The sequence below is a fragment of the Hymenobacter sp. HD11105 genome, assembly GCF_054051685.1.
Genome location: NZ_JBSWBR010000004.1, coordinates 346,030 through 402,059, shown reverse-complemented (window position 1 = coordinate 402,059; position 56,030 = coordinate 346,030). Strand labels below are relative to the sequence as shown.

The following is a 56,030-nucleotide window of genomic DNA, read 5'->3' as shown; positions in this document are numbered from 1 at the left end:
ATGGCGCCGGCTGCCACGGCCGTAGTGGCGGACACTATCTGGGGCGAAAACTGGCTGAACACCGAGTAGCCCACCAGCGCCGCCACGCCCGAAATAAACGCGATGCCACCCCAGAGCAGTAGTACGTAGCGCGCGGAGCGACCCGCTTTTTTCATTCCCGCAGCACTCGACAAACCTTCGGGCAGATTAGACAGGAAAATCGCCACTACGGCCACCGTACTCACGGCTCCGCCTGCCAGTAGGCTCAAGCCAATCACGATACTTTCAGGAATGCCGTCCAGAAGGGCGCCTACGGCTAAGGCCATGCTGTTATCGGCTCCGTCTTGGCCTTCTGCTTGCACGGCTTTGCGCTCGGCGTGCTGCTGATGCCCGGAGCGCTTGCGGTGTTTGGCTCCGTAGCGGGCCAGCAGCCAGTTGGCTACAGTATACACCACCGCTCCGCCCACAAAACCAATCGCTGTGGAGTTGAAGCCACCTTTCTGGAAAGCATCCTCCATCAGCTCCAGCGAAAGCGTTGAGATGAGCACTCCACTTCCAAAGGCCATAATGGCCGCAATCAGGCGCTGGGGTACGCTGGCGTAATAGCCGATGGCTGCCCCTAGCAACAGTGCCGAGCCCGACACTAAGCCCCAAAAGCCAGCCATTGCACAAGTTGGGAAGGTCATTGAGAGAGGAGGGAAAAGATGAAGTAGCTCTAGCCTCAATAGCGGTGTCAACGCTGCAGGCACTCTACGCATAGCAGCCGAAGGAAGGTGTCTTAAGTCAATTTATAAATTGAAAAATTATAAACGTCTATTGACATAGTTATAGCGAAAACTTACATTTAGGTATAACTATATAAACAAAAGAGGCTTCAGTTGGCTGTGCTGCAACAGCCCTGACTAGGCCCAACGTCCCTGGTCTTCGATATTTCGAAGGACTCTTCTGCTTAAGAAACCGATAGTGGTTTCTTTGAAACACTACTGAATCGCTCCTGGGGGCATTTTTTTAGTAGCCGCATACTGCGGCCTCATAGCGGGCGAACGTATGAAGTTCAACCACGACACGCTATTCCATTTGTATCGGCAGGCTGGGCCGGGCCGCCGGCGCTTTACCCAGCGCCAGGTAGATGGCATCGAGAAGCTGCTGCACTACATAGAACACGACCCCGGCCTGACGGATGTGCGCTGGGTGGCTTACCTGCTGGCTACCGTCCGCCACGAGTGTGCCGACTGCTGGCAGCCCATTGTGGAGCGCGGCGAGCCAGCGTATTTTCTGCGCTACGAGCCTGGCACCCGTGTGGGCCAAGTGCTGGGCAATCATCGGCATGGCGACGGCGCCCGCTATAAAGGCCGCGGGTACGTGCAGCTTACGGGCCGGGCCAACTACCGGCAGTTTGGCTTGCGTCTGAGTTTGGGCCTTGAAGAGGATCCTGATTTGGCCCTTGACCCCACCATAAGCTACCGAATTGCTTCGCTGGGTATGCGGCAGGGGTTGTTTACGGGCAAAGCCTTAAGCCACTATCTGTACGGCACCGTGACCGATTATCGCAACGCCCGCCGCATAATCAACCACCTAGATTGCGCTGACCGCATTGCCCATTATGCTACGCGCATGGAAGAAGGCTTGCGCCAAGCCCAAGTGAGTTAGCTCCCCAACGGTATGCGGGCAAGGATTTTAGGCCCAATACCGCGCCAGCACAAGCTGGCATGCTTCCGCGCTCAGACCATCGAGTCTGATTTTTTTGAACGGTGCTGTATGGCCCGCCAGAATCGTAACGCTGGATTTGCTTAGTCCGAACACTTCCGCCAGATATAACACTAGCTCTGCGTTCGCTTGTCCGGCGTGCGCGTGCGCTTTCAGACGCACCGTCAGCCCTCCATCGGCCGCTACTATTAGCTGATTAACGCGGCTATTAGGCTTGGCTTTGAGGTGAAGAACCGTGAAAGACATATCTGCTGAGCGCCATGAAGAGTGCACGAAGATAAAGACTACCGCCACCGACCTACGCCACTAAGGCTACCCGCACCGCTACCTAACACCGCTCCACTACCGCGCTATACCTATTGCCACTGCCCCTAGGGGGCATTTCGACTTATCCATCTTCTAGTTTACCCATGCACTTGTATGAAAAAGCCCCAACCCTCATCGCGTAACCTGAGCCCCAGTTATTTCACCGCTGACCGGGAAGTAACCTCGTCCCTGCGGGAGCTCGAAACCTTTATTATAGACAACCCTGGGTGGTCTATCTCGGATATTACCGACCAGCAGGGCCACCAATACGTGGACCTGGTGATGGAGGGCGGCGGCATGCTGGGCATTGCGCTGGTTGGCTACGTGTACGCCTTGGAGAAAGTAGGCATCCGGTTTCTGCGCCTGGGAGGCACATCGGCGGGCTCTATCAATGCCTTGCTGATGGCCGCTGCCGGGCCGCGCCACGAGGCCAGCACTGACTGGATTATCACCCAACTCGCCAACAAGAATTTCTACGACTTCGTGGATGGCGATAAAGACGCCAAACGCTTCATTGCCGACCTGCTCGATCGGGCGAAATCCCGCAAAGGCCCCGGGGCCTGGCTGCGCAACCGCGTGGACTTAGCTCAGATAGGCGTGAGCGGCCTGCAGGTAATTGATAACCTGCGCGATCATAAGGGCCTCAACCCCGGCGACCATTTTATGAACTGGCTAGCGGGGCTGCTAGATGAAAAAAAGGTTTCTAGCATTGCGGCACTGAAAGCGCTGCGGCGCAGATTGCCCCCCGGCGGCCTGTGGCGGCGCAATGAGCAAGGCGGGCAAAGTATTTCCTACACCTCGCCTTCCTTGGAGCGGATAGCCATTGTGGCCGCCGATGTGAATACCCAAACCAAGGCCATCTTTCCGGAAATGGCAGAACTGTATTGGCGCGATGCCGACCAGACTCACCCCGCCAACTTGGTGCGGGCGTCCATGTCCATTCCTTTCTTCTTCGAGCCCTTTGAGGTCAAGAACATCCCCGGCTCTGATCCAGCCCAAACACCGCCCGCGGACTTGGCTCGCTACCAAAAAGCCTGGCAGGACCTGGGGTACACGGGCCCCATTCCGGAGGAGGTCTTGTTTATTGATGGCGGCATCCTGTCTAACTTTCCCATCAATCTATTTCATAACGCCCACACCATGCCGGAGGCGCCTACGTTTGGCGTCAAATTGGGGCTGGATCGGAACGAGGCGCAGTCAACAAAGTCGTTGTTACAGCTGCTGGGGGCCATTTTTGATACGGCGCGCACCCAGTACGACTTCGACTTCATCCAGCAAAACGCCGATTACAAACACCTCGTGCACTGCCTCGACGTGAAAGGGCACAACTGGCTGGACTTCGATATGAAGCCCGAGGAGATGCTGGCTTTGTTTCGGTTGGGTGTACGCGGGGCCTCCGCATTTCTACAAGGCTTCCAATGGGATGACTACAAAGAGCTGCGGCGCAAAAAGCTGGAAGTGGTGGAGCAATCGGAAAAAATGGAACACAAGCACCACCCAAGCGGCCATCATATCTTGACCCCCGTTACCGTCTGATGCTTACAACTCGCCCGCCTAAGGCAGCGAGCAACATTGCCGTCTTAGGCGGGCGAGTTGTAAGCTGGAGAGTGGCTAGTTTTCATTGACGAGCTATAAATCTTCATACAGGTTAGCCTAGGCGAGTATATGTCCGACATTGCAAATTAGCAGGGTCACCAATACATAGACTCAGTATTGAAAGGCGGTAGTATACTGTGTATCACTTTGGTGAGCTACGTGTAAGCGCTAGTAGAGAAAGCCAATATCCGCCTTTTGCGCCCGCCGACGTGCTCGCAGGCCAGTACCAACTGAATTTTCAACAACTTGATAACAGAAGCTTCCGCGATTTCGTGGATGGGGATAAGTAGGTTAAGCGCTTCGTTGCTGACCTACTTGACCGAGCTGAAAGGCGCACGAGCACCGGATAGGGTACCCGGTGCCTAGCCAAATTAGGCGTAAGCGGCCTTAGCGTTGTTGATAATATATAAGATATAAGATAAAATAAACGAAATATATATCTTTTTGGTATCGCTCGTGTGCAGACAAGAATTGGTGCGCATTGGCAGTTGCTACCCTATGCCTGAGGGCAGACGGTTCATTTAGCTTTTTGACCAACTTTTAAACCAAGGCCAACTGTTTCACTTTAAGGTATGAGGTATGACAAGCGCCCGATCTATCAACTTTACAGTGGCTCTGTTGTTTGAGAAGAGGTTACTATATGCAGTGGTAATGGTGCATAGACGCTGAACGTACAATTGTCTGGCGACCAGTTGATAGTACAGGTGTTGGTAAGTGTGCCTACTAAGCGATAGTGTTGCGGAAAATTTATTCCCCTGGCTCGAAGCTGTTCTTCAGTGCCTTCGTCTAATGATCTATTTGTAATTATATACGCCTTACTAATTGGTAATTGTGTTATATCAAGTGCATGAAAAGTACGAACATCGCGATTAGAAAAGTACCATTGCATGCCAGGTGAAATGCCACCACTCACATATACTAATCCTGGCAAATCGTAAAAGCCCAAAATAGGGTCGCCTGGCCGAAAACCGCCTTTGGCTAACAGGTATGTGAGTTGGTTAAAAAAGGTAGCCGTTGCCGAGTCAACTAGCAAGGCTGTCTTTAATCCGGCTGTCTGTAACGGTACTACTTGCTTGCTCATTGGCTGCCTCAATGCGTATGGCGTGAGGAGCGTACCCCATACTACTTGTTCAGCACACCACACAGCCGGTAGTAGTAGCAGGCTGCTATTAACCCACATTGGCAGGCGATATGAGTGCAAGCCTGTAAGCAGTAATAGCACCGCAAACCAAGGACCTGCGTCGATAAGCAAATTGACTCTTAAATCGTTGCCAGTCCCTGCTGAGGCTAAGAAAGGTAACGCAAATAACCAACAGCCTACGGGTAATAGTTGAGAAGGTGCTTTTGCTTGAGATGTTCCTGCTGGAATGGTAGGCAATACAAGTAGCACTCCCGCTGCCAGCACTAGCGAGCTCAATAATAGTGGTAAACTTTGATGATCATTCCCTGAACCCGTAAGGTACCAATGGCGCCGAATAGCTTGCCAACCTGTGTATAGCCCAGCCAGTACTAACAATGAAATTAGTATAGACCAGCGCCGGACAGCTAATGGCGATTGCCGCGGCCACCACCAGGCTAATGCTATCAACAAGAATAGTGTTGGCCCCATTGGATAAAGCATAAAGCGTATGGTTAGCCTTGCTGCTTTCAGGTAAGAAGGTAATAAGTCTTTTATACCATAGCCGCCGCTAGTTTGTATAACAGACATTTCCTGCGTGAGATTGTGATACCAGACTAACGGCGGCTGTACCCTCACAAAATAAAAGGCTAATCCGGCAGCTATACCTAGCCCTAACATGAGCAGCGCCTTCCCTATTACTCTTACCCCCTGCTGCTGCCAACACCAGATTAGCAGCAGCAGCTCACTGCCAAGAATTAAGAAAGATGTTGACAGCTTCACAAATACATCTAGGCCCGTAGCGATGCCAACAATTACCAGCCATATACTGCCACTCGGTCCCCTGCTTAATGTCTGTAGCATAGCAGCCCCTCCTAGCAACAGCAGAAAGCTATTTAAATTATTATAGGATAATGTACGTGGAAATATAGAGAACACTAGTAAACTGCCTATTGTCACGTAGCAGACAGTAATTACCAATGGTCTACTGCTATCAGGTGCGACAGTGCGTTGCCAACGAGCGAAGCTCCAGGCAAACACTATAGCTCCGAGCACATTAAAAAGTAAGCCCAACCAACGATATGTGATTACAGAGCAATCCACAAGACCCAAGCCTCTCGCAATCAGCAGGTGAAAAGCCGAAAAGCTAGCTTCGTATTCGCCTGGATATCTATATCCTAGCAAATAAAAGGACTCATCAAATACATCAAATCCACGAGGTAAACTCCACCCTATTATCGTGACAGTAAGTACTGCACACCCCAGCAATATGACCGTTTCGAGCCAATTAAGCAACTGAAAAGGTTTTTGTAAAGCTGGGGTAGTTTGCTCATCCAAACTGCGCAGAGTCTTTAACATTTTATATGATTATTCAGAGAAGTAAATTTTTTAATACGTTCGATAGAAATCAGTTACCGCCTCAATTACTCGCTGCTGCAGTTCAGGATGTAACTCATAGTAAAGTGGTAGACGTACTAAACAATCAGTGTAGTGGTCGGCCCAAGGTAGAGACCTTCCATCATGTTTCTCGTGATAAAATGGACTCTTATGCAGAGACAAATAATGAAATACGGATAGAATTTGTCGCTTGCGCAGATAATCAATCAAAGCTGAACGCTCATCTAAGTTCCGGCATACTAAATAGAACATATGACCATTATTGGTAGCATATTTTGGAATAACTGGTAGACCAATACCCAGCGGTGCTAGGTAGGAAAACGCTTCGTGATACTGGTGCCAAATCTCCTTGCGTCGTTTCTGTATATCAGATATATTTTCTATCTGAGCCCACAGGAAAGCAGCGATTATATCGGATGGTAGAAAGCTCGATCCCACATCTACCCATCCGTATTTATCAACCTCTCCTCTAAAAAATGATGACCGATTCGTTCCTTTCTCCCGGATAATCTCAGCTCTTTGCGCGTAGCGCGCATCGTTGATAACTAACATTCCTCCTTCACCAGCTATAATGTTTTTGGTCTCGTGGAAGGAGAAAGCAGCTAGTTTTCCAAGTGAACCAAGAGGTTGCCCTTTGTAGAAACTATCGATAGCTTGAGCTGCATCTTCCACTACTGACAGCCCATACTGTTCTGCTACAGCTTGGATATTATCCATGTCGCAGGCAATGCCTGCATAATGTACAGGTACGATAGCGCGGGTACGAGGTGTGATGAGACTAGTTAGTGAATCGGCGTCGAGGTTAGGATTAAGAGCTGTACTGTCGGCGAACACGATCTTAGCACCCCGTAATACAAATGCATTAGGAGTACTAACAAAGGTGTAAGATGGTACAATAACCTCATCATTAGGCTGCAAGTCTAAAAGAATAGCCGCCATTTCCAGCGCATCAGTACAACTGGTAGTCAACAAAGCTTTGTTGAAACCCAGTTGTTGCTCAAAATATTGATGGCATCGCTTGGTAAAGATTCCATCACCGGAAATTTTGCCTGAACGTACGGCTTCTTCAATGTATCGCGTTTCGGGACCCGATAGGTAAGGCTTGTTAAAAGGAATAGTAGCTAACATGAAATGTTTCTGAAGCCTAGAGATACTCTTTAGACGAATCGATGAATTAAATTACTACTTATGAAAGCCAAAGATGGTAGATGTGTTCGATGTGTACCGGTACAAAACCGCACTTGGTGTAAAAGGCACAGGCAGGCACGTTGTCGCCCTGCGTTACTACCTGTAGTTCGGCGTAGCCTTGACTAATGGCCCAGGCGTGGGCAGCGGCAATCAACTGCTGCCCAATACGCTGACCCCGAGCGATTGCGTCTACGGCTAATAGCCCAATGTCAGCCCGTTGATTCTTTTCACCTAAAGTTAACAATCCCAGCTCCTGAAGCTCGGCATTGCGCCATACAAGAACTTGTCGAGCTATGGTACCGGCCAGTGAGTTACGCAACCATTGGCTGTAGAGACGCTGAAACACCGCAACCTCGAAGCGAGGGTCGAGCCGGAAGCGGGAGTACTCGCCGCTCTGCCAAGCCAATAACTCAAGTTGTGGCGTATAAGCAGTAGCGGATCGGATATAAGGTGCTGAAGTCGTCTCGTCGGGCATTCGCGCTTGTATGGCAAATGTTGTTTTACGGTCGGCTAGCCAGCCCCCTTGTTGCTGCAAAGCCGCGTTAAGACTAGCCGTAGTAGGGTCAGCGATACCATATAGCAATTTAATTCCCGCTTCCCTAGCAGTCCCAACGGCCGCCGCCACTTCCGTAGGCGTTAGGTTGGCAGTATTCAGGCGGGCCACCGCGTAACCCAGAAAATCGCTGTCCCAAGTCAACGGATGAATGGCGCTGGGCACTTTACTCATTAGGCGCAGTGTTCAGGAGTCACGTCGGTACGACTATCGACCACATAAATGGGGCGTTGCTTAACCTGTTCAAACGTTTTGCCAATATAAATCCCTATCATTCCCAATACAGATAATATGAGACCCGCGAAGAACCAGATTGAAATAATAAGACTGGCATAACCTGGCTCCCATATATACCCCAGCCAATAACGTATTAGAGTAATAATTACTAGTAAAAAAGCACTGGTTGAGATTAAGACTCCTAACTTAACAGTCAGCCGTAGCGGTTTATCAGAGTAAGCCAGAATAATATCGAAGGCTAAGTTAAGCAGACCGCTCAGGTTGTAGCTGCTCGTGCCTTCTGGACGCTCGGCATGGGTTACAGCCAATCCGCCTGCTCGAAAACCTACCCAACGTACCATGGTAGGAAAATATCGAATACTCTCGCGCATGGCTAGCACCGCCGTTATTACCTTGTAGTGGTAGATACCAAAGTTGGCAATAGCTGGGTCCTGCTTTGTATTAGTTAGATACGAAAGCGTTTGGTAAAACCAACGTGAACCAGCTCGTTTTAACCAAGAATCTTGACGTACTTCACGCCGGGCAAATACCAAGTCATATTCTTCAGCTTTTGCGTATTGGTACAGTTTAGGAATTTCTTCCGGTTGGTCTTGTAAATCGCAGTCCATCACCACTATCCATTCACCTCGTGCCTGCTCAAGACCAGCTGTAATGGCTTTATGTTGCCCAAAATTACGTGATAAACGTACTCCTCGCACCCGAGTGTCGCGCGTAGCATGTACTGCGATGCGTTGCCAAGAATTATCTGGGCCGCGGTCATCTACCAGAATTATCTCATAACATGATGTGATAGTTTCTAAGCTAAGCTGAAGACGAGACACTAACTCGTCAAGTAGGTTTTCAGCTCTATAAACGGGACTAACAATAGAGATTAGAACTCCTGTTGTACTGGGCATCATATTGTTTTGCCAAACTGCAAACCTATTCAGAATGAATTTCGATTCAATTTACAATGGCCATTTTCTGTTTGGTATCGCAAGGTAGCTAATCAAAGCGATGTTTACCTGATTTGGAATACTAGGTGCCAATCGGAAGTAGTAAAGGGAAATGTATTTTCACTGTCTGACAATTTAGGAAGAAGACCTAGCAATAGTGGATTCACGAACAGTGTATTTAAACTAAAATCGAGCGCCGGATGCAAAAGCGAGTTAACACCATAAACGTGACAGTTGGTGTCAACTCGCTTTTGCATGAGCTTTGCCTTCGTAGGCAAATTGTAGTGTGGGCAGCAAAGTAGCTAGCTTGCTATGTTTTACCTAAGCGCGGCGCCTCGAAAGTGGCTGGTAACGCACATAGCGCAACAGCGGTATGCGATAGTGAGCAGGCTGCGAGAGGTGCTGCTAGCGGCAACCCCAGCGCGTGAACCTCAGCTCGGCGCGGTTTGGCACGTGCTACAACGCTCACACCATGCCGGAGGCGCCCACGTTTGGCGTCAAATTGGGGCTGGATCGGAACGAGGCGCAGTCAACAAAGTCGTTGTTACAGCTGCTGGGGGCCATTTTTGATACGGCGCGCACCCAGTACGACTTCGACTTCATCCAGCAAAACGCCGATTACAAACACCTCGTGCACTGCCTCGACGTGAAAGGGCACAACTGGCTGGACTTCGATATGAAGCCCGAGGAGATGCTGGCTTTGTTTCGGTTGGGTGTACGCGGGGCCTCCGCATTTCTACAAGGCTTCCAATGGGATGACTACAAAGAGCTGCGGCGCAAAAAGCTGGAAGTGGTGGAGCAATCGGAAAAAATGGAGCACAAGCACCACCCAAGCGGCCATCATATCTTGACCCCCGTTACCGTCTGATGCTTACAACTCGCCCGCCTAAGGCAGCGAGCAACAAAGCCGTCTTAGGCGGGCGAGTTGTAAGCATCGTACACGTTCCAGGCCCAAATGAGGAAAGGCACAATCAACGTCCAGGCCAGTAAAAACCCCACTACGCCCCCCAGCGCCCAGATAAGAAAGGCCTTGAGAATTTGACCTTTAATGAGCTGTCCTAAGCCCGGAATGAAAAACGAAAATATGGCAGGTACTCCGTAGGTCGGTTTCATAGCAGAAAGGAGAGTAGCAAGAGTTGAATGTCTAACGTAAGATACTAACTGCTTACGTATCGGCCTTTACAGCGGTGGCCGCACTGACCCGGCCCAACCGCACCTGCCCAAACGGGCACTGGTCTAGCACAACGCAGCGCTGGCAGGCGGGCGAGGTGAAGTAGCAGCATTTCTGCCCATGAAACATCAGAGCTTCGTGGTGGTCGTATACCTGCTGCGCCGACCAGTCGGGGGGCAAAAGGGCGGATAGCAGGGCGTGCGCTGCCTCTGTACCTACCTTTGGGCCAATAAGATCCAACCGCTGCGCCACCCGGTGATGGTGGCTATCGACGGGCATAGCGGGCAGGCGTAAGGTGCTAAAAAGCAACGTGGCAGCGCTAGTCTTGGGCCCCACGCCCGGAATAGATTCCAGCCAGGCCCGCGCTTCGGTTACCGGCACCTCGGCCAAAAACTCCAGGTCGCAGGGTCCGTCGCAGCGCGTGCTCACCTCTCGCAGAACAGCCTGAATGCGGGGGGCTTTTTGCTCGGGCCAAGTGCATGGGCTGATTGCCGCTTCCACTTCCTTGGTGGGCGCGTCGCGCACCTCTTCCCAGCTCGGAAACCGCGCCCGTAGCTGCTGGTAAGCCTTATGCGATTCCTGATTGCGGGTGCGGTGCGAAAGCAAAGCGCTGATCAGCTCGCTGAGCGGATCTTTGGAGCTGAAAAACGAAAACGGCGCCCCATACTCGGCACATAGGCGCTCGTGTACCAGCAACGCTTTAGCCTGACGCTCGGTGTGTTCGGGGGGCAAATTGGGTGTAAGGGTTTCCACAATAGCCGCCTACGCAAGGCAGCCCCGGCGAGGTTGCCCCACCAGCCTATTCTCCTCGATTATATAAGGAAATAGCCTGCCGAATATTTCGCTGCTGCTTGCCCTGCATCACGAGCGGCACAATGAATAGGGGCATGCCCGCGTACACCAAGGGCGAAATATTGGCCCGGCCACCCCCAGAGTTACTCAAAGAAGAAAATACACCTACCGCCATGATGCCGCCGGCAGCAATGTAGCTCAGCGTGCTGTAAGTCTGATACTTGCGCGCTTGATCCATTAAGCCGCGGCTGGCCGCATAATCGGAAGTAGCCACGCTCAGATTGCGCAGGTTTAGGTCCTCGATGGGGCCATTATCCTTGCTAAAGTATTCGTTTTTGGTAGTACGGTACATGGGTCCGCCAAAGCCCCCCATGCCACCGTAGCCGTAGCGCCCGAAGCCGTAGGGGTTATAGCCATAGCCGTTGCCAGCGTACTGTGTGCTGGTAATAGAATACAAGCTGATGCGGCCTACTCGGTCGCGGCGCAGCGTAACCTCGCGGGAAGAACGGCCCGGTAGGGTGGTGCGCACATAGTGGCCCGACTCGTCCTGGTAGTAGCTGACGGTGTTCATATCGATGCGCTGCTGGCCGTCGAGGAGCAGAAAGGGCTTGCCAAATACGGGCTGCTTGGTTTCTACATCATAGGCCTGAAACGTGCGGCCATCTTTCAAGCCCACGGCAAAACGAGTGGTTTCGACTGGCGGCGCGGCGCGGCGGCGCTGTTGCTCGGCCCGCACCGAGTCGGGGAGCACGGGGGGCGTATTCAGCGTAGCAGGCTTCGTGGCTGCAGGGCGAGGCGCCGGCGCAGTGGGCTGGGGTAGCGTATTCAGCTCGCGGGGCGCATCTTGGGCCAAGGCGGGGGCAGCCGATAGCGCTAGTAAAGGGAAGGTCAGGAAGAGAAAACAGCGGATCATGCGGGCGGGAGGCAATAAAGTGGTTAGCAACACGGGCTCGAAATACGGTGGATGGCCCTGGTTTGGTACACCCAAAATGCCCCTGCCAAAAGTATTTATTTACCGGCATTTGCCGCCATCAGTACCAACACAAAAGGGCAGGAGATTGAAGCTGGGGGACAATTCTCACCCAAGAGCCCGGTAGTGCGGCAATCGTTGCGTTGCGCCACCAAAAACTTTAGCGCAATACTACGATGCGCTCTACTCCATAAGGCAATTTGCAGAAAGTCGGTACTTGCTACTTGGTGCAGCCTAGTTTAGGTTTACGCCAGCAGCTTTTCCAGCAAACTCAGGCTGTCCACCATATCCGTGGACGTCTCGAAGTCGATGGGCTTGAGAATATAGCCGCTCACGCCCAGGTTTTGAGTATTGAGGCGATCAACATCCATTGCCGAAGTGGTGGTGATGAACACCGGAATATCACGCAGATTGGGGATGCTGCGTAGCTCGGCCAAAAACTCGTGCCCGTTCATCTTCGGCATATTCAAATCGAGCAGAATAACCTCTGGAAGCGGGTCAATGGCTTCCTGCCCATTGCGGCCCAGCAATAAATCCAGGGCCTCAATGCCGTTGAAAGCGGTGTAAAGCTTATGCTGCACGCTAAACTTGGCAAAGGACTTTTGTACGATCAGCGTATCAAAGAAATCGTCTTCGACGAGGAGAACAGAGCGCATAAGGGAATGCTGAACGAGTACTAGGAAGGGAGAGCCGCCGGTGCTGCCACCAACGGTTGGGGCGTAAGAGTTTGGGGCCAAGTGAACACAAAGGTAGCACCCTGCCCCGGTACCGACTGCACCCGAATGGTGCCTTTATGCTCCTCAATTATTTTTCGCACGATACTCAGCCCTATTCCTGTGCTCTCCGCCGTGTTGCGGTCGCGCAGGGTTTGGAAAATGTGAAAGATCTTCTCGTGGTATTCCGGCGCGATGCCCGGCCCATCGTCGTGCACGCTAAACTCGTAGTCCCGCTTGCGCTGCTCCACTGTCACAGTCAGGTGACCGTGGCCAAGGTGGTGGTGCTTTACCGCGTTGCTGAATAAGTTGGTAAACACCTGTTGTAAGCTCAACCTGTCCGTCTCGAACGGAGGCAGGCTGGGGGGCAATTCGACGGTAAAACCCTTGGGAACCACCATTTCCGCTACTTCGGCCACCAGAGCGCGCACATCCACCGTCTCAAGCTGGGGCTGCGTGCGCCCCACGCGGGCATAGAGCAGCAGGCCATTGATAAGGTCGTCGAGGCGGGTGAGGCGGCCTTTTAGCATGCCTAGATACTCGCGCATTTGAGCCGAGAACTCATGGCTTAGCTCTTCCTCCATCCACTTTACCAGTGCGCCAATACCGCGTAGGGGCGCTTTCAGATCGTGGGAGGCCACGTAAGCGAACTGGTCGAGCTCCTGATTGCGCTTCTGCAAGGCCGCAAATGTCTGGTCTAAGGTTTTAGTCATGCGATTAAGCGAGGAAGCTAGGTTACCGAGACTATCCCGCTCCTGATCTCGTATTTTAACCGAATAATCGCCTTGTACTACTTGCTCCGCTAGGTTCTCAATGAGCTCAATACGTCGGGTAGTTGCCTGATGGACGGCCGCCAGTTCGGCTTGCAAGCTTTCGTTAGCTTTCAATTCCTGCACAATTCGGCTAAACAACCATAGCACGATTAGAATAGCCAGCACAGCCGAACCAATGATAGCTATTGGCGCTGTGCGCTCCCAGATATCCCGGTAGCGCGTTCGCTGCCGTAGCAGCATGTCCTCTGAGTTCTTAATGCGCGCAAGAATAGCCCGAATCTGCTCGAGCAGGCGCCGGTCGCCGCGCACCAAGTCGCGGGCGGCATACGGGCTGGAGGGCTGCTTACGCCAGGTATCGAGCAGCAGTATTTCCTGAGATATCATCCCACCCAGGGTGTCCAGGCGCTGCTGATGTTCAGAGTTGTCGAAGGTTAGGTGGCGCAGGCTTTCGTAGTTGCGCCGGACGCCGCTAATTAGGGGGTCGTAATTCTCTAAATAGGTCTTGTCGCTTAGTAACAAATACCCCCGAATTGCCCCCTGAGCATCCCTGATCTGAGTGCGCAGATCGGTGGTGTGTTGCAGCACCCGGTAGGTGTGTTCCACCCGGTTGGTGTAGTAGGCTACTTGCTGAATGCTCAGGTAAGCCAGCAAGGAGGTAAGCAGCAGCACTACCAGCGCAATACCAAAGCCCAACCTGATTTTAGTGTTAAGATTCAGCTGCACTTTATGAAACGCAAGAAGTGAAAAGTAAGCCAGCGCCGCGCCCGCCCCGCTGCCCAGCGTGTAAAGCTCGCATTTTTACAACTGAGGCCCCAACGCTTACCCGACTTATTGCCCGGCGAAGATTCTACCTTTGCCGGCCGGGCTGCCCAGTAGGCTGTTCCGCCACGTTTTTCGTTTCTAGCCGGAAAAAATGCCTTTCGACCCGATTACCAGCCCCCAGAACCCGCGCATCAAAAACCTGCTGCGGTTGCAGCAAAAGCCCGCTGAGCGGCGGCAGCAAAACCTCACTATTATAGAAGGCTACCGCGAGCTAACCATTGCCCAGCAGACCGGCGTGGAGGTCACGACGCTATTCGTATGCCCGGAGCTAGCCGGCGCAGGACGGCAGGAGGAGCTGGAAAAGTTATTTGCCCCCCAGCCCGAGTCTTTCATGGTATCGAAGGCCGTGTTTGAGAAAGTAGCGTACCGCGAGGGTTCTGATGGGGTGCTGGCCCTGGCTCGCCCGCCGCGCCGCGCCCTTTTTGACCTGAAATTGCCCCCCAAGCCCTTGCTGATCATTCTGGAAGCCGTAGAAAAGCCGGGTAACCTGGGCGCCGTACTCCGCACCGCCGACGCGGCCCGCGTAGATGCCGTTATCGTGTGCGACCCGCGCACCGACTTATATAATCCCAATGTCATTCGGGCCAGCATTGGCTGTGTGTTTACCAACCAAGTGGTGGCCGCGCCCACCGCCGAAGTGGTAGCCTGGCTGCGCCAACAAGGTATTCGCAGCTTCGCTACCACCCCCGCCGCCACAGCCCTGTACACCGACATGGATTTTCGCGGCGGCAGCGCCATTGTGATGGGCACTGAAGCCACGGGCCTCAGCGACGAGTGGCTCGCGGCGGCCGACGCCCAAATCAAAATCCCCATGGCCGGCTACATCGACTCCCTGAACGTGAGCACCTGCACTGCTATTATGACGTTTGAGGCCGTGCGCCAGCGCGGGGGGCAAATCTAGCCAAGCTGCACGCACGCTTGCCTCAACGAATTACTTCCACCCAGCCTTTGAGCGTGAGGGCGCACTGGGGCTGGCGCACCTCGTAGTAATACATACCGCCCGGCTGACCTTCGGCTTGCCATTCGTTGTGGTAAGCCGCGCTCTGGTACACTTCGCGGCCCCAGCGGTTAAAAATGCGCAGCTCCGGAACGCCCAGCTCGGACGGAAGAACGAAGTTGTCGTTGCGCCGGTCGCCGTTGGGCGTGATGACGTTGTAGATGTTGCGCTCGCCGGCTGCTCGCACCGTGAAGGCAATGGTGGTAGGGCAGGGGTCGGCGTTCGTGATGATTACTTGGTACACCCCGGCCGTCTTCACCACAATGGAGCGGGTTGCTTCGCCCGTCGACCACTCGTATTTGCTGCCGGTTATGCCCGCGTCCAAGGTAAGTTGGGCGCGGCAATCCAGAGAGTCAGTTCGCAACACTACAGTTGGGGGGCTTTGTATGACAATATTCCTGCGAATGGTTTCCTGCTTATTGCCGCACACGTTGGTTAAACTCACCGTGAGCTGTACCTGATACGTACCCGGCCGCTCATAGCGGTGCTGAGGAGTAGCGGTCGTTGCCACCGGGCTGCCATCACCAAAATTCCACTCGTAGCGCTGGGCTCCCTGACTGGTGCTAATAAAGTTTACATCGGTAGTCGTGCAGGCTGCCGGTGGGAATTGCATAGCCGCCACTAGCACGGGCGCGGGCGCATCTACTACCACCGTAGTCCGAACAACACTGCGCTGGGTACCACAGGGGCTAGACTGCTCGGCCGTGAGCTGCACCTGATACGTGCCGGGCGTCGCAAATCGGTGCTGCGGAGCCGATGTAACTTCCACTGGGCTGCCATCGCCAAAATTCCACTCGTAACGAACCGGCCCGGTACTGGTGCTGGTGTTCCGAAACTGCACTGTGTAAGGCGCGCAACCCGGCGCCACAGCTTCGACGGCTGCCAGCAGGGGCGAGGCTGGGGGAGTAACCTCCACACTTGTAGTTGTGGTAAGGCGCTGCGGTCCACAGCCACCAGTGCGGGTTACGGTCAGGCGCACGACGTAGGTGCCTGGCTGTACAAATTGGTGGCTGGGCGTTGGCGTGTTATCAACGGGACTGCCATCGCCAAAGTCCCACTCGTATGTTTCGGCCCCGCTGCCGGCATTGCTGAAAGCTACGGTGTAGGGCGCGCACCCTACCGGCACGGGGGGCAAAGCGGCCGTAAGCGTGGGCAAGCTTGCGCCCGCGGGCAGCATGTTGAACTTGAATGCCGCGCCACTATTAATACTAACGGTTTTGGTGGGAGAAAATGAGCCTGGCGTGGTAGTAAAGTTGGTGGTGGTGGTGCACTCGATATGGTACAGCACGCCTTGCTTGGTAATTTCATTGGAGGCGGCGGGGTGCAAATGAGTGCCGCCGTTGGCTGGCCCGCCGAAGTAGGTGCCGTATTCCAGGGCGCGGGCTTCGGGGCTCAAAACCGCTAAATAAATGCTGCGCTGCGTACGCGAGAACGCATCGTCAGTGACGGGCGACGCATTGCTGCTACCGTAGGCACAGAAGTAAATACGGTTGCAGGCATCAAGGTTAAAAGCCGTTATCAGGGTCGAGGCAAAAATGGCATTCGCGTTGGCTGTCGTGATCTGCGTGGAGAAGCTGGTCGTGGTCAAGGCCGGATTCAGGCAGTGAATAAATACCTTGTCAGTATTTACTGCCTGCGAGCTGTAGGCCCCTCCGCTTACGGGGTAGCTTCCAGTAGTAGCGCCGGCTACCAGTACCTGACCCGCTGAGTCGAAATCAATAAAACGAGCTAAGTCATTACCGTCGGTGCCTAGGAAAGTGCCCCCCAGCAAGGTGGTGCCGTTGGCGCTGAGGTGAATCAGAAAGCCATCATTCGCCCCTCCCAAGTACTTGCTGTTGAGCCCCGAAGTACCTAATGAAAAGTTGATACTGGCCGTTTGGCCGCACACATACACGGTGCCATCCGACGCTACCTTGATGTCGTTCACCTGATCTTCCGCCGAGCCGCCCAAGTAAGTAGACCACTGAATAGCGCTCATGGCTTCGTTGAAGCGGGTTATGCAGCCTTCATTGCCAAATGCCGTTGCCCGCGCGGGCTGAATGGCATCGCGAACCGGAAAGTCGGTGGAATTAGTATTGCCGCCTACCAATACATCACCCGTGGGCGTAGTAGTCACCGTAGCTGGCTTGGATGATTGAAAGCCCCCTTCAGTACCGCTTCCTCCCAGGTAAGTAGAAGCCAGCAGGGCCGACCCATCATCACTCAATCGGGAAATGACATAGTCCTGGGGGCCGCTCAGGCTTTTATCGTAGGCTGTGGCGGTGACCGGGTAACTAGTGGAGCTGGAAGTGGCCAGTACAATCAATTCGTTTTTGGCCGTAATCCTCATATCCAGCGGATATTCCTGCGCATTCCCGCCCAAATAGGTAGAAAATAACACGGTACGACCGGTGGGGTCCAGCTTGGAAATGCCCATGTTGGCCCCACGTCTGGTCGTTTGGTAGGCCCCCACCGTCACCGGGTAATCCGGATTTAGGGCGTAGCCGGCAGTGTACATATTGCCGTACTCGTCGCCCGCCGCCGAGTTGGCCGACAAAAACGTGGAGTTAGTGGTGTAAGTGCTGAATACTAGAGCCGGATCGATGATTAACGGTAGTTTCCGGTCGTAAGATTCGGTGAGCTCGAAGCGGACTTCCTGATCAACCAGGCGAAAACGGCATCCTATGGGGCGTCGCTTCCCGTTGGCTAGCTCTTGGTAGGCGATGGGCGCTTGCTCGGCCAATACGCCTAAGTGGGTGTGCATTTGTAGCTGTCCTTTCTGTATTTCCAGCTTGTCGAGGCCCTCATAGCGCATCCTGATCTGGCTGGGGTCGGCGCCGGGGGCCACTTCGTAGTCGTATTTGAGCTGCCCGTTCACTGAGTGCCACACCATATTCACGCCCGTATACACCTGCTCGTAGCGCACAGCGGCAAACAAAGGCACTTTGGACGCCCACTGCTTAGGATCGGAGCCCAGGAAGTAGTTGTGATAGGTAGACTGCTGCTGCTGGCCGGTGCTTTTAGGCGTCATTCGAGCTCCCACCAACTGCATCCGAAAGGCATGGCCCTGCACGGGTGTGCTAGTAGCGTCGTAGGTATGGCCGTACTCGGTTTGCGGCGCGAGCAGGTTGTAGGTAAATCGATTGTTTTCTAAAAATAAATGCCCCCCCGGTACGGCCGTAGCAAATTGTACCTGAGCGGGCCACTGGCCTTTGTTGGCAACAAACTCAAAAGCGCCTTGCTCGGGTGCATTTGCTAGGCCCTGCAACAGTGTTATTAAACTCAGTAATACTGTAAAAGTCAGCCGCATAAAGTCAAATAGTTAGGCAACGGGGACTGCGCTGCACCCACTATTTTCGGTTGGAAGCAGACTTTTCAAAACTAAAGCGAAATAAGAATAATAGCAGGATAATCAGCGCTGTAAACTGCGCCGTGTGTAGCATTTATTTGAAAATTTGTGAAAACTCGCAACGTCAGTTAAATAGCAACGCAAGCTTAGCCGTCAACAAAACGGTTTTTTGCCTTTCTCGACTCATTAGCGGATGGTAAAAAGCCCCCCAGGCTGCTTACTGACGTTGGTGGGTAATATCGAGCTCGGTGAGCCGAAGGGTATGATCAAGAGCGTAGCGCACAGTGCGCCGGCCACCAGTGGGCTTGTCAGCAGCGTCGGCCGGACGGTAAATGGGGAAGGTGCGCACTAAGTCGTCGCCAGTTATTACGAACTCATCTCGGCCCCGATACCCCGACGTCGCTTCGGGGGGCAAAGTCGGAAGTTGAAAACGCTCCCAGTTCTGGGGGGCAAATTCGTAGCCGTATACCTGCCCTTGGGCATTTGGGGCAGTACCTCGCACAAAAACTAATACTTCCGGCAGCTCATTCTGGTTTAAGTCCGTGAGCACAGCGTCGGTAATTTCCCCAGCAATAGAATCGCGAATAGCCGCCATTTCCCGGCCCGACTGCCGAGCAGTCAGGGCCAGTAGACGGCGGTTGCCAGCGCCCATAGCTATAATATCAGCCGTAAAACCGCCCCGCTCCAAGGATTTGGTGAACGTAGGCCGTGGGGCCGGGGCGGGCTCCGGAGTCGTCGTCACTGTCTCGCCCCGGCGCGGCTCAGCCCGCTGCTCCTGCACTGCCGAGCCGCAGCCCGAGGCCATAACTACAAGAAAACCGGCAGCAATTGACGCGTGTTTCATACTGCAAGCTACGTAGCGCGGCTATATATTGATCTGCTCCGCTTAAAAGTTTGCTTCTGCTTCTCTGCGATGTCGTGAATGGTTTGCCGGGGGGCAAATGAGCTGGCTTTTATACCCGTTTAAACTCCTGCACCCATACGTCTAGCGTATCAGCTGCGTGTAAGAGCGGTGCACCCACGGGAGTAGGCAAGCTGTGGCTTTCTACCACCGTAGACTGCCACTCACTCAAGCTAGCTTCGCGAAGCGTCCACGGCTCATGATAAAGCTGCCCGCGCCACAGATCATTGCCCCGTATTGCTTGCCGCAAATCGGGCCCGGCAGTATAGAGGTAGTAGCGCTCGGTGAGAAAATGTTGCAAAGTGCCGGGTCGCGAGGCGGGCAACGCCTCACCTAGCGTCCAAGTAGCCGCAAAGTCAGCAGACGCGAAGCCGCGGTGCGTACGCTCGGCTGTTGCGCGTAGCGTGTTGCCGGTTTGAGTCAGGCTCATGCGGGCGTGCAGGTAGGGCAGATGAAAAAACGTGCGCGCCGCCCATACGCCCAAGGCCAGCGAGGCATCAAGCGAAAGAAACCATACACCCGGCACCCCGTCGAGGCGGGCGTAGGTGCGTACATTCAACTCATGCAAATGATGCAGCCCCGGCACAGCTGGCAAGCCCAGCGGCCGAATGTGGCTCATGGTAAACGGCACCACGCCCAGCCACGCTTGACCGTCAAACAGGTCTAGTTCCAGACGCTCCGGCAGGTAAGGCCGCAGCAATTCCGGCGCTACGGGCCAATGCGCAAAAAGCAGCTGGCTCCACCGCTGCCGCATCAGAGGCAGGCCTGGAGGGCTTTTTTTCAAGGACTTTGAGAGGGTAGGAGGAGGCATAGCAGCGGATACTGCCTCGTAACAAACTAAGCTAGCAAAGTGTCTGGCGCAAAGCCTTAAAACATCAAAAGGGTGCAGCCAACGGCTGCACCCTTTTGATAAAAGCTATTAATCGAAAATTAGTCGATCTTCTTAGCTGAGCGCAAACGCTCGTTTTCGTCCAGCAAAATCTTGCGCATCCGCACTGACTTAGGCGTTACTTCCAGATACTCGTCTTTTTGGATGTATTCCATGGCCTCTTCCAGCGAGAACTGACGCTTCGGAACAATCTTAGCGTTTTCGTCCGAGCCGGAAGCACGCATGTTCGTGAGCTTCTTACCTTTCTGGATGTTGATGGTCAAGTCGTTCGGGCGGGTGTGCTCACCGATAACTTGGCCAGCATATACTTCTTCGCCCGGATCAACGAAAAACTCACCACGGTCTTGCATCTTGTCAATAGTGTACGCGGTGCCAGCACCCGTGTCCATCGAAATCAGCGAACCAGCAATACGGCCAGGAATTACACCTTTGTAAGGCTCGTAGCTCAGGAAGCGGTGGTTCATGATAGCCTCACCAGCCGTAGCGGTCAGTACGTTGTTACGCAGACCAATCAGGCCACGAGCCGGAATGTTGAACTCCAAGTGCTGTAAGTCGCCTTTCGGCTCCATGATGGTCAGGTCGCCCTTACGCATCGTCACCAGCTCGATAACCTTACCAGCAGTTTCCTCTGGCACGTCAACTACCAAGTGCTCGATTGGCTCCAGGCGGTTACCGTTATCATCCTCTTTGAAAAGCACCTGGGGCTGGCCTACCTGCAATTCAAAGCCTTCACGACGCATCGTTTCGATGAGTACTGACAAGTGAAGAATACCGCGGCCGTACACCAAGAATGTATCTTCCTTATCAGTTTCCTTTACACGCAGTGCAAGGTTTTTCTCAGTCTCTTTGAACAGACGGTCACGCAAGTGACGCGAGGTCACGAACTTACCTTCCTTGCCGAAGAACGGCGAGTTGTTGATGGTGAACAACATGTTCATCGTCGGCTCGTCAATGCTGATAACTGCCAATCCTTCTGGATTGTCGGCATCTGCCAGCGTATCACCGATATCGAAACCCTCGATACCCGTTACGGCGCAAATTTCACCCGAGCTAACTTCCGCTACCTTGTTCCGGCCAAGGCCTTCGAACACGTGTAGCTCTTTGATTTTTACTTTCTTGATAGTGCCATCACGCTTCACTAGGCTCATGTTGGAGCCTTCTTTCAGCGTGCCACGGTGTACGCGACCAATGGCGATACGGCCCACGAACGACGAGTAGTCGAGCGAAGTCACCTGCATCTGGGGCGTGCCGTCCAAGGTAGGAGCTGGGGGAATGGAAGCAACAACCGCGTCGAGCAGCGGAATGATGTTGTCAGTCTTTACTTTCCAGTCGGTGCTCATCCAGCCTTGCTTGCTGGAGCCGTACAGGGTTACGAAGTCAAGTTGATCTTCCGAAGCGCCAAGGTTGAACATGAGGTCGAAAACCTGCTCGTGCACCTCGTCGGGGCGGCAGTTTTCCTTGTCTACTTTGTTCACCACCACGATAGGCTTTAGGCCCAAGTCAATGGCTTTGCCCAGAACGAAACGGGTCTGCGGCATGGCGCCTTCGAAGGCATCCACGAGTAGCAGTACGCCATCGGCCATCTTCAATACGCGCTCTACCTCACCGCCAAAGTCGGCGTGACCAGGAGTATCGATGATGTTGATCTTAACGTCCTTATAACGAACCGATACGTTCTTGGAAACGATGGTAATGCCCCGCTCGCGCTCCAGATCATTGTTATCTAGGATCAGGTCGTCGAAGTGCTGGTGCTCATCGAATAGCTTAGAGGCGTGAATGATTTTGTCCACGAGCGTCGTCTTGCCGTGGTCAACGTGCGCAATAATTGCGATATTCCGAATGTTCTGCATACAAATGTTTTTGCGGGCGCAAAGGTACGCAATTGTCAGCGGATAAATGAGTGAGGAGGAAATGTTAACTATTTGAAACTGAAATAGCACCCACTCGCGCGAACCGAACCCAGACCCAGCCGCGTATGTTGTGCCAGTAGCTACCGCAGTGGCGTGCTACCCATCTGTTTCATTTATACTTCCCTTACTTTTTTCCGAATGCGTACTTACGCTCTAATTCTGGCTTTTTCCTTTTTAACTCTGGGCACTGCCTGCTCCCAAAAAAAAGACGGACTGGCAACCGCTAAGGCTCAAGCAGCTACTAAACCTAGTGGTGCTGCCAAAGCCTATCCTACGGCCCAGCCCATGACCAACAAAGCCGACGAGTTTGCAGTTCGCAAAACGGAGGCAGAATGGAAAAAACAACTTACTCCTGAGCAATTTAACGTACTGCGGGAGCAAGGCACCGAGCGGCCATTTGCTAATAAATACAACGATAACCACGAGCAGGGCGTGTATCACTGCGCTGGCTGCGACAACCTATTATTTAACTCTGCGACTAAGTTTGAGTCGGGCACGGGCTGGCCCAGCTTCTTTGCGCCGGCCACGGCGGCCAGCGTAAAAGTACAGCAAGACAACAGCTACGGCATGTCGCGCGACGAGATTGTGTGCGCCAAATGTGGCGGCCACATCGGTCACGTTTTCGACGATGGCCCCAAGCCTACTGGTCAGCGGTATTGCATGAATTCGGCGGCTATGACATTCAAAAAGCAATAAGTCATTTCAGGAAAGCCCCCAGTGCGGCCCATTAGCATAGTATGCTGATGGGCCGTTGCTTTTTTCAGCACCATAGCGATGACATTTTGCCCCCCACAGTGTTGTAGCGGTCCAATACGAAAGGGGCTCACGCGTCCCTGATGCCATTGCTCAACAATTCCTGAATTCACTCTCAGCGGCCATGCGGCCCACTCAATTTTCCCCATGCCATCAATCAATTCTATATCTGATCTGCAGCAAGAGCTAGCCTCGGCGCGCGAGCAGCTTGTGGCCCACAATGTATACCAGAGCTTACATTCGCTGGAAGATGTGCGCCTATTTATGGAGCACCACGTGTTTGCCGTCTGGGATTTTATGTCTTTGCTCAAAGCCTTGCAGCGCGATCTGACGTGCGTGAAGGTGCCGTGGGTGCCAGAAGGAAATCCCGTCACGCGCCGTCTTATTAACGAGATTGTGCTGGAGGAAGAAAGCGACGTAGACCAGGAAGGCCAGCCGGCTAGCCATTTTGAAATGTATTTGCGGGCCATGGCAGAGTGTGGGGCCGATACCCAGCCCATAACCCGCCTCTTGGTTGCGCTAGATGCTGGCGAAACCGTCGCGTCGGCGCTTGCCATTGCTAATGCGCCGGCGTCCGTTCGTCAGTTTGTGCTCACTACGTTCGAGATTATCGACTCGAAGAAAACATATGCCATTGCTGCTGCCTTCACTTTTGGACGCGAAGATGTGATTCCGGCCATGTTCCGCCATTTGGTCAGCGACTTGCGCCAACGCTTTCCAGGCAAGTTCGATACCCTTACCTATTACTTCGACCGCCACATTCAGCTCGATGAGGAAGTACACACTCCATTGGCTCAACAAATGGTAAGCGAATTATGCCAAGACAATAGCCGTCGCTGGCAGGAATGCAGTGACGTAGCCGTACAGTGCATGACGGCCCGCATGAGGCTTTGGGATGGAATCCGGCAGGCCCTGGCCGCCACAGCGGCAGCTACTCGGTAACTCAACTTGTAGCGGCGTGCTACGTTCTACTAGGGTAGGCTCGCCCCGAACCTGCATTCCATCCCAAAGCTTATGTTCACGTATCGTTTAGGCTCGCCAATTCGCTTCTTGTGGCTTGGTAGCCTGGTGCTTCTGACGGCCGCGTCCTGCACTACTACCCAAGAAAGAGCCGCCGAGGTAGACCGTGCCCCACTGCCCACCCAGATTCGCACCGACGCCGACCGGCAAGCTGCCTATAACAGTGGCAGCGGCTACAGCGGCGCCGTACCCGATGCTACGCCCGGCCGCGTGGGCCTGGGTGAGCAGGCGGCCGGAACCAATGCCCGACAGCGCATCGAGAATGTGAACACCAACGACCCCAACACCAGCACTCCCGAAACGCGACTGCGCCGCCTACGTGGTGCTCCCGGCGATACAATTCGCCGCCCAGGCTTTTAGCAAACAGCAATGTAAGGCAACAAAAAGCCCCCCAGCGGCACAATAGAGCGGCTGGGGGGCTTTTGCGAAACTGCTTATTGGTTATCAGTCGCTTCGGTAGCGGCCGACGTATCGGCTGGGGTGGCTTTGCCGTTAGAAGTTGTGGCTACTGAGGGGCGCTTGCGAGCAGTGGTGGCGCTCGGTTTGGCAGCGGCTTTGCCATTTGAGGAAGTAGCGCGAACGGGGCTGGAAGGTGTAACGCGGCTTTTGCGCTGGCTGCCATCCTTATTCAGCGTTACGGCTGATTTGGGAGCTGGCTTACGGACCCGCTTAGCAGTAGAGGCTGACTCAGTAGATGAATTCTGCGTGGCTGCTGACGCTGTGCTGGTTGTATCAGCCGAGTCGTAGTGCCGTACTATAGTGTGTAGCGCCTCTTCAAACATGCGCTCCGTATCATGATCTAAACGGCGGGTAGCTTCCTGAACTACTTCCTTCAGCTTAGCTTTCGTTTCTTTGCGAATGCGTTTTACCACTTCGTTAACTCGCGTATCAAGCTCTTTTTGAAGCCGTTTAGCTGCTATTTTGAGCGACTTTTTCTGAGAAGCCTTTTTATCATCGCGGTCATCGTTGAGCGAGGTGGTAGCTTGGACCATTTCTTTCTTCGCTTTGCGTTCCGTTTTCGAAATCTGCTCTTTTTTCGGCTTTTTTTCGGATTTCTCCTGTTCGGATTTTTTCATAAGGTAAGAAGGAAAGGGTTGGAGTTAACTACTGTTAATTATCGTGAAACTCTGCTGCCTATTTATCCAAATATAGCCGTATTAATCAGTGCTGTCGAGTTATTATTTCATTACTCAACTGAATCCCTGTTTTTAAACCTTCCTTTGCGCATAAATTTTTGCTTGAGTCTGCTTTCACGCTCTGCCCTTTTTGCCGCTACTTTCTGGTTTTCTTCCTCCTATGTCCTCTGAATTTCAACGCTATACAGTAACTGCTGCCTTGCCTTACGCCAATGGTCCCGTACACATTGGTCATTTGGCAGGCGTGTATTTGCCAGCCGATATTTATGTGCGCTACCTGCGCAGCGCGGGCCGCGATGTAAAGTTTATTTGCGGCTCCGATGAGCACGGCGTGCCTATTACTATCCGAGCGCAAAAAGAGGGCGTTACCCCCCAGCAAGTAGTGGATAAATACCACGCGCTCATCCGCGATTCTTTCCTGGATTTTGGCGTTTCCTTCGATATTTATTCCCGCACATCGTCGGCTACTCACCGCGAAGTATCAAGCGGTTTTTTTCGTAAACTGTACGAGGAAGGCAAGTTCATTGAGCAAACTTCTCAGCAGTATTATGATGAGCAAGCCGACCAATTTTTGGCCGACCGCTACATCGTGGGTACGTGCCCGAATTGCGGCAACGAAAATGCCTACGGTGACCAGTGCGAGCGGTGCGGTACCTCCCTCAGCCCTACGGAGTTAATTAATCCACGCAGCATGCTCAGCGGCAATAATCCCGTGCTGCGCGAAACCAAGCACTGGTACTTGCCCCTCGATCAGTACGAGCCCTGGCTGCGCGAGTGGATCGTAGAAGGCCACAAAAACGACTGGAAATCAAACGTATACGGACAGTGTAAATCTTGGATTGACCAAGGCCTGCACCCGCGTGCCGTTACCCGCGACCTAGATTGGGGCGTGCCCGTTCCCGTAGAAGGCGCAGAAGGCAAGGTGCTGTACGTATGGTTTGACGCCCCCATCGGTTATATTTCGGCCACCAAAGACCTCCTGCCCGACACCTGGGAAACTTACTGGAAAGATAGCGGCTCGAAGCTGGTGCACTTTATCGGTAAGGATAATATCGTGTTTCACTGCATCATATTTCCGGCCATGCTCAAGGCGCACGGCGACTATATTCTGCCCGATAACGTGCCTGCCAATGAGTTTTTAAATCTGGAAGGCGATAAGATTTCTACCTCGCGCAATTGGGCCGTGTGGCTGCATGAGTATTTGCATGATTTCCCCGGTCGCGCCGATGTATTACGTTACGTTTTGTGCGCTAATGCGCCCGAAAATAAAGACAACGATTTTACCTGGAAGGATTTTCAGGCTCGCAATAATAATGAGCTGTTAGCCACGCTCGGCAACTTCGTAAACCGCGCCGTTGTACTGACTCATAAGTACTTTGGGGGGCAAATTCCGGCGCGAAATGAGCTGACAGAATTTGATCGTGAAGTTCTTCAGCAGTTAGCTGATTTTCCGGCCCGAATTGGGCAGCTTATCGACAACTACCGCTTCCGCGACGCCCTGAACGAGCTGATGAATTTGGCGCGGTTGGGCAATAAATACCTGGCCGATACCGAGCCTTGGAAACTCATCAAAACTGATGAAGTGCGGGTAGCCACCATCCTCAATATTGCGCTGCAAATAACGGCTAGCCTAACTACATTGATGGAGCCGTTTCTGCCCAATACCGCACTGCGTTTAGCTGGTATGTTGAACACCGAAATAGCCCTTTGGATAGCTGCTGGCAACGCCGATGCTTTACCCATAGGGCATCAACTAAACGAAGCTTTTCTGCTGTTCGAGAAAATCGAGGACGCAACTGTAGAAGCGCAAGTGCAGAAATTACTTGACACTAAAAAAGCCAACGAGCTAGCCAACGCCACCACTGCGCCCGCAAAGGAAAATGTGTCGTTTGAAGAATTCAGCCGCATGGATTTGCGCGTGGGCACCATCACGGCTGCCGAGAAAGTTGCCAAGACCAAAAAGCTCCTGAAGTTAACCGTAGATACCGGCCTAGACCAGCGCACTATAGTAAGCGGTATTGCCGAATCGTTTATTCCAGAAGCATTAGTAGGGCAGCAAGTACTGGTGCTGTTGAATTTGGCCCCCAGAGAAATAAAAGGTATCCAAAGCCAAGGTATGCTATTGCTGGCCGAAAATGCCGATGGCTCATTGGCCCTTATGCAGCCTGGTCAGCATGTACGGCCCGGTAGCGGCGTAATGTAAAACAGCCTTCACTGAATAGAAAAAGCCAGGACTAACGTTAGTCCTGGCTTTTTCTATTCAGTGAAGGCTGTAGTAATTAGTAATACTACGCGCTGGTTTCGACCCTTACTTTACGTTCACCACATTCATAGCGCGCTCAATGCCTAAGGTGCCAAACGCCAGCACAGCCTCGGCGGCTTTCTCGATGCGTAATGGCAAGTCGATTTGCTCGTCGGTCGAAAATGGATTGAGCACATAATCTACCTGCCGGCCCTTTGGAAAATTGGCGTCGACGCCAAAGCGCAGGCGGGCGTATTCATCGGTACCCAGCGTTTCCTGAATGGATTTCAAGCCATTGTGCCCTCCGGCCGATCCTTTCCCTTTTAGGCGCAACTTGCCATAAGGCAGAGCCAAATCGTCCGTTACGACCAGCATTTGCTCTTTTTCGAGCTTCAGGCTAGTCAAATAATGGGCCGCCGCTTTGCCACTTAAATTCATGTACGTCGTAGGCTTCACTAGCACGAAGGTTTTGCCTTTATGCTTGATTTCCGTCACAAATGCATGTCGATTTATTTCAAACCGCGCATCGTGTTTTTGCGCCAGATAATCGACCACCATAAACCCAATGTTATGACGCGTGTCGGCGTATTCCGGACCAATATTGCCGAGGCCTAAAATCAAGAATTTCATTGAATCACGGGTTGAAACGAATCTGTTGAATTACACGAATTCGTTTTTGATTGAGCTACTCCTTCTCGCGCGCTGAATGTGTGTAAAAAAGCCCCCCAGAAACTTTCTGGGGGGCTTTTTTGAAGCAGATTGAATGAGCAGCGGAACCTGATAACTCGGCAAAGCTGCCTCTATTCGTGCTATTACTTGTCGCCGCCAGCCATAGCACCTTTCAGTGCACGTGGGATAGTTACGGTAGCAATAGGAGCTAGGGGGTTAGTAAGAATAGTGTAGTTGGTAGGCTCCACTTTGCTTACCTTGATCGACTTGCCTAGGTCCAGGTCAGAGATGTTTACTTCCACGTAGTCGGGCAGGTTTTCGGGCAGAGCCTTCACCTTCAACTTACGCAGCTTCGACACCAGCTTACCACCTTGCTGTACGCCAGGCGAAGTGCCTACATACTTTACGGGGATGTCCATCTTTACTTCTTTGCCATCCTGTAGTTGCAGGAAGTCAACGTGCAGCAGCATTTCGTTCACGGGGTGGAACTGGGCGTCCTGCACGATAGCACGGTAAATCGTGCCTTCTACGTTCAAATCAACGACGTGTACTTCGGGCGTGTACAGCAATTCGCGGAAGAGAATGGCAGGAGCCGAGAAGTGTACCTGCTCCCCTGCACCGTACATTACGCACGGAACATAGGAATCAAGACGCAGCTGCTTTGCCTCTTTCTTGCCGAGATTCGCTCTTTTAAACCCTACAATCTCTAAGCTTTTCATAAAAGAGTGTTTTTGGAAAAAGTATTTTTTTTGTTCCCATCAGTTAATGGGGCCGCAAAGATAAGGTTTAAGTCGATTAACTAAAAATAGACTTCCTATATAGGCTTGGCCACCCTCAGCAAATAGGGAAAGCAACTAGTTTAGGTAAACAACGAGCTGATCGACTCATGCGTCACGACGTTGCGAATAGCGTGTGCAAACAAATCGGACAAGGAAATAACCCGAATCTTCGGATTCTCTTGGCGAAGCGGTATAGTATCCGATACCACAAGCTCTTTTAGCACTGAGTTGCGGATGCGGTCGTGTGCGGGGCCACTCAACACGGGGTGCGTAATGACGGCGCGCACCGAACGCGCACCGCGCTCCAGCAGCAGTTCAGCCGCTTTACAGATGGTGCCTGCAGTATCCACGATGTCATCAACCAATACCACGTCGTGGCCGGTGACGTCGCCAATTACCTGCATGGAGGCAATCTCATTGGCTCGTAGGCGCGTTTTGTCACATACCACAATTTCGGCCCCGAAACGCTTGGCAAAAGCGCGGGTACGCACCACTCCACCCACATCGGGGGAGGCAAAAATGAGGTTCTCGAGGTTCAGCGATTTAATATAGGGCACAAACATGGCCGAACCATCGAGGTGGTCAACGGGGATGTCAAAAAAGCCCTGAATCTGGCCTGCGTGCAGGTCGCAGGTCATCAGGCGGTCAGTGCCTACACTTTGGATGAAGTCAGCCACCACTTTGGCTCCGATGCTCACCCGCGGCTTGTCTTTGCGGTCTTGGCGGGCATAGCCATAGTAGGGCATCACGATGGTAACTGAAGCAGCTGAGGCGCGCTTGGCCGCGTCCACCATTAACATGAGTTCCATCAGGTTCTCAGCAGGCGGAAAGGTGCTTTGAATCAAGAATACGGCGCAGCCTCTAACGCTTTCGTTGAAGCTTGGCCCCAACTCCGTGTCAGCGAAGCGCTGAATGCTCAGGTCGCCGAGCTGAGTGCCGTAGGCGGCGGCAATTTTCTCACCGAGTTCGTGCGAGGCATTGCCTGCGAAAATTTTAACCTGCTGGGGCATGAGTTCAATTCAATTGTAAGTCAACAGAGAGTACAAAGGTGCACATGAAACGTCGTACGGCCGAGCTAACCGCACGAAAGTAGAAAGGTAAAACAGCTAAAGCCAGTGAGAAACAGGTACCGAGAATAAACGAAAAAAGCGAAAGGCGCCGACTCTTCAGAAGAAGAATCAGCGCCTTTCGCGTTACTTTAGTCGTTGTCCGACCAGGGCTCGAACCTGGACTTTCTTGAATCAAAATCAAGCGTGTTGCCAGTTACACCATCGGACAAAATTCCCAGCAGGAGTACCGTTTGGGTGTGCAAATGTACGAGGTGAATAATTCGAGGCAAATTCTTGGCGAATATTTTTTTAAACTTTTTCTGAAGCTCGGGGGCAAACACTGTGTTTAAAGGCACCTGAGTGCCTGATTTACAATGCTTCCGGGCCGCAGAAACTTTCCGCGGGCTGGAGCTTTGGCAAAGCCGGGATTAAGCCGTAGTTTTGCGGCCTGAAAACGTTGCCACCCATCTATATAAAGACCTCCAATGGCGAATAACGGCAAGATCACCCAAGTAATTGGTCCCGTAGTGGACGTAAGCTTTGCTGGTGATGACACGCGCCTTCCCAACATTCTTGACGCGCTCGAAGTCACAAAAGAAAACGGGCAAGTCATCATTCTCGAATGCCAGCAGCACTTAGGCGAAGACCGGGTGCGCACCATCGCCATGGACTCGACCGAGGGTTTGTCTCGCGGTGCTATCGTCCGCGACATGGGCTCGCCCATCTCGATGCCTACGGGCGAAGGCGTAAAAGGCCGGTTGTTCAACGTCATCGGCCAGGCCATTGACGGCATCCGTCAGCCTGACAGCAACGGCCCGATGTCGATTCACCGCTCGGCGCCTCCATTTGAGGATCTAGCCACGACTTCGGAAGTATTCTTTACGGGTATCAAGGTAATTGACCTATTAGCTCCCTATGTAAAGGGTGGCAAAATTGGTTTGTTCGGTGGTGCTGGTGTAGGTAAAACCGTACTGATTCAGGAGCTGATCAACAACATTGCTAAGGCTTATTCGGGTCTGTCGGTGTTTGCTGGTGTAGGTGAGCGTACCCGTGAGGGAAATGACTTGCTGCGCGAATTCATTGAGTCGGACATCATCCGTTATGGCTCCGAGTTCAAGCACTCCATGGAAGAAGGTGGTTGGGACCTGACCAAAGTAGACGAAGTAGAACTAGCTAAGTCCCAAGCTACACTCGTGTTCGGTCAGATGAACGAGCCACCCGGAGCCCGTGCTCGTGTAGCTCTGTCGGGTCTTACTATTGCTGAAAGCTTCCGCGATGGTGATGGCACCGGTTCGGGCCGCGACATCCTGTTCTTTATTGATAATATCTTCCGCTTCACTCAAGCGGGTTCTGAAGTATCGGCTCTCTTGGGTCGTATGCCTTCGGCCGTAGGTTACCAGCCGACGCTGGCCACCGAAATGGGTGCCATGCAGGAGCGAATTACGTCCACTAAGCGTGGTTCTATCACCTCAGTACAGGCCGTATATGTGCCTGCCGATGACTTGACTGACCCGGCACCGGCTAACACCTTCGCTCACTTGGACGCTACAACAGTATTGTCGCGTAAAATTGCTGAGCTTGGTATTTATCCTGCTGTGGACCCACTTGACTCTACCTCGCGCATTCTGTCGGTAGAGGTACTTGGTGCTGAGCATTACAACACTGCTCAGCGTGTAAAAGAGATTCTGCAGCGCTACAAAGAATTACAAGACATCATCGCTATCCTCGGTATGGACGAACTGTCCGAAGAGGATAAGCAGGTTGTTAACCGCGCCCGTCGCGTGCAGCGTTTCCTATCGCAGCCTTTCTTCGTAGCTGAGCAGTTCACCGGCCTGAAAGGTGTGTTGGTTGATATCAAAGACACCATCCGCGGCTTCAACGAAATCATCGACGGCAAGTATGACCACCTGCCTGAGGCGGCCTTTAACCTTGTTGGTACCATTGAGGATGCCGTTGTAAAAGGTGAGCGTCTGATTGCCGAAGCGAAGTAATTGTTAAAATAGCTGAGTGACTGAATGATTCATTAGGGTGCTGTTGAAGTGTATTGCTTAAACTAGCAGCCAGTTAATCATTCAGTTATTCAACAATTCACCTAATATGCATTTAGAAATCATCACGCCGGACCGGAAAATATTTGCGGGTGAAGTCACTTCGGCTCAATTTCCAGGGGCGGATGGGCTTTTTGAAGTGCTCAATAACCACGCGCCACTTATCAGCGCGTTGCAGGCGGGCAGCATTAATGTAAATGGCGCAGCCGGCCGCGAATCCTTTCGGATTGAGGGCGGTGTGGTTGAAGTGCTCCGCAACAACGTTATTGTGCTGGCGGAGGGCGTAGTTGCCTAAGCTAGTATTGCTTGTAATAAAAAGCCTTTCCTTTGCCGGGAAAGGCTTTTTTATTGGCTCGAAAGCGCACCAACCACCACTCATCAACTAGGCAAGAGATGAATTTTGCCCCCCAACTCAGCGACCTCAACTCAACTCCGCAAAATCTGCCATCTATGGATATTCATCCCAAAATCACTCCCATTTATCAAACCTCTGTTTTCAAGTTTGAGGACCTGAATGGGGTGGCTCAGTATTTTGATGAGCCTGGGAGTCGCTACATGTATTCACGTAATGGCAACCCTAATTCGGATGAGTTGGCCAAGGCAGTAAATCGGTTGGAAGGGGGGCAGGGGGCAATTGCAACTGGCTCGGGGATGGCAGCCATTCTGGCGGCAATTTTAGCGTACTGCGAAGCAGGCGACCATGTATTGTGCGCGGCCGACATATACGGGGGCTCAGCAGCTCTACTGAATCAGGAGCTAAGCCGTCTGGGCATTTCGGTGAGTTACGTGCCTTTTGAGGAGCTTTATGATTTGAAGCCCTATATACAGCCTCGCACCCGGTTGTTGTTGGCCGAAACGATGAGCAATCCGCTGCTCCGGGTTGTTGATTTGCGCGCTTTGACCGAAGAGTGTCACCAGTTCGACGTCAAACTGGTAATCGATAACACATTTGCCACTCCCATACTTACCAAGCCTTTCGACTATGGGGTGGACATCGTCTTGCATAGTGTTACTAAATATCTGTCGGGCCACTCCGATGTGACGGCAGGCGTAGTGATAGCAGCTACTCCCGATACCGCCGCTCGGCTTCAGCAGATAAGCATGACGTTTGGTCTGACGCTTAGCCCCATGGAGAGCTGGCTGGCAGTACGCGGGCTCAAAACTCTGCGTTTACGAGTCCAAGAGCACAGCAAGAACGCGCTGGCAGTGGCTCAGTTGTTAGATAGTCACCCTGCCGTGGAAGCCGTCTATTATCCTGGTTTGGCTACCCACCCTGAGCATCTACTGGCCACAAAACAGAGCAGCACCCATTTTGGCGGTATGCTTTCATTCCGGCTGCCCGATGATGAGGCTCTGGTGAATAAGTTTATGCGCCGGACTCGGCTGTTTCCATTTGCGCCTTCCTTGGCGGGCGTCGATTCGTCGCTCTCGCACCCGCTTAGCACCTCACACCGCGCCCTTACGCCCGAGCAGCAGCAGCGGCTAGGTATTAGTGTAGGATTGGTGCGGCTATCGGTGGGAATTGAGCTAAAGGAGGAGTTGCTGGCCGACTTAGCACAGGCTTTGGAAGTGAGTTAAAAGTCGAGTACGAGGCATAAAAGCCCCCCAGTGCTTCTAGGTTCGGTAGGATGCTAACATAGGAATTAAGGGTTTTTGCCTACTGTGTCAGCATGGCAGGAAGCTGCGTAAAAGGCCCGTAGTCACCACTATTCACCCCTCGCATTTGCCTATGCGCCCTACCGATACGCGCCATCGTGGCCCTCACCCAAGCGATAAGCAGCTATTTGCCCCCCAATGGGTGCCAGTGCTGCGCCGTGCTGTAGTGGAACTCTCTTGGCTGCTGACGCGCGGTTACCCGCCAACAGGGTCATTGAAGCTGGTGGGCGACCGCTACGCCCTGACCGAGCGGCAGCGTGGAGCCGTGGGCCGCGCTGCTTGCACCGACGAGCAACACAGCCGACGAGCCACTACACTTCTGACTGGAAGCCTTGGCGGCAGGCCTGTCTCTATTGACGGGTTCAACCTGATTATTATCCTAGAAACCGCTCTGAGCGGGGGCATGGTGCTGCGGGGCCGCGATGGGGCGCTACGCGACCTATCCAGCATCCACGGTACCTACAGGACAGTGCAGGAAACCGATAGGGCTATTCGTTTGGCGGCTGCCGCGCTGGACGTGCTCGCCCCCGGGCCAGTGCGGTGGTTGCTCGATCAGCCCGTATCAAATAGTGGACGGCTCGCTGCCCGCTTGCGTGAGCTTGGATCGGAACTCGGGCTACCCTGGACAGCGGAAGTTGTGCTAAACCCCGACCGGGTGCTGACTGAAACCACCGACGTGGTCGTTACTTCCGACTCAGTCGTACTCAACCGCGCAAACTCTTGGCTGAACCTCGCCGCCCTGGCTTTGAGACGAGAGCCGGCTTATTGGTTGCTTGAATTAGGGGAGAATTGCTAACGCCGCAAACTGACTAAGAGAGTATTTAGCCCTTGCAAGTAGCTAGCTTTAAGGTGGCTGTGTCGGCGCGGGCAAAGCAAGGTATACGTGTTGAGTTTAAAGCCCAGGAAGGCGAAGCTGTATTTAATGGAATCTACCTGAGGCGGTTGTACCAGCCTATAATGCTCAACAGACCCTCGGGCAGTTCAGTTAGCAATCTTAGCTTAATAACGAGAACTTACTGGTGGTACTTAAACACCTTATTACTAATGACCTGTTAACTGTTTCTTATTGATAAACAAAAAACAATTGTTGTTTATCAATAATAATTGTAGCTTGGTAGGCCCCCTCACTAGCAGGCTCCTTGCTCTATGCCGTTTTCTTCAACGCTCACATCCATTCGCTCAAGAGCGTTTATACTATTGTATTTGAGTACGACGCCGCTGCTGATTTTTCTATGGGGAGCCAGTCGCGGTTTTTGGAGGGGCGAGCATTTTGTGGTGCTGAATGTGCAGGCTCACAAAATCGCCACCTCTCGGCCGCACTTGTCCACCTATATCGACTCGCCGGTGGGGGCGTACTTTACCGGTACGCAAGGGAGATTGCTATATCGGACCACTTCGTTTTGGGACCACCTGTTGTTGTACCGGCTTAGTGAAATGACGCTAGTGGATGTGCTTTTTGGGTTTATCATTGGGATTTACCTATTCCGAGTAGTGCGGGGTCTGCGGTCAGGTCATGAATTTTCGAGCCGTCTGAGCCGCGCCATCATGATAATTGGTGGGCTAACAATAGCGATGCACTTCGTAAGATCGGTTTGCGACATGGGAATAAAACTCGTGTTCGAGAGTCGCATTCAGCACCTGTTTATCCTTCAAACTCCGCGGACAAGCTATCTGGATCTCATTCTAGGCTCCGTGTTGCTAATTTGCGCCCAATTACTGCGGCGGGGCCAAGAGCTACAGGACGAAACTAACCTGACAATTTAATGCCGGTCATTGTCCAACTTGACGTAGTGCTGGCGCGCCGAAAAATGAGCTTGACAGAGCTGAGCGAGCGGGTGGGTATTACCTTGGCTAACCTAAGCATTCTTAAAAGCGGCAAAGGCAAGGCTATCCGCTTTTCCACGCTCGCAGCTTTATGCCAAGCACTGGCATGTCAGCCAGGCGACCTGTTGGAGTACGTGCCAGATGAAGACATTGAGCGTGGTGACGAGGATTAAAGCATTCTTTCGCATGGCGAAGACGTCAATCCTAAGCAAAGGCTAAACGCTACCGACAACCTCCCGCACTGCCCCAGCTACGCGCCGCAAATCCTCATCCATCATGGCAGAGCCGGAAGGCAGGCAGAGGCCACGCGCAAATAGGTCAGCGCAAACGCTGCCGCCGTACTGGGGGGCATTTTGGAAAAGAGGTTGCAGGTGCAGGGGCTTCCACAGGGGGCGGGCTTCTATGTTGCGCGTTTCGAGGTGAAGACGGACCTGCTCGGGCGTGGCGCTGGTGTGGGCGGGGTCGAGGAGGATAGTGGTGAGCCAGCGGTTAGAGCGGCTGCCGACCGGTTCTTGGGGGGCAAATTGCAGAGCCGGAAGGTCGGCGAGTTGGCGCTGGTACCAGGCGTAAATTTCGCGGCGCTTTTTCACGCGGTCGTCCAGCAGCTCCATCTGACCCCGGCCGATGCCAGCCAGAATGTTACTCAGACGGTAGTTGTAGCCGGTAACGGAATGCTGGTAGTGAGGCGCTGAGTCTTTAGCCTGCGTAGCTAAGAAGCGGGCTTGCTGAGCTAATTCGGCGCCATTAGTGACCAAGGCGCCCCCCCCGCTGGTCGTCAGGATCTTATTGCCATTGAATGAAAAAACACCAACCGCGCCAAATGTGCCGAGTGCTTGCTTGTCGTAGCAGGAGCCGAGGGCCTCGGCGGCGTCTTCGAGTACCGGAATTCTGTATTCGTTGGCTATAGCTAATAGCTCGCGCAACTGGGCGGGCATGCCGTACAAATGGACTAGCAGCAGGGCTTTAGGGGGCTTTTTTCCGCGTCTGATTCTATCCTCAATAGCTTCGCGCAGACGAACCGGGCACATATTCCAGGTCTGCGGCTCACTATCCACAAAAACGGGAGTGGCATCCAAGTACACAATTGGGTTGGCGGTAGCCACAAAGGTGAAGGACGGGCAAAGCACTTCATCGCCGGAGCCTACGCCTAATAGAATTAGGCCTAAATGAATAGCCGCCGTGCCCGAGTTGAGCGCTACGCAGTGTGCGGCGCCCGTGTGCTGACATATATCGGCCTCAAAGCCAGTGATGTTAGGTCCTGTTGGAGCCACCCAGTTGTCTTCAATGGCCTTATGCACATAGTTGAGCTCGTGACGACCAAGGTGGGGTGGGGAAAGAAAAATACGGTCGTGATCCTGGCTGCGCATAAGGTAGTAAAGTAGTATGCCAAGCGCCCTTTATAACCAGAAAGTCCGGCTGGATTGCTGCTGACGGCTTAGCGCTATTTCGCTAGCTTATATAATGCCACTCACGCTGAGTGAAAGCAATAATTTACAGGGTGCTGAAGCTAAAGGCGAGCTTTTATGTAACCGCCGACAGTCAAAAAGCTGACTCTTAGATAACAATAGCTTGTATAAATCAGTTAAGCCAAGTGAATTTTGATGCTAGTTGCCGGAACGCCTACAGCCGTACAGTTGGGGGGCAAATCGCGGACGGCTACTGCGCCCGCGCCCACAATGGTATTGGCGCCTACTCGCACCCGGTCGATAACAGTGGCATTGGTGCCCAGGTATACGCTGGATTCCAAGTGAGCCGCACCACCTACGTTGGCGTGGGGCATCAGGGAGCAAAAATCCTCCAATACAGCATCGTGGCCAATGGTGCAGCCCAGGTTTAGAAGCACGTGGTTGCCCAGCACAATATCCGTAGTCAGAATGCAACCCTGACTGATAATGCAGCCGGCGCCGAGTTGGAGTTGCTGGTACGCCTCGTGGGCTACGGCCGGATGAATAAGCGTGGGGAAAGAAAGCTGGGGGGAAGTAAGCCGACCAACCACGCTAGCCCGGCTCCGGCTGTTCCCTACGGCCACCGCCACATGCATAGGCTCCGCCACCGCGTTCAGATCAGCGGAAGTGCCCAGGTAAGGTACGCCATGAATCATATCGGTGGCGGGACGCACATCGTCGTAAAAGCCAGTTACCTGCCAGGTGAGCTCGTATTCGTTGATCTGGTGAATCAGGACCAGTACTTCCCGTCCTAGTCCGCCCGCCCCGAAAATGGCCAGGCGGCGGGTGAGCGAGGACTGGTCAGCCTCTTCATATTCGGAGAAAAAAAGCTTGGTCATGAGGCAGAGTTGTCGGCGGTGGTGGCAGTAGGAGCGGAGCCCCGAAAGGCTTCCGTGGTAACATGACCGGGTGCAGCAATGCCGTGGGCCCCGAGCACGCGCCCTGCTGTGCGGAATAAAATAAGTAGATCGAGGCGCCAAGATACGCGTTCGACGTACCAGACATCGTACGTAAACTTCTGCTCCCAGCTAATGGCGTTGCGGCCGTTTACCTGGGCCCAGCCCGTCAGTCCGGGGCGCACGCTGTGGCGCCGGGCCTGCTCGGGCGAGTACAGCGGCAGATATTCCGGCAATAAAGGCCGCGGGCCTACTAGGCTCAGGTCGCCGCGTAGCACGTTCCAGAGCTGAGGAAGCTCATCGAGAGAAGTAGTGCGGAGCCAGCGACCGAGGCGCGGCAGCCGGGCCGCATCGGGTAGGAGTTGGCCATGGGCGTCGCGCTCATTGGTCATAGTTTGCAGCTTATACAACCAAAAAAGCTCGCCGTACAAACCCGGCCGCAGCTGCCGAAAGAGTATTTGCCCTTTGTTTTGCAGCACTACTAAACTGCTAGCCAGCAGAAGCAGGGGCAGCGTAGCAAGCAGCAGCGGCCCAGCCAGCAGCACATCAAGCAGACGTTTGCCCCAAGCTTGGTACCAATTAGTGGGCGGCGGGTGCGACATAGTGGCGGGAGTAGCGAATGGCTGGGGGCAAATTTATTGTTTTATGGGGCCTTCTCGCAGTGAGCGTTGGTCGTTTAGTGGGTTTTAAGGTAGGTTTGGGCTTCCCTGCGCAAGCTAGGCACTGAAACCAAGAGAGAATCCGGGGCCAGTTCCCCGCCTGCCAACGCTTACATTACTGCTCATGCTCGTTTTTCCCAATGCCAAGTTGAATCTTGGCCTATATATCACCGGTCTGCGTCCCGATGGTTTCCGCAACCTCGAATCAGTTTTCGTGCCGCTGCCCTGGTGCGATGCGCTGGAGGTGCTGCCCGCTGCTGCCTCTTCGCTGGCGTTGACGGGCATTCCGATTCCAGGCGAGCCCAGCACCAACTTATGCTGGCGGGCATACGAGCTGCTACGCGCCGACTTCAATCTGCCCCCCGTGCAGATGCATTTGCATAAAGTGGTACCCATCGGTGCCGGTTTAGGTGGTGGCTCCGCCGATGCCGCCTTTGCCCTGCGGGCGCTGAATGAGCTGTTTGAGTTAAAATTGCCCCCCGAAACTCTGGAGGATTACGCCCGCCGCCTTGGCAGCGACTGCGCCTTTTTTATTCAAAATAAACCCATATTCGCCCACGAAAAAGGCGACGTATTTTCTCCCATAAGCCTCAACTTAACGGGCACGGCCTGTAAGGTTATCTATCCTAATCTGCATATTAGCACGGGCGAGGCTTATTCTCGCGTAACGCCCCGTACGCCCCGCCACGATCTGCGCGCTAGTCTGGCTCAGCCTATAGAAACGTGGCGCGATACCATCAGTAATGATTTTGAAGATGCCCTCACGCCGCACTACCCGGTACTGGGCGAGCTGAAGGCCGCGCTGTACGCTGCTGGGGCTGCCTACGCCAGTTTGTCGGGGTCGGGGTCGGCAGTGTACGGACTGTTTCCGGGCCAAGAAATGCCCCCTAGCCTGCCTAGGCCAGCTGACTATCTAGTGTGGGACGGCGTATTATAACACCCGATTATACGACCGTGACGGGCCGCCGCTGCCGCCGCTGGTTCCATTGGTCGAGCACGGGGTGGATGAGCACGCTGAACAATATCACAAGCGTGCCAAGGTAAAAGCCCAGCGACATTTTTTCCTCCGACCCGAAAATTAGCACGGCCAGCAGGATGCCGTACACGGGTTCCAGGTTGGTAGTCAGGTTGATAACGAAGGCCGACAGGCGCTTCATCAGTTCAATAGAAGCCGAAAAAGCATAAACCGTACATACGCCCGCCAATACTAGCAGCCACAGCCAATCCCAGGCAACCAGCGCCAACTGTAAACCAGCTCCTTCTGTCAAATACAAGCTGTAAACCGGAAAGAAAAGCACAATAGACAAGCAGGCACCCATCATTTCATAAAACGTGAGACGAATGGGCGAATGCTGCTTCACAAGCTTCACATTCAGTACGCTAAACAAGGCAGATAATCCCGCCGACAGCACAGCCACGCCAAGGCCCAGCAGTTGGTCAAATTCAGCTTGCGACACTAAGTAGAGCCCAATCATCGTCAGCAACCCTAGAAATACCTCGTAGCCGCGCACCCGCCGCCACAGCAGCAAGGGCTCCAGCAAGGAAGTCCAGAGGGCCAGTGTAGCCATGCCTGCCAGGCATACGCTCACCGACGACAGCCGGGCAGCTAGGAAGAAGGTAATCCAGTGCACGGCCACCAATGCTCCCACGCTCAGCAGCCGCACCGCCTGACCCAACGGCACACGCATACTCTGCCGTTTGAGCAATAGCAGCATCCCCAGCCCCACCGACGCTAATAGCGTCCGCCAAAACACTAGCTCCACCGGCGGCACCGAAATGAGCTTGCCCAGAATAGCCGTGAAGCCCCACAATAGGACTATAAAGTGCAGGCGTAAGTAATCTTTGAGCATAAGGGAATCAGTGAGTTAGTGACTAAGCGAGGTGGGTAGTGATTAAGTAGGTTTGATTGCCCTACAGAGTATCAAATCCCCTCAATCACTACTTCGCTTAGTCGCTCTACTTTGGCACTAAGCGATACAGGGTCAGGCCTATGACGGTGAACACCATACTGGGGACCCAGGCCGCCAGCATCGGCGACAACGAGCCCACCGCGGCCAGGTTGCGGCTCAAAATCACGAAGATGATGAAGATGAACGCCAGCACGAAGCCTAGCGCAATTTTGCCCCCCACGCCGCTGCGCGACTTGCCCGCACTCAGAATTACCCCAATAACGGTGAGAATGAGAATGGCAAACGGGTAGGCATAGCGCTCATATTTTTCGCTCAGATACGTCTGCGTATCGTTGGCGCCACGGTCTATCTTTTGCTGAATATAAGCGTTTAGCTCCGGCAACGTGAGGGTTTCGGCTAGGCGATACGTGCTGGCAAAGTCCTTCGGATACAGGTTGAGCGTGGTGTCGCGGGTAGGGTAAGACTTTAAGCTTTCGCGCTGCCCATCGAAGGTGCGAACCAACTGAGGCGAAAGGCGCCAGGCGCGCTTAGTCGAGTCCCAAGTGATAGCGTCGGCGGTGAGGCGGCGCTTGAGCGTGGTGCCCTCAATGGTTTCGAGGGCAAAGCGGTAACCGATATTATTCGTGTTGTCGTAGCTCTCCATGTAGGCGTAGCTGCGCGGCCCCACTTTTATGTGCACGTTGCGCTGCTCGAAGCGGAATTGCCGCTTGGTGTACTTGCGCTCAAACTCTACCCGCGTTTTACTCGTGATGGGAATTACCCAGCCAATAAGCCCAAACGTAGCCGCGCCGATAATCACGCCTCCCATCACGTAGGGCACCAGTAAGCGGGGAAAACTAATGCCGCTGGCTAGAATCGCCACAATCTCGGTGCGCGAAGCCAGTTGAGCCGTCACGAAAACGACGGCAATGAATACCGTAATGGGGGAAAGCAGATTAGCGAAATATGGGAACAGATTGACGTAGTAATCGAGGATAATCGTCTTGGCCGACAGATTATGCTTGATGAAATCGTCATTTTTCTCCGTGAAGTCGATCACGCAGATAACAGCCACCAACATCACCACCGTGAACATAAACGCGGTGAGGAATTTTCGGAGGATGTATTTATCGAGAAGCTTCATTCAGTTATGTAGCGTAACGGACGATTTGCTCTGCATGGATAACGGACTTACAGTCGAGTCATCACTTGCTTCACCATCTTTTCCTTCCATTCCCGAAAAGTACCGGCAATGATGTGCGTCCGAGCCTGCTGCACCAGCCAGAGGTAGAAGGTAAGGTTGTGTATGGAAGCAATTTGAGGGCCGAGCATTTCCTGACTCTGGAATAGGTGTCGAACGTACGCCCGGGAGTAAAACGTACTTACATAGCCGCCTAGTTCAGCATCAATAGGCTCAAAATCGGTGGCCCACTTCTTATTTGTGATGTTGATGACACCCTGCGTGGTAAACAGCATGCCATTGCGAGCATTGCGCGTGGGCATCACGCAGTCAAACATGTCTACACCCAAGGCAATATTTTCCAAAATGTTGGCCGGCGTACCTACGCCCATCAGGTAACGGGGCTTATCGGAGGGCAAAATATCACAGACCAGCTCCGTCATTTCATACATCAGCTCCGCTGGCTCGCCCACGCTCAGCCCACCAATGGCGTTGCCTTCGCGTCCTTGTTCAGCCACAAACTCCGCCGATTTAATACGCAAGTCCTTGAAAGTGCTGCCCTGCACAATAGGGAAAAGCGTTTGCTCGTAGCCATAGTGGCCCTCGGTGCTGTCGAAGCGTTGGATGCAGCGCGTGAGCCAACGGTGCGTCATGTCCAGGGAACGGCGGGCGTAGTCGTATTCGCAGGGCCAGGGCGTACACTCATCGAAAGCCATGATAATATCGGCGCCAATGGTGCGCTGAATATCCATTACTCCCTCGGGCGAAAACAAATGCTGGGAGCCATCGATATGGGAGCGAAACTTCACGCCCTCTTCCTTGATTTTGCGCGTATTACTTAAGGAATACACTTGGTAGCCGCCACTATCAGTCAGGATGGGCCGGTCCCAGCCGTTGAACTTGTGCAAGCCACCGGCCTGACGTAGGATATCAAGGCCGGGCCGCAGATAAAGATGATAGGTGTTGCCAAGGATAATTTGGGCCTGTACGTCGTTGGTGAGGTCGCGCTGCTGCACGGCTTTCACGGTGCCGGCCGTGCCAACGGGCATGAAAATCGGGGTTTCGATGCTGCCGTGGGCAGTGTGTACTACTCCGGCGCGGGCTTTGGTTTGCGGGTCGTGGGCTACTAAATCAAAAGTCATCTAAGCACTAAGAGGGGCTTCCGGCTGGCAGTGGCCGGAAACGACGATAGAATCTGCAAAGGTAACCCGCTGCCCGTGATTAATACCTAATTTTGCCCCCCACTAACCTCCCGCGCTTTGCCTTTGCCTTTTTCGCCCGCGGTCTGGCTGTTGCTGGCCTGTGTGCTGGTGCAGCTCTATTACGCAGGCTATTATTTTTTGCCTTTCACGCGGCGTCAGGCAGCGCCCATGCCTGCGGCGGCTGAGCCGGTGTCCGTGATTGTGTGTGCCCACAACGAGATGCCAAACCTGCGTCGGCTGCTGCCCTTACTGCTGCGGCAAGAATATCCATCGGATTTCGAGATCATTCTAGTTGATGACCGCTCCACCGATGGTACAGCCGCTTTGGTGCAGCAATTCAGTCAGGTGTATCCGCAATTAAACCTAGTAAGTGTCAGCAGCACACCTACTGGCCTTTCACCTAAAAAATACGCGCTTACACTCGGGATCGAAGCGGCTCGATATGAGCAAATGCTCTTCACCGACGCCGACTGTTGGCCAGCTACTACGCAGTGGATCAGTTACATGCAAGCAGGCTTTGACCAGCCCGCCGATTTAGTACTTGGCTACTCCGCCTACGCGTCCACACCGGGGCTTTTAAATAAGCTGATTCGGTTTGAAACCTTGCTGACCGGAGCACAGTATCTTTCCTTCGCGTGGCGTGGTTATCCTTATATGGGAGTGGGGCGGAATCTGGCGTACACCCAACGTTGTTTTCAAGCTACTAAAGGATTTGCTTCCCATTTGCGGCGCTTGGGCGGCGACGACGACCTGCTAGTGCAGGACGCCGTAGCTCAGGGGCAGCAGGTGGCGGTGCAAGCGCAGCCAGCGGCTCAAACCGTGAGTCTGCCGGCCCAAACGTGGACAGCTTGGTGGCGGCAAAAACGGCGTCATCTGTCAGCTGGACCCCGATATACTTGGAAAGATCAAGCCCGAATTGGAACGTTTATTGGTACTAATCTCCTTTTTTATTTCACAGCAACTTTGCTCGTGTTTTCCCGACCCGATTGGATACCTTTGGCCGTCATATGGTCAGTACGCACGGGGGCGATAAGCGCAACCTACACGCAACTCGGCCGTCATTTGGCCGATCGACTGCCTTTTTGGCTGCTGCCGGTCCTCGACGCAGTTTATTTTTTTAATTATCTCGCTCTGGGAATTTCGCTGTTCCTCTACCGCACCCTCCGATGGAAGTAAACAACCAGGAAATACAGAAACAATTCTCCGCCAAAGCCAAGCATGACTTCAAGCTGATTCGAGCCGCCGTTGAGCAAGGCGACGAGAAAGCTTATGCTGAACTCATGCAGATTTACAAGAAGCCGGTGTACCACGTGGTACTGAAGATGGTGCGTAATCCCGACGATGCCGAGGATTTAACCATTGAGGCCTTCGCCAAAGCTTTCCGCAACCTGCACAAGTTCAACCCCGAGTACGCTTTTAGTACCTGGCTGTTTCGTATTGCCACCAACAACTGTATCGACTTTATTCGCAAGAATAAAATCAAGACCATGTCGATTGATTCGGCCATCAAGATTGATAACGGCGACGAAATTACCATTGACTTCCGCGACCAAAACCTGAACCCGCAGGAGTCGGCTATTAAGAACCAGAAGATCGAAATCATGCAGCACGTAGTGTCACGGCTGCCCGATAAATACCAGCGGCTCGTAACGCTGCGCTACTTCGATGAGCTGAGCTACGAGGAAATCGCTACCGAGTTGAAAGCCCCACTCGGCACCGTGAAAGCCCAGTTGCACCGCGCCCGCGAGTTGCTCTATGACATGGTGAAGAATAAGAAGCATATAATCTAAAAAAAGCCCCCCAGATGATGTCTGGGGGGCTTTTTAGCTTTAGAATAGGTAGTCCTGCACCAGTACAATCATAGGACCGCACAGGTCAGCGTCGTAATTTTGCCCCTTATGGACCTGATTAATCATTATTTCCCGCACCTTACTGACCAGCAGCGCCAACGCTTTCGGCAACTCGAAGTTGAGTTTAAAAGCTGGAATGAGCGTCTGAACCTAGTAGCCCGCACTGACGTGGCCAACTTGGTGGAGCGCCACTTTCTGCATTCCTTGGGTATTGCGAAGGTCGTAGAGTTCACGGCGGGCAGTTGGGTGCTGGATGTGGGCACGGGCGGTGGTCTGCCGGGGTTGCCGCTGGCTATCTTATTCCCTGAGGTAAAGTTTCATCTCGTTGATAGCATTGGTAAGAAGATTCACGCAGTGCAGGAAATGGCGCTGGCCTTGCATCTAACCAACGTCACGGCTGAGCAAACCCGGGCCGAGCAAGTGCGCCCCAAGTTTGACTACGTCGTAAGCCGTGCCGTAGCGCGCTTATCTACTTTTCACACCTGGATTGCTCATCGCTACAAATCCACTAGCGCGACCAATAGTGGCTTGTATTACCTAAAAGGCGGCGACCTAACAGAGGAAATAGCTGAAGCAGGCCTGCCAGCTACGCTATTTGAATTGAGCGACTATTTCACGGAAGAGTTTTTTGAGACGAAAAAGGTTGTCTTCGTTCCCAAAACTTCGGTCTGAGCAGACGTCGTAGAGTAGCCGCATTAAAAAATGAACTCCTGGGAGTATTTTCTTAGCAACGAAGCACCCTGAAATGCCAGTAGCTATGCGAAAACATCTTTTACATGTTTCGGCGTAACCGCTGAATAGATTAAGCAAAAGCTCTATGCTGGGACTTCCGCCGTCAAAAACTCAATAGCCCGGCGTTCCGAGTAATAGTCACCGTCGGGAGTGCCTTCGGGAAAGCCAACGTGGCCACCTTCCCGCGGTGTTTCCAAAAACACAAATGGGCTTTTGGCTGCTACATCGCGGGGAAAGCAGCTGGGGGGCAAAAATGGGTCGTTCTGAGCGTTTACGAGGAGGGTAGGTACCCGAATATGCTCCAGATAGCGACCCGAGCTGGAATGCTCATAATATTCATCAGCCGACTTAAAGCCATGCATAGGAGCCGTAAAGCGGTTGTCGAACTGCACAAAGTCGCGTAGCTCCTCTAGATTTTCAATGTCCACCTGTCCCGGAAGCAACTCCGCCTTAACTCGCATCTTGGCCCGCAACGACTTTAAAAAGCGGTTCAGATACACCCGGTTTGCGGGGCGGGCAATATGCTGAGAGCTAGACTTAAGGTCAGTGGGCACGGAGAATACGGCGGCCCGCTCTACTTGCACCGGTACGCGGTCAGCCTTTTCGCCTAAATATTTTAATGTCACGTTGCCGCCAGCCGAGAAGCCCGTCAAATACACGCGCCGGTAGCAGCCTGCGCCCAGTGCATAGCGGACTACGAAGTCAAGGTCGTCGGTATCGCCGAGGTGGTAGGAGCGGAGCAGGCGGTTCATTTCGCCGCTACAGCTGCGGTAATTCCACGCCAGTGCATCAAAGCCCGCGCGGTTAAGCGCCCGCACCATACCCCGTACGTAAGGCCGGCCCGCGTCGCCCTCCAGCCCGTGCGAAACAATGGCTATGGTATCGGCCGTTTCGCCCTCTACCGCCCGCGACCAATCTAAGTCCAGAAAATCACCGTCCTCGGTTTCTACCCGCTCGCGCTGATAGCGCACCTCGGGTACTGTGCGCCATAGGCTGGGCACAATGGTTTGTAGATGCCCGTTGAACATATAAAACGGCGGCTGGTAGCGGGAGTGCTGGATGAGTGGCATAACCAAGGAAAGTATAAAATGGCGTTTGCCCGGCGGAGGTTATCTAAAATAGAAAAATCACTTGTTAAATGTACAGACATAGGAAAAAGTTCGTCATGCATACTACTACTGTTGAGGTATAAGTCGATGGTAAGAGCTGTCCTAAAGAGGAGTTTATTAAACTAAACTCCTCACTCGTCATGATAAAGTCGGGGCTGGGTATTTGGTATTTCCGTCCAAAGCCTTACCTTTGCCACCCCAACTGAAATTTAAATCGAGCAGAACGTCACTATTTCCATCTCATGGCGAATCATAAGTCGGCCCTCAAGCGCATCCGTTCCAACGAAGCCAAGCGCGTGTTGAACCGTTACCAGGCCAAATCTACCCGCACCGCTGTTAAGAAACTGCGTGCTACCACCGATGCTACTCAAGCGCAAGAGCTGCTGAAGAAAGTATCGTCGATGCTGGACCGTCTGGCGAAGAAGAACATTATTCACAAGAACAAGGCGGCTAACAACAAGTCGAGCCTAACCAAGTTCGTAAATTCACTGGCGGCCGCTTAATACACTTAAGAGGCTCTCTGCTCTTTCATAGAAAAGGCCCTGCGCGCAAGTGCAGGGCCTTTTCATGTTTCTATTTATTAAAGTATTTAAAAGAAGCAGCACGGGAGTTATTGCCTCCTATGCTGCTTTCTCATTTAGGCTACGCTCACCTTCACCATATTCGTTTTGCCTTTCTCATTGATAGGCATAGAAGCTGTGTTAATAAAGACATCTCCTGGCTTAAGGTTGCCAGTGGTAGTTAGCACATACTTAATATCTGATACCGTGTTGTCAGTGCTTACCATACGGTCGTAATAGAAGGCGCGCACGCCCCACACCAAACTCAGAACCGTGAGAAGTTCACGCGTGTCAGTGAAGACAAAGATGTCCGCCTTGGGCCGGTATTTGGCAATCTGGAAGGCGGTGTAGCCACGGTGAGTCAGGCCAGTGATAGCACAGGCCTTTGTGTTGCGCGCCAAGTGTACGGCAGCCGAAAGCACACTATCTACCATAAAGGACGGCGCCTCCGGGTTGATAGGGTGGAAGCGGTGGAAAATATTAGCACGGGTTTCCACACTCTTGATGGTATTTACCATCGAGCGGATAACCTCCACTGGGTACTCACCCACAGCCGTTTCGGCTGAAAGCATAAGTGCGTCAGCCCCATCGAGCACGGCGTTGGCCACGTCATTGGTTTCGGCTCGGGTTGGCCGGGGGTTTGTAATCATGCTCTCCATCATCTGCGTAGCCACGATGACGGGCTTACCGAGCTTGTTGCACTTCTCGATAATCATCTTCTGCGCCAGCGGTACCTCGCCTCCGTTGATTTCCACGCCTAGGTCACCACGGGCAACCATCACAGCATCGGTTAGAGCAATGATCTCGTCAATGTTGCGCAGGGCCTCAGGCGTCTCAATTTTGGCCACTACCCGGGTATTCTTACCGCTATTAGCAATCAGCGACTTGATAAACCGGATGTCCTCAGCCCGTCGGGCAAATGAAAGGGCCACCCAATCCACATTATGCTCTAACCCAAATTCCAGGTCCTCAATATCCTTCTCCGTCATGGAAGGGGCAGATACATCTGAATCCGGCAGATTAATGCCTTTACGAGGCTTCACTGTGCCCCCGTAAACTACTTCCACATCTACTTCCTGCTCGCGATCAGTGGCAAGCACACGCAGCTCAATTTTGCCATCGTCAATCAGAATCATGTCGCCGGCCTTCACATCGCGGGCGAGCCCCATGTAAATAGTGCTCAGGCGCGTAGCAGTACTGATTTCCTTCTCGCCGCAGATAAGTTTAATCTTGTCGCCGGCTTTGATTTCAACTTTGCCACCTTCTACCTCGCCCAAGCGGATCTTAGGCCCTTGCAGATCTTGGAGTAGACCAACGTTGGTGCGCATATCCTTATTGAGACGCCGCACCAGGTTAATAACCGACAAGTGGTCCTCATAGGAGCCGTGCGAAAAGTTGAGCCGAAATACATCCACTCCTTCGCGGATGAGGGTGCCCAGACGTTCGTACGTGTTAGAAGCAGGGCCAACGGTGGCCACAATTTTAGTTTTATTGAAATGCGGATGAGCTTCCATAAGTAGGTGCCACCAAGCTCCAGCTTGGCGAGTCAATAAATGATGAAGAAAAAGAGGATGTGCCGGTTGAGGAGCACCAAGCTGGAGCTTGGTGGTACGTTAAAACAGCAAGTTTTCTTTGAACTTTAACTCGTTAGGATCGAACTGACACACATACTGAACGGTAGGCAGAGCAGTAAGTTGGTCTACAAGCTCAGTAGCAGCCAAAATTCCAGAACCATTGCTGACCTGCAACAGATAATCGTACTCTTTGATATCAGGAGCCAGAAACGGTCTTTTTAGGGGCGATGGGTCCACGGAACGGTTGCGCAGCAGGCGCAAAGTAATTGTTTCGGTGACGTGCAAATAATTGCTGATGACCAAACGGCCCTTTGTGAGCAGGTCATAAATCAGGTCTTGCTGCTTCACCAAACGGAGGCGCAAGGCCTGGTTTAGGGTCCAGGCAAGGGTATGCTCGCGGCTCGATGAAACGAGGCCAAAGAGCTCAAAGTCACAGTCATACTCAACGTCCAGCGTCAACATCTTCATAGGGCTCTTCCAAGCTTAAGCAGAACAAAATAACGGTCCGCAAGAGCCAAAGGGAACCGGCTCGGCCGTAATCTTGTACCTGCAAGATTAGGGGTGGTTGGTTTGACAATGTTAGGGAAGTTAGTGTTATTTGTGCCGAGTTTTCTCTAAACCCCCACGGAAATGTCTGAAATTGCAGAAAAAGTAAAAGCCATTATCATTGATAAGCTTGGTGTTGAAGCCTCGGAAGTAACGCCGGAAGCAAGCTTCACCAACGATCTGGGTGCCGATTCGTTGGACACCGTCGAACTGATTATGGAGTTTGAAAAAGAATTCAACGTGTCTATCCCCGACGACCAGGCCGAGAACATCGCCACCGTGGGTCAAGCCATCAGCTACCTCGAGGAGCACGCCAAATAACCTGACGGCTGCTTAGCCGTTACCCGTTTTATTGCTTACCGGCCGGCTCGCCGCCGGCCGTTTTGCTTTCTAATTTCTCCCGTTAGCCTATGTCTCTTCGGAGAGTTGTTGTGACCGGCCTTGGTGCCCTTACGCCGCTTGGTAAAACCGTCGCCGAATATTGGGATGGCTTATCAGGGGGCGTAAGTGGTGCTGCGCCCATCACCCGCTTTGACGCCAGCAAGTTCAAAACCCGTTTTGCCTGTGAGGTAAAGGGATACAACCCAGACGATTATTTCGAGCGCAAGGAAGGCCGCAAAATGGACTTCTTTACGCAGTTCGCCATCATTGCCAGCGATGAAGCTATTCATGATGCTGGCTTGCTGGAAGGCGTAAACCGCGACCGGGTAGGTGTTATTTGGGGTTCTGGTATCGGTGGCCTTAAAACCTTTCAGGAGGAGTGCTTCAGCTTTGCCAAAGGCGACGGCACCCCACGCTACAATCCGTTCTTCATCCCGAAGATGATTGCCGACAGCTCGTCGGGCAATATCTCAATTCGGCATAAGTTCCGGGGGCCAAATTTTGTTACTACCTCCGCCTGTGCGTCGTCGTCGGACTCTATTGTAGCCGCCTTTAATTACATCCGCCTCAGCTTGGCTGATGTAATGGTGACGGGTGGCTCGGAGGCGGCTATTACGGAAGCTGGCGTAGGAGGCTTCAATGCCCTGAAAGCCATGAGCGAGCGCAACGACGCGCCTGAGCTAGCCTCTCGCCCTTATGACAAGGAGCGTGATGGTTTTGTGCTTGGTGAAGGCGGCGGTGCCATTATTCTGGAAGAATACGAACACGCCAAGGCTCGGGGGGCAAAAATCTACGCCGAGATAATCGGCGGTGGTATGTCCTCGGATGCTTACCACATCACGGCTCCCGACCCTGAAGGCAACGGGGTAGTGCTGGTAATGCAGAATGCTCTGCGCGATGCTGGTATTAGCCCCGAAGAGGTAGACTATATTAACACCCACGGCACCAGCACACCACTGGGCGATGGAGCTGAGGTGAAGGCTATTGAAAAGGTGTTTGGCGAGAGTGCCTACAACCTGAACATTAGCTCTACAAAAAGCATGACTGGCCATTTGTTGGGTGGTGCGGGAGGTATCGAGGCAATTGCCTGTATTCTAGCCTTGCAGCACGGCATTATTCCGCCAACCATCAACCATTTCACGGCCGATCCGGAGCTGGACCCACGATTGAATTTTACCTTCAATCAGGCTCAAAAGCGGGATATAAATGTGACCCTAAGCAATACGTTCGGCTTTGGTGGCCATAATACGTCGGTGTTGTTCCGCAAATTCCAAGGCTAATGACAAGGCCAGGCCAGCCACTTCCACTGTTCGGTTTCTTCCGGCGGTTGCTGGGGCAGGACAGGGCTTTTCGCCAAGCCATTGCCACGGTTATAGGCTGTACGCCGGATAATATCCGGCTGTACCAGCTGGCTTTTACCCATTCTTCCTTAGTTCGTCAGCAGACCGATAAGCTCAGAAACCAAAGCAACGAGCGCTTAGAGTTTCTGGGCGATGCGGTGCTGGGCACCGTAGTGGCTGAGTACTTGTTCCGTAAGTTTCCCTACGAGCAAGAGGGCTTTCTTACAGAGATGCGCTCCCGCATTGTGAACCGGGAAAGCCTGAATGCTTTAGCCTTGAAAATCGGACTCGATAAGCTCGTGCAACTTGACCCAACGCAGGGGCGGGCGGCTCGTTCACGCTCCGTGAATGGCAATGCTCTGGAAGCGTTGGTGGGCGCTGTTTACCTGGATCAGGGGTATAAAGCAGCTCGCAAATTTGTGCTTGGTCGCTTGATTAAACCTTTTGTAGATGTAAAGTCGCTGACCACGACCACGACTAATTTCAAGAGCAAGCTTATTGAGTGGGCGCAGCGTCAGGGCAAAAACCTGCGCTATGACTTAGCCGGTGAGCCTCAGACAGGTGGAATAATGGAGTTTTCGGCAACGGTATTCGTTGATGATGAACCGGTAGCCACGGGCATGGGTCTATCGAAGAAGCAGGCTGAACAGACAGCAGCAGAGCGAGCTCTGACGGCGCTAGGTGTGTAGCATGCGTTCTGAACTACACCTTTAGATAGACTGAACCGGCTAAATCCAGCGGTTTGTGGTGCCTTGGACAACTCTGGGGGGCAAAATTCAGTTGTTGGCTAAATTACTTTCTCCTCCCATGCGATTAGCTGGCGCCGCCCTCAACCAGATTCCTTTTGATTGGCACCATAACCTGCGCACCATCCGCGAAGCCATTGAGCAGGCTAAGGCGGCAAGCGTAGACTTACTGTGCTTGCCTGAGCTGTGCCTAACGGGCTACGGCTGCGAAGACCTATTTCTCAGTGATTGGCTGTCGGAGTCAGCGCTGGAACATTTACAGCAGATTAGGCCCTGGACGGCTGGGATTTTAGTCTGTGTGGGCTTGCCGGTGCGCATAGCCGGTCGCACGTACAATACAGCGGCCGTGCTGCGCGATGGCGAAATCCTGGGTTTTGCGGCCAAGCAGTTTCTAGCCAACGATGGCGTGCACTACGAGCCGCGCTTCTTCAACTCCTGGCTCGCGGGCGAGACCACGACAATTGAGTGGCAGGGCGAAAACTGGCCTTTTGGCGACTTGGTTTTCGAGCACCAAGGCATTCGCTTTGGCTTCGAGATTTGCGAAGATGCATGGCGCCCCACTGCTGACCGGCCCGCTGGTCGCCTGATGGAGCGTGGAGTGCAGCTTATCGTGAATCCGTCGGCCAGCCATTTTGCCATGAGCAAAACGGATCTGCGCTACCAGCTTGTGCTGCAGGCTTCCCGCAACTATAACTGCACTTATCTGTACGCCAACTTGCTTGGCAACGAAGCGGGGCGCATTATCTATGATGGCGAGATTCTGGTAGCGCGCAACGGGCATCTACTGCTGCGCAATCAGCTGATGAGTTTCAAAGAAATAGATCTGGAGTGCGTAGATGTTGATTTTAGCGTCAATTTGCCCCCCAAAGAAGTTGAGCCTCTGCCCACGCCCGACGAGTACCGCGAGCTAAACCAAGCACTTAGTTTGGCTTTATTTGATTACATGCGCAAAGCGCGCAGCCGAGGCTTTGTATTGTCACTGAGCGGGGGCGCAGACTCCAGCATGTGTGCTGTGGCCGTGGCCGAAATGGTGCGCTTGGGTACGGCCGAACTGGGTACGGCCGAGTTTATGCGCCGTGCAGGCTGCTTTACAGCTGCCGAAATCGAGGCAACAGCCGGCCCCGTAGCACCCGTACCCGACCAAAATGCTCCCGGCCCGAAAGATGCATCCCTCAGCCAACTCGACGCCGAGCAGAAGCGAATAAATCAAAGCTTGACGCGCCGTTTGCTCACCTGCGCTTATCAGGGCACGGTAAATTCCTCCGATGATACATTTCAATCAGCCAAAGGGCTGGCCGACGAGCTGGGGAGCATTTTTTTCGATTGGACCATTGATGAGCAGGTTAGTGGGTACGTAGCCAAGATTGAAACGGCGCTGGAGCGGCCGCTGACCTGGCAAACCGACGATCTAGCCCTGCAAAATATTCAAGCTCGGGTGCGCGCGCCCGGTATTTGGCTGCTGGCCAACGTGCAAAACTGTCTGCTGCTCACTACTTCCAATCGTTCGGAAGCCTCCGTCGGCTACTGCACCATGGACGGCGACACGGCTGGTAGCATCTCGCCCATAGCGGGTGTAGACAAGGATTTTGTGAAGAAATGGCTGCGCTGGGCCGAAATCGAATTGGGTTATTCATCCTTGCGCCACGTAAATGCCCTCCAGCCGACGGCGGAACTGCGTCCGTTGGAGGATAAGCAAACCGACGAGCGCGACTTGATGCCTTACGCACTGCTCAACCGCATTGAGCGCCTAGCTTTCTATGACCGTCTCAGCCCGCGCCAAGTGCTAGCAACACTCGTGCAAGAAGAGCCAGCGACGGACGCCGAACAATTGAAGACCTACGTGAAGCGTTTCTATTCTCTATGGTCGCGCAACCAATGGAAGCGCGAGCGCTACGCCCCGGCGTTTCATCTCGATGATTATAACGTGGACCCGCGCTCCTGGCTGCGCTTCCCTATCTTAAGTGGTGGCTACACGCAGGAGCTAGCCACCTTATAATCCGAAGCGGCGCTTTGGGTTACATTCCTACCTTTGCCGTTGTACCCCTCTTTTTTCTTCGCATGACCTCGCTGCTCGCTTACATTACCTGGGACGTTGCGCCCGAAATCGTTAAGATAGGCCCGCTCACATTGCGCTGGTACGGGTTGCTGTTCATGTCGGGCTTCGTGCTTGGCACGTTTGTGCTCTCGCATATCTACCGCTCCGAGCGCGTGTCGCCACAATGGGTCGATGTAATTACTGTGTATATGCTGGTGGGCACCATAGTGGGCGCACGCCTGGGACATTGCTTATTTTATGACCCCGGTTACTACCTGACTCACCCACTCGATATTCTGAAGATCTGGGAAGGCGGACTCGCTAGCCACGGTGCTACGCTGGGTATCTTGCTAGCTGTCTGGCTGTTTAGCCGCAACAACAAGTTTGATTACCTCTGGACGCTCGATCGTATCGTGATTGTGGTGGCCTTGGGTGGGGCGCTCATTCGCTTGGGCAACCTATTCAACTCCGAGATTTTCGGCCACGAGACTACGTTGCCCTGGGGTTTCAAATTTGTGCGCGATACGGAGCATCTGGTAAATGGCGTAGCCGTTCCCCGTCATCCTACCCAGATTTATGAGTCACTGTTCTGCGTGTTTCTGCTAGTGCTGCTATACCTGATGTGGAGCCGGACCAAGGAAAAAACGCCTAGGGGGCAATTGTTCGGCTTGTTTGTCGTGCTGCTATTCACCTTCCGCTTCTTGGTGGAGTTTCTGAAGGAAGATCAGTCCGACTTCGAGCAGGGTATGGCACTGAACATGGGCCAAATCCTGAGCATTCCGCTCATATTTATGGGCCTGTGGGTGCTATTGCGCGCGGGCAAATGGCCGAATAATCCCTTTGGCTTTGCTCCTCGGGATTTGGAAGAACGCGCCGCTGCCGAGAAGGCCGAAAAAATGGTCAAATCGAAATAGATAAGCAATCATAAAAATCCCCCCAGAACTAGTTCTGGGGGGATTTTTATGATTGCGAATGGAAGTAATGCACGCAGGAAGCGTGTTATGCCCTACAAGCTGTATCGGTAAACGGCTCCTTGCTCAGTACTAATAACTAAGGTATTGTCATCCGTAAAGGTGACCCCTTCGGTTTGGCCGGCACCCGTCAGGTCGATACGCCGGGGAGTGGCTTTCAGCAAGCCTTGCAGGTTATCGGCTTCGAATACGAACAGCTTCTCCCGGCCTAGCAGCACCATACGGCGGCCGTTGGGACTGATGTCGGCGTCGGTGACCTCGCCCGAGATGGGTAAGCTAGTGAGCAACCGAGCGGTGTATTTGCCGGGCTTGTCGGGCACTGTATATACCTTGCTCTTGGCCTGCTGGGCTCGGTCGCGAGTAAACAAATAGAGCGTGCCAGCATGCCAGAAAGAAGCTTCACAGTCGAAGTTACGCTCTTGTTTGGCTGGTGGAAACTCGCGCTGATCGGCGTAGGTGAAGCTGATCTTACTCACCTGCTGCGGACTGGCAGGATTGAGACGGTAGATAGCTAGGTCTTGGCGGTTGTTGTTATTATTCCCTGCATCAACCACGAAAATATTGCCGCGGTTGTCTTGGGCCAGGCTCTCCCAATCTTGGTTGGGAACCGGGAGGCGCATTTTATTCAGCACTTTCCCGGTTGCATCTATTTTGTAGAGAATAGGGGAGTTGCCCGCGTCGCCGTGGGTATAAAAGGTGCCCGGCTGGTTAGCACGCGCCAAGCCGGAACTCTCGGGCACGGCATTATTTAAGGAGCCCGTACGGCGAAGGCCCGGCACAGCGGCCTCGGTAAGCCGGTCGCTTAGGCTTTCGCGGGGGCCTTTTCTATCGCTTTCCTTGCTTGTCAAATTATCTTCGCTCTGCGCCTGAGAGCAGCTTGCGCTAAATAAAAAGCTAAGCAGCAGCGTGCTGATGGGAGCTAAACGCATAATGGCAGAAAGTAGAAATCATGAAAAAAATGCCCTACCAATAGATATAGGCAGCAACCATCTCTCATCTCCGCTATACGCGAAGCCGAGCTTAAGGTACGGGGTCGTAGCCGTGGCCGCCCCAAGGATGGCAGCGGCCAATGCGGCGTACTGCCAGCCAGCCGCCGCGCCAGGGGCCAAACTTTTGCACTGCCTGCGCCGCGTAGGCTGAGCACGTCGGCTGAAACCGGCAGCTATCCGGTGTGAGCGGCGAAATAAAGTGCCGATACACCCAAATAAGCGCTAGAAAAAAGTGCCGGAACAGGAATGACATAGAAGCCGTTTGGAGAGAAGCCGAATAAAAATACATGCTACGGCCCAATCTGAGCTAAACTGTAGCTACCCTGGCTGTTGTTGTAGAAGCGCTACTCAACGTAGATGCGTAAGTTTGACGGCAGGTCGTAAACCACCCATATTTAAAGCAAGTTCACCCTCCTTTTCATTCCAATAACCACCCCTATGCTGAAAAAACTCTGGGCTAACGCGTTA

General features: G+C 53.2%; 55 protein-coding genes and 1 tRNA gene (2 of these 56 only partly in view). 25 read left to right on the top strand and 31 right to left on the bottom strand.

The features are described from left to right. On the bottom strand, positions 1–644 hold the 5' portion of the coding sequence (locus ACW9KT_RS14890; RefSeq protein WP_457081750.1) for a ZIP family metal transporter. Its footprint begins 121 nt before the window's first position; only the first 644 of its 765 coding nucleotides appear in the window; it begins with the start codon at positions 642–644; its stop codon lies off the left edge, out of view. A 382-nt stretch (positions 645–1,026) separates the two neighbouring features. Between ACW9KT_RS14890 and ACW9KT_RS14885 the strand changes: the two genes are divergently transcribed. Next, on the top strand, positions 1,027–1,629 hold the full coding sequence (locus tag ACW9KT_RS14885) for a hypothetical protein (protein ID WP_457081748.1): 603 nt from the start codon (positions 1,027–1,029) through the stop codon (positions 1,627–1,629). Positions 1,630–1,656: 27 nt separating this feature from the next. Here the strand turns inward: ACW9KT_RS14885 and ACW9KT_RS14880 are convergent, their stop codons facing one another. Further along, positions 1,657–1,932, bottom strand: coding sequence for a DUF167 domain-containing protein (locus tag ACW9KT_RS14880; protein WP_457081746.1), 276 nt, complete (start codon positions 1,930–1,932; stop codon positions 1,657–1,659). Between the two features lie 174 nt (positions 1,933–2,106). Between ACW9KT_RS14880 and ACW9KT_RS14875 the strand changes: the two genes are divergently transcribed. Then, positions 2,107–3,528 carry a patatin-like phospholipase family protein gene (locus ACW9KT_RS14875; RefSeq protein ID WP_457081744.1) on the top strand — a complete coding sequence of 474 codons (1,422 nt, stop codon included), beginning with the start codon at positions 2,107–2,109 and terminating at the stop codon, positions 3,526–3,528. A gap of 664 nt (positions 3,529–4,192) precedes the next feature. Here ACW9KT_RS14875 and ACW9KT_RS14870 read toward each other — a convergent pair. The 4 genes from ACW9KT_RS14870 to ACW9KT_RS14855 are packed head-to-tail and all read right to left on the bottom strand — an operon-like array spanning position 4,193 to position 8,977. Beyond that, entirely contained in the window at positions 4,193–6,064 is a 1,872-nt protein-coding gene (locus ACW9KT_RS14870) for a hypothetical protein (protein WP_457081742.1), read from the bottom strand. A gap of 30 nt (positions 6,065–6,094) precedes the next feature. Then, a complete protein-coding gene (gene rffA, locus ACW9KT_RS14865) occupies positions 6,095–7,231 on the bottom strand; it encodes a dTDP-4-amino-4,6-dideoxygalactose transaminase (RefSeq protein WP_457081740.1) in 1,137 nt (378 codons plus the stop codon). Positions 7,232–7,289: 58 nt separating this feature from the next. After that, entirely contained in the window at positions 7,290–8,018 is a 729-nt protein-coding gene (locus ACW9KT_RS14860) for a GNAT family N-acetyltransferase (RefSeq protein WP_457081738.1), read from the bottom strand. After that, positions 8,018–8,977: a glycosyltransferase family 2 protein gene (locus ACW9KT_RS14855; RefSeq protein WP_457082049.1), complete on the bottom strand. Its 960-nt coding sequence runs from the start codon at positions 8,975–8,977 to the stop codon at positions 8,018–8,020. The genes ACW9KT_RS14860 and ACW9KT_RS14855 overlap by 1 nt, the downstream gene beginning before the upstream one ends. 463 nt (positions 8,978–9,440) lie before the next feature. On the opposite strand from ACW9KT_RS14855, the gene ACW9KT_RS14850 reads away from it, so the two are divergent. Further along, entirely contained in the window at positions 9,441–9,884 is a 444-nt protein-coding gene (locus ACW9KT_RS14850) for a hypothetical protein (RefSeq protein WP_457081736.1), read from the top strand. Positions 9,885–9,928: 44 nt separating this feature from the next. On the opposite strand, the gene ACW9KT_RS14845 is transcribed toward ACW9KT_RS14850, so the two are convergent. From ACW9KT_RS14845 to ACW9KT_RS14825, 5 genes are all read right to left on the bottom strand, one after another. Next, entirely contained in the window at positions 9,929–10,129 is a 201-nt protein-coding gene (locus tag ACW9KT_RS14845) for a hypothetical protein (protein WP_133273906.1), read from the bottom strand. 52 nt (positions 10,130–10,181) lie between these two features. After that, entirely contained in the window at positions 10,182–10,940 is a 759-nt protein-coding gene (locus ACW9KT_RS14840; RefSeq protein WP_457081734.1) for an endonuclease III domain-containing protein, read from the bottom strand. A 46-nt stretch (positions 10,941–10,986) separates the two neighbouring features. After that, positions 10,987–11,892, bottom strand: a complete 906-nt coding sequence (locus ACW9KT_RS14835) for a hypothetical protein (protein WP_457081732.1) — start codon at positions 11,890–11,892, stop codon at positions 10,987–10,989. Positions 11,893–12,194: 302 nt separating this feature from the next. Next, positions 12,195–12,605 carry a response regulator gene (locus ACW9KT_RS14830; RefSeq protein WP_457081730.1) on the bottom strand — a complete coding sequence of 137 codons (411 nt, stop codon included), beginning with the start codon at positions 12,603–12,605 and terminating at the stop codon, positions 12,195–12,197. A gap of 20 nt (positions 12,606–12,625) precedes the next feature. Continuing rightward, on the bottom strand, positions 12,626–14,158 hold the full coding sequence (locus tag ACW9KT_RS14825; protein ID WP_457081728.1) for a sensor histidine kinase: 1,533 nt from the start codon (positions 14,156–14,158) through the stop codon (positions 12,626–12,628). A 190-nt stretch (positions 14,159–14,348) separates the two neighbouring features. Here ACW9KT_RS14825 and ACW9KT_RS14820 point away from each other — a divergent pair, with 190 nt between their 5' ends. Further along, complete coding sequence (locus tag ACW9KT_RS14820) at positions 14,349–15,158, top strand: TrmH family RNA methyltransferase (RefSeq protein ID WP_457081726.1); 810 nt, start codon at positions 14,349–14,351, stop codon at positions 15,156–15,158. A 22-nt stretch (positions 15,159–15,180) separates the two neighbouring features. On the opposite strand, the gene ACW9KT_RS14815 is transcribed toward ACW9KT_RS14820, so the two are convergent. The 4 genes from ACW9KT_RS14815 to typA form a co-directional block, all read right to left on the bottom strand. Continuing rightward, positions 15,181–18,543 carry a DUF7948 domain-containing protein gene (locus tag ACW9KT_RS14815; RefSeq protein WP_457081724.1) on the bottom strand — a complete coding sequence of 1,121 codons (3,363 nt, stop codon included), beginning with the start codon at positions 18,541–18,543 and terminating at the stop codon, positions 15,181–15,183. 256 nt (positions 18,544–18,799) lie between these two features. Beyond that, positions 18,800–19,426, bottom strand: coding sequence for a hypothetical protein (locus tag ACW9KT_RS14810; RefSeq protein WP_457081722.1), 627 nt, complete (start codon positions 19,424–19,426; stop codon positions 18,800–18,802). A gap of 109 nt (positions 19,427–19,535) precedes the next feature. Continuing rightward, complete coding sequence (locus tag ACW9KT_RS14805) at positions 19,536–20,267, bottom strand: YqjF family protein (protein ID WP_457081720.1); 732 nt, start codon at positions 20,265–20,267, stop codon at positions 19,536–19,538. A 146-nt stretch (positions 20,268–20,413) separates the two neighbouring features. After that, positions 20,414–22,222 carry a translational GTPase TypA gene (gene typA, locus ACW9KT_RS14800; protein WP_457081718.1) on the bottom strand — a complete coding sequence of 603 codons (1,809 nt, stop codon included), beginning with the start codon at positions 22,220–22,222 and terminating at the stop codon, positions 20,414–20,416. A 198-nt stretch (positions 22,223–22,420) separates the two neighbouring features. Between typA and msrB the strand changes: the two genes are divergently transcribed. The 3 genes from msrB (at position 22,421) to ACW9KT_RS14785 (ending at position 24,415) form a co-directional block, all read left to right on the top strand. Continuing rightward, on the top strand, positions 22,421–22,978 hold the full coding sequence (gene msrB / locus ACW9KT_RS14795) for a peptide-methionine (R)-S-oxide reductase MsrB (protein ID WP_457081716.1): 558 nt from the start codon (positions 22,421–22,423) through the stop codon (positions 22,976–22,978). A gap of 204 nt (positions 22,979–23,182) precedes the next feature. Beyond that, positions 23,183–23,977 (top strand): DUF3050 domain-containing protein, encoded by a 795-nt coding sequence (locus tag ACW9KT_RS14790; protein WP_457081714.1) that lies wholly within the window; start codon positions 23,183–23,185, stop codon positions 23,975–23,977. Between the two features lie 72 nt (positions 23,978–24,049). Further along, the gene (locus ACW9KT_RS14785; RefSeq protein WP_457081712.1) at positions 24,050–24,415 is read left to right on the top strand and encodes a hypothetical protein; all 366 of its coding nucleotides are present in this window, start codon (positions 24,050–24,052) and stop codon (positions 24,413–24,415) included. A 74-nt stretch (positions 24,416–24,489) separates the two neighbouring features. Here the strand turns inward: ACW9KT_RS14785 and ACW9KT_RS14780 are convergent, their stop codons facing one another. Next, positions 24,490–25,131, bottom strand: a complete 642-nt coding sequence (locus tag ACW9KT_RS14780; protein ID WP_457081710.1) for a hypothetical protein — start codon at positions 25,129–25,131, stop codon at positions 24,490–24,492. 220 nt (positions 25,132–25,351) lie between these two features. Here ACW9KT_RS14780 and metG point away from each other — a divergent pair, with 220 nt between their 5' ends. Continuing rightward, positions 25,352–27,394 carry a methionine--tRNA ligase gene (gene metG / locus ACW9KT_RS14775; RefSeq protein ID WP_457081709.1) on the top strand — a complete coding sequence of 681 codons (2,043 nt, stop codon included), beginning with the start codon at positions 25,352–25,354 and terminating at the stop codon, positions 27,392–27,394. A gap of 105 nt (positions 27,395–27,499) precedes the next feature. On the opposite strand, the gene pth is transcribed toward metG, so the two are convergent. The 4 genes from pth to ACW9KT_RS14755 all read right to left on the bottom strand — a co-directional run bounded on the left by pth (position 27,500) and on the right by ACW9KT_RS14755 (position 30,159). After that, a complete protein-coding gene (gene pth / locus ACW9KT_RS14770; RefSeq protein WP_457081707.1) occupies positions 27,500–28,063 on the bottom strand; it encodes an aminoacyl-tRNA hydrolase in 564 nt (187 codons plus the stop codon). Between the two features lie 182 nt (positions 28,064–28,245). Further along, complete coding sequence (locus ACW9KT_RS14765; RefSeq protein ID WP_457081705.1) at positions 28,246–28,821, bottom strand: 50S ribosomal protein L25/general stress protein Ctc; 576 nt, start codon at positions 28,819–28,821, stop codon at positions 28,246–28,248. 140 nt (positions 28,822–28,961) lie between these two features. Next, entirely contained in the window at positions 28,962–29,891 is a 930-nt protein-coding gene (locus ACW9KT_RS14760) for a ribose-phosphate pyrophosphokinase (protein ID WP_457081703.1), read from the bottom strand. A gap of 195 nt (positions 29,892–30,086) precedes the next feature. Continuing rightward, positions 30,087–30,159 (bottom strand) — tRNA-Gln (locus ACW9KT_RS14755). Between the two features lie 256 nt (positions 30,160–30,415). On the opposite strand from ACW9KT_RS14755, the gene atpD reads away from it, so the two are divergent. From atpD to ACW9KT_RS14725, 6 genes are all read left to right on the top strand, one after another. Then, complete coding sequence (gene atpD / locus ACW9KT_RS14750; protein ID WP_457081701.1) at positions 30,416–31,921, top strand: F0F1 ATP synthase subunit beta; 1,506 nt, start codon at positions 30,416–30,418, stop codon at positions 31,919–31,921. Between the two features lie 106 nt (positions 31,922–32,027). Next, complete coding sequence (gene atpC, locus ACW9KT_RS14745; protein ID WP_457081699.1) at positions 32,028–32,273, top strand: ATP synthase F1 subunit epsilon; 246 nt, start codon at positions 32,028–32,030, stop codon at positions 32,271–32,273. A gap of 98 nt (positions 32,274–32,371) precedes the next feature. Then, positions 32,372–33,556, top strand: a complete 1,185-nt coding sequence (locus ACW9KT_RS14740) for a trans-sulfuration enzyme family protein (protein ID WP_457081697.1) — start codon at positions 32,372–32,374, stop codon at positions 33,554–33,556. A 151-nt stretch (positions 33,557–33,707) separates the two neighbouring features. After that, positions 33,708–34,430 carry a DUF434 domain-containing protein gene (locus ACW9KT_RS14735; protein ID WP_457081695.1) on the top strand — a complete coding sequence of 241 codons (723 nt, stop codon included), beginning with the start codon at positions 33,708–33,710 and terminating at the stop codon, positions 34,428–34,430. A gap of 407 nt (positions 34,431–34,837) precedes the next feature. Further along, on the top strand, positions 34,838–35,398 hold the full coding sequence (locus ACW9KT_RS14730) for a DUF2975 domain-containing protein (protein WP_457081693.1): 561 nt from the start codon (positions 34,838–34,840) through the stop codon (positions 35,396–35,398). Continuing rightward, complete coding sequence (locus ACW9KT_RS14725) at positions 35,398–35,631, top strand: helix-turn-helix domain-containing protein (protein ID WP_457081691.1); 234 nt, start codon at positions 35,398–35,400, stop codon at positions 35,629–35,631. The genes ACW9KT_RS14730 and ACW9KT_RS14725 overlap by 1 nt, the downstream gene beginning before the upstream one ends. Positions 35,632–35,673: 42 nt before the next feature. Here ACW9KT_RS14725 and ACW9KT_RS14720 read toward each other — a convergent pair whose 3' ends face one another. The 3 genes from ACW9KT_RS14720 to ACW9KT_RS14710 form a co-directional block, all read right to left on the bottom strand. Next, positions 35,674–36,825 carry a DegT/DnrJ/EryC1/StrS family aminotransferase gene (locus ACW9KT_RS14720; RefSeq protein ID WP_457081689.1) on the bottom strand — a complete coding sequence of 384 codons (1,152 nt, stop codon included), beginning with the start codon at positions 36,823–36,825 and terminating at the stop codon, positions 35,674–35,676. Between the two features lie 215 nt (positions 36,826–37,040). Next, the gene (locus ACW9KT_RS14715) at positions 37,041–37,742 is read right to left on the bottom strand and encodes an acetyltransferase (protein ID WP_457081687.1); all 702 of its coding nucleotides are present in this window, start codon (positions 37,740–37,742) and stop codon (positions 37,041–37,043) included. Further along, on the bottom strand, positions 37,739–38,401 hold the full coding sequence (locus tag ACW9KT_RS14710) for a sugar transferase (protein ID WP_457081685.1): 663 nt from the start codon (positions 38,399–38,401) through the stop codon (positions 37,739–37,741). Before ACW9KT_RS14710 ends, ACW9KT_RS14715 begins: the two co-directional genes overlap by 4 nt. A gap of 181 nt (positions 38,402–38,582) precedes the next feature. Between ACW9KT_RS14710 and ispE the strand changes: the two genes are divergently transcribed. Then, positions 38,583–39,395 carry a 4-(cytidine 5'-diphospho)-2-C-methyl-D-erythritol kinase gene (ispE, locus tag ACW9KT_RS14705; RefSeq protein ID WP_457081683.1) on the top strand — a complete coding sequence of 271 codons (813 nt, stop codon included), beginning with the start codon at positions 38,583–38,585 and terminating at the stop codon, positions 39,393–39,395. A gap of 7 nt (positions 39,396–39,402) precedes the next feature. Here the strand turns inward: ispE and ACW9KT_RS14700 are convergent, their stop codons facing one another. The 3 genes from ACW9KT_RS14700 to tgt form a co-directional block, all read right to left on the bottom strand. After that, complete coding sequence (locus ACW9KT_RS14700; protein ID WP_457081681.1) at positions 39,403–40,308, bottom strand: DMT family transporter; 906 nt, start codon at positions 40,306–40,308, stop codon at positions 39,403–39,405. 106 nt (positions 40,309–40,414) lie between these two features. Next, positions 40,415–41,491 (bottom strand): LptF/LptG family permease, encoded by a 1,077-nt coding sequence (locus ACW9KT_RS14695; protein ID WP_457081679.1) that lies wholly within the window; start codon positions 41,489–41,491, stop codon positions 40,415–40,417. Between the two features lie 47 nt (positions 41,492–41,538). Next, a complete protein-coding gene (gene tgt / locus ACW9KT_RS14690) occupies positions 41,539–42,669 on the bottom strand; it encodes a tRNA guanosine(34) transglycosylase Tgt (protein WP_457081677.1) in 1,131 nt (376 codons plus the stop codon). Positions 42,670–42,786: 117 nt separating this feature from the next. Here tgt and ACW9KT_RS14685 point away from each other — a divergent pair, with 117 nt between their 5' ends. The 3 genes from ACW9KT_RS14685 (at position 42,787) to rsmG (ending at position 45,251) form a co-directional block, all read left to right on the top strand. Next, complete coding sequence (locus ACW9KT_RS14685; protein WP_457081675.1) at positions 42,787–43,905, top strand: glycosyltransferase; 1,119 nt, start codon at positions 42,787–42,789, stop codon at positions 43,903–43,905. Continuing rightward, the gene (locus ACW9KT_RS14680) at positions 43,896–44,519 is read left to right on the top strand and encodes an RNA polymerase sigma factor (protein WP_084444334.1); all 624 of its coding nucleotides are present in this window, start codon (positions 43,896–43,898) and stop codon (positions 44,517–44,519) included. The genes ACW9KT_RS14685 and ACW9KT_RS14680 overlap by 10 nt, the downstream gene beginning before the upstream one ends. Before the next feature lie 108 nt (positions 44,520–44,627). Continuing rightward, positions 44,628–45,251, top strand: a complete 624-nt coding sequence (gene rsmG / locus ACW9KT_RS14675) for a 16S rRNA (guanine(527)-N(7))-methyltransferase RsmG (RefSeq protein WP_457081673.1) — start codon at positions 44,628–44,630, stop codon at positions 45,249–45,251. Positions 45,252–45,394: 143 nt separating this feature from the next. On the opposite strand, the gene ACW9KT_RS14670 is transcribed toward rsmG, so the two are convergent. After that, on the bottom strand, positions 45,395–46,381 hold the full coding sequence (locus tag ACW9KT_RS14670; protein ID WP_457081671.1) for a YheT family hydrolase: 987 nt from the start codon (positions 46,379–46,381) through the stop codon (positions 45,395–45,397). A 281-nt stretch (positions 46,382–46,662) separates the two neighbouring features. Here ACW9KT_RS14670 and rpsT point away from each other — a divergent pair, with 281 nt between their 5' ends. Then, entirely contained in the window at positions 46,663–46,923 is a 261-nt protein-coding gene (rpsT, locus tag ACW9KT_RS14665; protein ID WP_457081669.1) for a 30S ribosomal protein S20, read from the top strand. A 134-nt stretch (positions 46,924–47,057) separates the two neighbouring features. Here the strand turns inward: rpsT and pyk are convergent, their stop codons facing one another. Together pyk and ACW9KT_RS14655 are read right to left on the bottom strand one after the other, a co-directional pair. Continuing rightward, complete coding sequence (pyk, locus tag ACW9KT_RS14660; RefSeq protein WP_457081667.1) at positions 47,058–48,494, bottom strand: pyruvate kinase; 1,437 nt, start codon at positions 48,492–48,494, stop codon at positions 47,058–47,060. A 99-nt stretch (positions 48,495–48,593) separates the two neighbouring features. Further along, positions 48,594–49,022 (bottom strand): IPExxxVDY family protein, encoded by a 429-nt coding sequence (locus tag ACW9KT_RS14655; protein ID WP_457081665.1) that lies wholly within the window; start codon positions 49,020–49,022, stop codon positions 48,594–48,596. Between the two features lie 162 nt (positions 49,023–49,184). Between ACW9KT_RS14655 and ACW9KT_RS14650 the strand changes: the two genes are divergently transcribed. From ACW9KT_RS14650 to lgt, 5 genes are all read left to right on the top strand, one after another. Next, positions 49,185–49,421 carry an acyl carrier protein gene (locus ACW9KT_RS14650; RefSeq protein ID WP_073109216.1) on the top strand — a complete coding sequence of 79 codons (237 nt, stop codon included), beginning with the start codon at positions 49,185–49,187 and terminating at the stop codon, positions 49,419–49,421. Between the two features lie 89 nt (positions 49,422–49,510). Next, positions 49,511–50,761, top strand: a complete 1,251-nt coding sequence (gene fabF, locus ACW9KT_RS14645; protein WP_457081663.1) for a beta-ketoacyl-ACP synthase II — start codon at positions 49,511–49,513, stop codon at positions 50,759–50,761. Further along, entirely contained in the window at positions 50,761–51,510 is a 750-nt protein-coding gene (gene rnc, locus ACW9KT_RS14640) for a ribonuclease III (protein ID WP_457081661.1), read from the top strand. Before fabF ends, rnc begins: the two co-directional genes overlap by 1 nt. 118 nt (positions 51,511–51,628) lie before the next feature. Continuing rightward, positions 51,629–53,563, top strand: a complete 1,935-nt coding sequence (gene nadE / locus ACW9KT_RS14635; RefSeq protein ID WP_457081659.1) for an NAD(+) synthase — start codon at positions 51,629–51,631, stop codon at positions 53,561–53,563. A gap of 62 nt (positions 53,564–53,625) precedes the next feature. Further along, on the top strand, positions 53,626–54,516 hold the full coding sequence (lgt, locus tag ACW9KT_RS14630) for a prolipoprotein diacylglyceryl transferase (protein WP_457081657.1): 891 nt from the start codon (positions 53,626–53,628) through the stop codon (positions 54,514–54,516). A 92-nt stretch (positions 54,517–54,608) separates the two neighbouring features. Here the strand turns inward: lgt and ACW9KT_RS14625 are convergent, their stop codons facing one another. Both ACW9KT_RS14625 and yidD read right to left on the bottom strand, forming a co-directional pair. Continuing rightward, positions 54,609–55,502 carry a hypothetical protein gene (locus ACW9KT_RS14625; RefSeq protein ID WP_457081655.1) on the bottom strand — a complete coding sequence of 298 codons (894 nt, stop codon included), beginning with the start codon at positions 55,500–55,502 and terminating at the stop codon, positions 54,609–54,611. Positions 55,503–55,593: 91 nt separating this feature from the next. Then, positions 55,594–55,815 (bottom strand): membrane protein insertion efficiency factor YidD, encoded by a 222-nt coding sequence (gene yidD / locus ACW9KT_RS14620; protein ID WP_457081653.1) that lies wholly within the window; start codon positions 55,813–55,815, stop codon positions 55,594–55,596. Between the two features lie 185 nt (positions 55,816–56,000). On the opposite strand from yidD, the gene ACW9KT_RS14615 reads away from it, so the two are divergent. Further along, on the top strand, positions 56,001–56,030 hold the 5' end (the start) of the coding sequence (locus ACW9KT_RS14615; RefSeq protein WP_457081652.1) for a S46 family peptidase. Its footprint extends 2,289 nt past the window's final position; the window shows 30 of its 2,319 coding nt (coding positions 1–30); it begins with the start codon at positions 56,001–56,003; its stop codon lies beyond the right edge, outside the window.

What these genes read in the sequence shown, in the direction of transcription:
- ACW9KT_RS14885 (WP_457081748.1), top strand. Translation starts at nt 1,027, where the DNA reads ATGAAGTTCAACCACGACACGCTATTCCATTTGTATCGGCAGGCTGGG.
- ACW9KT_RS14880 (WP_457081746.1), bottom strand. Translation starts at nt 1,932, where the DNA reads ATGTCTTTCACGGTTCTTCACCTCAAAGCCAAGCCTAATAGCCGCGTT.
- ACW9KT_RS14875 (WP_457081744.1), top strand. Translation starts at nt 2,107, where the DNA reads ATGAAAAAGCCCCAACCCTCATCGCGTAACCTGAGCCCCAGTTATTTC.
- ACW9KT_RS14870 (WP_457081742.1), bottom strand. Translation starts at nt 6,064, where the DNA reads ATGTTAAAGACTCTGCGCAGTTTGGATGAGCAAACTACCCCAGCTTTA.
- rffA (WP_457081740.1), bottom strand. Translation starts at nt 7,231, where the DNA reads ATGTTAGCTACTATTCCTTTTAACAAGCCTTACCTATCGGGTCCCGAA.
- ACW9KT_RS14860 (WP_457081738.1), bottom strand. Translation starts at nt 8,018, where the DNA reads ATGAGTAAAGTGCCCAGCGCCATTCATCCGTTGACTTGGGACAGCGAT.
- ACW9KT_RS14855 (WP_457082049.1), bottom strand. Translation starts at nt 8,977, where the DNA reads ATGCCCAGTACAACAGGAGTTCTAATCTCTATTGTTAGTCCCGTTTAT.
- ACW9KT_RS14845 (WP_133273906.1), bottom strand. Translation starts at nt 10,129, where the DNA reads ATGAAACCGACCTACGGAGTACCTGCCATATTTTCGTTTTTCATTCCG.
- ACW9KT_RS14835 (WP_457081732.1), bottom strand. Translation starts at nt 11,892, where the DNA reads ATGATCCGCTGTTTTCTCTTCCTGACCTTCCCTTTACTAGCGCTATCG.
- ACW9KT_RS14830 (WP_457081730.1), bottom strand. Translation starts at nt 12,605, where the DNA reads ATGCGCTCTGTTCTCCTCGTCGAAGACGATTTCTTTGATACGCTGATC.
- ACW9KT_RS14820 (WP_457081726.1), top strand. Translation starts at nt 14,349, where the DNA reads ATGCCTTTCGACCCGATTACCAGCCCCCAGAACCCGCGCATCAAAAAC.
- ACW9KT_RS14815 (WP_457081724.1), bottom strand. Translation starts at nt 18,543, where the DNA reads ATGCGGCTGACTTTTACAGTATTACTGAGTTTAATAACACTGTTGCAG.
- ACW9KT_RS14810 (WP_457081722.1), bottom strand. Translation starts at nt 19,426, where the DNA reads ATGAAACACGCGTCAATTGCTGCCGGTTTTCTTGTAGTTATGGCCTCG.
- typA (WP_457081718.1), bottom strand. Translation starts at nt 22,222, where the DNA reads ATGCAGAACATTCGGAATATCGCAATTATTGCGCACGTTGACCACGGC.
- msrB (WP_457081716.1), top strand. Translation starts at nt 22,421, where the DNA reads ATGCGTACTTACGCTCTAATTCTGGCTTTTTCCTTTTTAACTCTGGGC.
- ACW9KT_RS14790 (WP_457081714.1), top strand. Translation starts at nt 23,183, where the DNA reads ATGCCATCAATCAATTCTATATCTGATCTGCAGCAAGAGCTAGCCTCG.
- ACW9KT_RS14785 (WP_457081712.1), top strand. Translation starts at nt 24,050, where the DNA reads ATGTTCACGTATCGTTTAGGCTCGCCAATTCGCTTCTTGTGGCTTGGT.
- ACW9KT_RS14780 (WP_457081710.1), bottom strand. Translation starts at nt 25,131, where the DNA reads ATGAAAAAATCCGAACAGGAGAAATCCGAAAAAAAGCCGAAAAAAGAG.
- metG (WP_457081709.1), top strand. Translation starts at nt 25,352, where the DNA reads ATGTCCTCTGAATTTCAACGCTATACAGTAACTGCTGCCTTGCCTTAC.
- pth (WP_457081707.1), bottom strand. Translation starts at nt 28,063, where the DNA reads ATGAAATTCTTGATTTTAGGCCTCGGCAATATTGGTCCGGAATACGCC.
- ACW9KT_RS14765 (WP_457081705.1), bottom strand. Translation starts at nt 28,821, where the DNA reads ATGAAAAGCTTAGAGATTGTAGGGTTTAAAAGAGCGAATCTCGGCAAG.
- ACW9KT_RS14760 (WP_457081703.1), bottom strand. Translation starts at nt 29,891, where the DNA reads ATGCCCCAGCAGGTTAAAATTTTCGCAGGCAATGCCTCGCACGAACTC.
- atpD (WP_457081701.1), top strand. Translation starts at nt 30,416, where the DNA reads ATGGCGAATAACGGCAAGATCACCCAAGTAATTGGTCCCGTAGTGGAC.
- atpC (WP_457081699.1), top strand. Translation starts at nt 32,028, where the DNA reads ATGCATTTAGAAATCATCACGCCGGACCGGAAAATATTTGCGGGTGAA.
- ACW9KT_RS14740 (WP_457081697.1), top strand. Translation starts at nt 32,372, where the DNA reads ATGAATTTTGCCCCCCAACTCAGCGACCTCAACTCAACTCCGCAAAAT.
- ACW9KT_RS14735 (WP_457081695.1), top strand. Translation starts at nt 33,708, where the DNA reads ATGCGCCCTACCGATACGCGCCATCGTGGCCCTCACCCAAGCGATAAG.
- ACW9KT_RS14725 (WP_457081691.1), top strand. Translation starts at nt 35,398, where the DNA reads ATGCCGGTCATTGTCCAACTTGACGTAGTGCTGGCGCGCCGAAAAATG.
- ACW9KT_RS14720 (WP_457081689.1), bottom strand. Translation starts at nt 36,825, where the DNA reads ATGCGCAGCCAGGATCACGACCGTATTTTTCTTTCCCCACCCCACCTT.
- ACW9KT_RS14715 (WP_457081687.1), bottom strand. Translation starts at nt 37,742, where the DNA reads ATGACCAAGCTTTTTTTCTCCGAATATGAAGAGGCTGACCAGTCCTCG.
- ACW9KT_RS14710 (WP_457081685.1), bottom strand. Translation starts at nt 38,401, where the DNA reads ATGTCGCACCCGCCGCCCACTAATTGGTACCAAGCTTGGGGCAAACGT.
- ispE (WP_457081683.1), top strand. Translation starts at nt 38,583, where the DNA reads ATGCTCGTTTTTCCCAATGCCAAGTTGAATCTTGGCCTATATATCACC.
- ACW9KT_RS14700 (WP_457081681.1), bottom strand. Translation starts at nt 40,308, where the DNA reads ATGCTCAAAGATTACTTACGCCTGCACTTTATAGTCCTATTGTGGGGC.
- ACW9KT_RS14695 (WP_457081679.1), bottom strand. Translation starts at nt 41,491, where the DNA reads ATGAAGCTTCTCGATAAATACATCCTCCGAAAATTCCTCACCGCGTTT.
- tgt (WP_457081677.1), bottom strand. Translation starts at nt 42,669, where the DNA reads ATGACTTTTGATTTAGTAGCCCACGACCCGCAAACCAAAGCCCGCGCC.
- ACW9KT_RS14680 (WP_084444334.1), top strand. Translation starts at nt 43,896, where the DNA reads ATGGAAGTAAACAACCAGGAAATACAGAAACAATTCTCCGCCAAAGCC.
- rsmG (WP_457081673.1), top strand. Translation starts at nt 44,628, where the DNA reads ATGGACCTGATTAATCATTATTTCCCGCACCTTACTGACCAGCAGCGC.
- ACW9KT_RS14670 (WP_457081671.1), bottom strand. Translation starts at nt 46,381, where the DNA reads ATGCCACTCATCCAGCACTCCCGCTACCAGCCGCCGTTTTATATGTTC.
- rpsT (WP_457081669.1), top strand. Translation starts at nt 46,663, where the DNA reads ATGGCGAATCATAAGTCGGCCCTCAAGCGCATCCGTTCCAACGAAGCC.
- pyk (WP_457081667.1), bottom strand. Translation starts at nt 48,494, where the DNA reads ATGGAAGCTCATCCGCATTTCAATAAAACTAAAATTGTGGCCACCGTT.
- ACW9KT_RS14655 (WP_457081665.1), bottom strand. Translation starts at nt 49,022, where the DNA reads ATGAAGATGTTGACGCTGGACGTTGAGTATGACTGTGACTTTGAGCTC.
- ACW9KT_RS14650 (WP_073109216.1), top strand. Translation starts at nt 49,185, where the DNA reads ATGTCTGAAATTGCAGAAAAAGTAAAAGCCATTATCATTGATAAGCTT.
- fabF (WP_457081663.1), top strand. Translation starts at nt 49,511, where the DNA reads ATGTCTCTTCGGAGAGTTGTTGTGACCGGCCTTGGTGCCCTTACGCCG.
- rnc (WP_457081661.1), top strand. Translation starts at nt 50,761, where the DNA reads ATGACAAGGCCAGGCCAGCCACTTCCACTGTTCGGTTTCTTCCGGCGG.
- nadE (WP_457081659.1), top strand. Translation starts at nt 51,629, where the DNA reads ATGCGATTAGCTGGCGCCGCCCTCAACCAGATTCCTTTTGATTGGCAC.
- lgt (WP_457081657.1), top strand. Translation starts at nt 53,626, where the DNA reads ATGACCTCGCTGCTCGCTTACATTACCTGGGACGTTGCGCCCGAAATC.
- ACW9KT_RS14625 (WP_457081655.1), bottom strand. Translation starts at nt 55,502, where the DNA reads ATGCGTTTAGCTCCCATCAGCACGCTGCTGCTTAGCTTTTTATTTAGC.
- yidD (WP_457081653.1), bottom strand. Translation starts at nt 55,815, where the DNA reads ATGTCATTCCTGTTCCGGCACTTTTTTCTAGCGCTTATTTGGGTGTAT.